The sequence below is a fragment of the Streptosporangium sp. NPDC049248 genome, assembly GCF_040678965.1.
Classification (GTDB): domain Bacteria; phylum Actinomycetota; class Actinomycetes; order Streptosporangiales; family Streptosporangiaceae; genus Streptosporangium; species Streptosporangium fukuiense.
Genome location: NZ_JBFAQY010000014.1, coordinates 173,015 through 221,158, shown reverse-complemented (window position 1 = coordinate 221,158; position 48,144 = coordinate 173,015). Strand labels below are relative to the sequence as shown.

Sequence of the window (48,144 nt, the reverse complement as noted above, 5' to 3'; positions counted from 1 at the left end):
GCCGGACGAGTGGCTGGGGGTGGATCTTGGCATCGTGAACCTGGCCACCGACTCCACCGGCGAGGCACATACCGGCAAGGGTGTACGCGCCGTCCGGCGGCGCAACGTCCGTCTGCGGGCACGCCTGCAGGCCAAGGGCACCAAGTCCGCCAAGCGGCTTCTCAAGGCGCGTCGCCGCAAGGAGTCCCGGTTCGCCCGTAACACCAATCACGTCATCTCCAAGCATCTGGTCGGTAAAGCCAAAGACACCCGGACCGGGATCGCCCTCGAAGACCTCGAAGGCATCCGCGAGCGGGTAACGGTTCACAAGGCTCGGCGTGCCGACCTGCACTCGTGGGCGTTTCACCAGCTGCGTACGTTCGTGACCTACAAGGCGGCCATCGCCGGGGTGCCCGTGCGTCTGGTCGATCCCCGTAACACCTCCCGCACCTGTCATCGGTGCGGGCACTGCGACAAGCGCAACCGTCCCAACCGGGACGACTTCACGTGCCTCGGCTGCGGGTTCGCCGGCCCCGCCGACCACAACGCTGCGATCAACATCGGTCGCAGGGCAGTGAGTCACGCTGCCGACGACGCGGCCTGAACCGTGCACCCCATGCACGGCGAGGAGCTGCAAGCTCGGTCCCTTCAGGACCGAGAAGCTGACACAGAACGCGTACCGCAGCGGATCGCCACGGTCACCGACGCCTGTCACCTGGATGTCTCCTCAACGGCCGGGCGGGCCTGGCCCCGTTGTCCGCCTGGACGCGGACGAGATTCGAGCGCAGGTCGTCACCGGCCTCGCCGCGGCTGCTGGAGCGCTCGCCGTCGGTGAAGGCCGGGCGGCCCCATGCGGACGCCACCCGGCCGGGCCTGTCTCAGCCCACCGACACCCGAAGAACGATCTTGCCTCGCACGTGCCCGCTCTGGCTCAACCGGAAGGCCTCGGCGGCCTCCGACAGATCCAGCACCGTCGCGATCTCCGGGACGACCAGACCGTTCTCGATCATCTGTCGCAGCTCGTCGAGGTCCGCCGTGCTCGGCCTGGCGAACACGAAGACGCCGCCGTGCTCCAGCACGCCGTCGTTGGTCAGCGAGACGACCCGCCCCCGCGCGTCCTCGCGCAGCAGGCCGAGGGAGGAGACCAGCGTCTCGCCGCCGTACATGTCCACGATCGCGCTGACACCGGCCGGCGCGAGCATCCGGACCCGCTCGCCGAGCCCGGGGCCGTAGGTGACCGGCTCGGCGCCGAGGCCCCGCAGGTAGTCGTGGTTACGGGCCGAGGCGGTGCCGATGACACGTGCTCCCAGGGCGGCGGCGATCTGTACGGCGAACGACCCGACACCGCCCGCCGCGGCCTGCACCAGCACGGTGTCACCGGCCCCCACCCGCAGCGCGTGGACGAGCGACTGGTAGGCGGTGAGGCCGGCGATGGGGACGGCCGCCGCCTGCTCCCAGCTCAGATTGGCCGGCTTGCGGGCGATGGTGCGCACCGGCGCGGCCACCCGCTCGGCGTAGGTCCCCCTTCCGATGGAATCCTCGCGCACGTACCCGACCACCTCGTCCCCCACCGCGAAGCCGGTGACCGTCGGGCCGACCTTCGCGATCACTCCTGCGACGTCCCAGCCGGGGACGACGGGAAAATGCACGTCGAAACGGCTGTCCAGACGCCCGGCGGCTATCTGCCAGTCGACCGGGTTGACCGACACCGTCCTGACGTCGATGAGAACGGACTCCGGGCCGAGTTTCGGCTCGGGGACCTCCCCCATCTCCAGGACCTCCGGCCCTCCGTAGCGCCGGTAAACGACCGCCTTCATCAAATCCTCCAACGTGGAAACCCCCGCCTTCGGGCGGGGGATGGAGACGGGGAGTCTCCTCCCCCGCAGAGGGGAGCCTTCCGGTGATGAGCCGATACCGCCCTCGGGACTGGGACGGCCGTGGAAACCATCGGACCGGATCAGCGGTAGTAGCCCTCGACCGGGACGCGCGCCTCGTCGAACAGGGCGGGGCCCTCCTGGCGGGCGCCGGTGCCGGACGCCTCCGGCTTGAGACTCGCGAGCTGTTCGGTGGAGAGCGCGAACACCACTCGGCCGAGGCCGGATCGTTCGATCGCGCCCGTGCACATGGGGCAGGGCTGGCAGCTCGTGTACATGGTCGTGGTGGCCGCGGCGGCGGGGTCGAGCTCGCGGGCCGCCCACCTGGCCAGCTTGAGCTCGGGGTGGGCGGTGATGTCGGCGTCGCTGAGAACCGTGTTGCGGTCCTCGGCGAGCACGGTGCCGTCCGGGCCCGCCAGCAGTGACCCGAACGGCGGGTCACCGGCCGCCCGCGCCGCGGCGGCAAGCTCGATGGCCCTGCGCAGCAGGTGTTCGTCGTCGCGCGTCATGGTTGCCTTCTCTCTGAGTGACGCGTACCCGGATACCAGTGGGCGGCCACGGTGGCGAGCGCCTGCCACGCCGCCCGCGGACGGAGCGTCTCGTCCGGGTCGCCGTTGAACGGATCGAGCACGACGGTGTCGGAGCCCAGGAGGCGCAGCTGTTCGAGGTCGTCGAGCACCTGGTCGATCGTGCCCTCCCCGGCGAGCCGCCCGGGGTCGGTGATCGGTGCCTCGGTGAGCCGCAGGGCGATCCGGGGGGCCAGGGCGGGCACCGGCCGCCGGGACTCCTCGGCGATGGTCCTCAACCGCCCCAGCGCCTCGCGCAGCCAGGGCAGGGTGACCCGCAGTGGATGCCACGCCTCGCCGAGGTGTACCGCCCGGCGCAGGCCGGCGTCGCTGTTGCCGCCGACCCAGATCGGTATCCGCCCGGCGCGGTAGTCCTTGTCATCGTTCCAGGCGGCGCGGATCACCCGGAGGTGCTCGTCGGTCAGCGCCCCACGCCGCTGGAACGGGACTCCGAGCGCGTCGAACTCCTGCCGCGCCCAGCCGACGCCCACGCCGAGGACGAGCCGTCCCCCGCTGAGCCGGTTGAGGTTGGCGGCCATCCGGGCGACGAGCAGCGGGTGCCGGTAGGGCACGATGAGCACCGTGGTCCCGAGCCTGACCCTGCCGGTGATGCCGGCCAGCCAGGCGAGGGTGGTGAAGGGTTCGTAGAACGGCGCCGGGTACTGTTCGGCGACGTCGGGTGTTATCGCGATGTGGTCGGAGACCATGAGCAGGTCGAAACCCAGGCCCTCCACCGTCTGCGCCCAGTCGCGCAGCACGCCGGGGTCGGTGCCCGGCCCAAAATTCGGGACATTAACGCCTATTTGCACTGGTTCAGGCTATCCAGCTGCTGTTTTCCAATGGAAGAGAGTTTTCCCGGCGTAATATTAGATATGCCGTGAATATGCCGGTACCTTTGCCGGATGACCGAGAGCCTCGACGCCACCGACTGGTCGATCCTGGTCGAGGTCCAGCGAGACGGCCGCATCCCGCTGACCGAGCTGGGACGGCGGGTGAACCTCAGCGCCTCCGCCACCACCGAGCGGATCAGGCGCCTGGAGGCGGCGGGCGTCATCACCGGCTACCACGCCCATGTCGACCTGGCGAAGGTCGGCTTCGCCGTGCTCGCCGTGGTACGCCTGAAGTATCCGGGCAGCCGGCACCAGCACCGGCCCCTGCACCGGCTGCTCGACGAGCGCCCCGAGATCCTGGAGTGCCTGCGGACCACCGGCGACGACTGCTACGTGCTGAAGATGGCCGCGACCTCCATGGCCCACCTCGAACAGCTCGTTGACGAACTGGCCCGGTTCGGCAGCACCACCACCAACCTCGTCTACAGCCAGACCCTGCCCTACCGCGGCCCCCAGGGCCCCCGGGACCCCTGCCCCACACGGGGTCCCGCCGGTCCCGACCCGGGAACGTCTCAGCAGGCCGGCTAGTCGGTGTCGTAGGAGACCAGCAGGCTCAGCACCTTCCCGCGCGGGCTGAGCGCGCCGACCGCGAGCTCCTGGTCCGTCCAGTACGGCGTGCGCCTGGTGATCCTGAACACCAGCCACCGCCACCGGGCTGCGAGCTCGTTGACCCGGTGGACGGACGCGTCGGCGGGGGCGCGCACCAGACCGGCGACCGACCGCCACGCCGCCAGCCTGCCGTACCCGCCGCGGAGCCCGGAGGAGTAAGAGGCGTCGCAGTAGGCGGAGGTGAACAGCTCGCCCACCACCGCGCCCAGGCTGCCCCGCCCCCCGTGCAACGCGGTCTCCGCTCCGAAGGCCCCCGGCAGGAAGGCGTTCACCCCCAGCGGCACCAGCTCCTCAGGGCCGACGGCCCCGGGAAGTTCGAAGATCTTCGCCCATCCTGATGAATTCCAGTGCTCCACCGCCGTGGTGATGAGCCGCTCCTCCTGCCGGGTGCTCACCGTCGCGGGCTCCCCACCGGGAACCCCTGCGGGCGCGCGACCGTCCAGGAAGATCCGCGCGACCTCCGGGTGCTCGGGAATGTAGTGCTCGCGCCGGGGAACCCAGCCCGACTCGAACCAGGGCGCGCGCATCCGGCGCTCCCCCCTGCCGAGCCTCAGGGGCAGTCCCGCGAGAGGATGCCCCAGCTCGCGCAGGGCGGCGGCGCACCGCACCGCCGCCGGCACCCGGGTCAGGTTGACCCCGCGCACCACCAGCTCCTGCGCCAGGCAGGCGATCAGTTCCGCCCAGGTGTCCGGCTCGGCGGGCACACACCCGAACAGCGGCAACAGGTGGTGGACCCGCCGGGACTCGGCCAGCAGCGCGGCCAGGTCGCGGACCTCCCGAAGCCGCCGCTCACCGACGTAGTGACCGCGTACCAGCTCGGCCAGCGACCCGGCATCTCCGGGAACGCGCGCCAGGATCGGCCCATGTGGCCCGTCAACGAGCCCGTGCGAGATCACGAAGGCTCCTCCGGCGACCCCGCCCGCATGCTCGTTCCTCCTCGTGCCGAAAACCCGTCCTTTGCCAATCGGATGCCATTACACTACGTAATCAAGCGGTGACCGAAACGGCGGCGTCCCGTATGCCTGCCGTCGCGGAAACAGGAGACGGCCGACAAGGAAATCCGGACGATCGACGATCATGCCGGTGACGGCGGAGTTGAGCAAGGCGACCTCGGCGGAATCCTCCGGAAGAGCGGCGATCCGAGCTCGCCCCGGAGCGCGGGCCCCACGTCACGGGCCCCACGTCACGGTCTCCGCGTCACGGTCTTCGCGGACAGCAGGCGTGAGGTGATCGGCATCTCACACCGAACACGAGGAGTGAAGATGAACACAGGTCGTCGCGGCGTCTCCGGCCCCCTGGGCGAGCAGAGCCGCTCCACAAGGGCATTCCGCGTCCGCGCGCTGCCGGCGGTCGGCGCGATCATCGGCATGGCCCTGCTGGCGACGGGCACCCCCGCCTTCGCGGCTTCGGCCACCGCCCACGGGGCCGGGGCGCGCACGGGCGCCGCGCAGGCCGGCACGGCCGGCCGGCTACCCGCCGGCGACGACGTGTACCGCGACTGGTTCTCAAGCCACTCCAACTGCGTGGCAGCCGGCCAGGGGGGAATCGACCGAGGCCACTGGGAGCACTACACCTGCTCCGAGGGCGACTGGTTCTGGCACCTGTGGACCAACCGCTGAGCGACGGACAGCGGCGCGTCCGAATCCGTCTTCGCTCTTCGGGGAGGGTCTTCAGTCCGGAAGCCCGGTCGGCGGCGGATTTTCACCGAGCCGACCCCTTTACGATGTAGATCAAGAAACGTCGAATCCCCGTTCCTCACCGCGCCCGCGGTGAGGAACGGGGATTCTACTCGCCGGAACCTCAACGGCGAGTGGACGCCGTGCGGAAGCGGGCTCGGTTGTGTGCAATGGCCCCATGGCTGCTGTACCGATATGGACCGACCTGCTGCAGACCCGATCCGCCCTCTGCCTGGGACTCGCCCCCTCCCCCAAGTGGCTGGAGGCATGGCGAATGCCCGACGACGTGGGGGGCGCCCGGCGAATGTGCGCGACGGTGCTGGAGGCCGCGGGCGAGCAGGTGGCCGTCTACCGGATCCAGGCGCCGTTCTTCACCCGGTTCGGCACCGCGGGCACCGCCCTGCTGCGTGACGTCGTCGACGGCGTGCACGAGCGGGGCTCGCTGGCGGTGCTGGACGCGAAGGTGTGCGACGCCGACGACACGATGGACTCCTACGCCGACCTCTACCTGGGGCCCGGCAGCGTGCTGCGCGGGGACGCGGTGACGGCGACCCCGTTCATGGGCTTCGGCTCCCTCGGCCCGCTGCTGCGCCGGGCCTGGGACAGCGGAACGCTGGTCATGGTGCTCGTACGCACCTCCAACCACGCGGCCGGCGGGGTGCAGTGCGCCATGACCGGCTCGCGCACCGTCGCCCAGCGCACCGCCGACGAGGTGCGGGAGTGGAACGACGAGCACGGCGTGGCGGCGGCGGCCGTGGTCGGAGCCGCCCCCGGGGAGGCCCGCGACCTGGTGGCCCGGATGCCGTCCGCGGTCGTGGAACTGCCCGGCCTGGGCCGGGCCGGACGCGACACCCGCGACCTCGTCGCCGTCGCCGCCGACGCGCCGGGGCGGGCCGTGCTGCCGGTCACCACCGGGGTGCTGAGGCACGGTCCTGACGTCGCCGCGCTGGAGGCGAGCATCGCGACCTGGCGGAAGGAGATCGGCGCGGGGGTCCCGGCATGCTGATCGAACTGCGGCCCGGCACCTCCGCCGAGGCCGCCGAGGAGGTGGCGGCGCGGGCCGGGGCGCACGAGGACGTCACCGCCTGGCCGGTGCGCCTGGCCGGAAGGGTGTTCGTCGTGGTGAGCGGCGACGAATCCCTCGCCCACGTACCCGCCTCACCCGCCGTGCTGGCCCGCCGCCCCACCCCCGACGGCCACTGGCTGGTACGGCGCGACAGCGGCGTGGCCCCGCGCGAGGTGACGATCGGCCCACCGCTGTCCGGCCCGCCGGAGGCGCCTCGGCAAGTCGGGGTGGTCGGAGGGCCGAGGCTGTGGTGGGCGGCGGGACCGTGCGCGCTGGAATCGACCGAGGACGCGGTCGAGACGGCCCTGACGGTCAGAGCACAGGGGGCGCACGCGCTGCGGGCCGGGCTGTCCAAGACGCGCAGCAGTCCCTATCACTTTCCCGGCAGGGGCCTGCGGGGCCTGGAGGCGCTGGCGGAGATCCGGCGTGCGGCGGCCATCCCGGTGATCACCGAGGTCTGTGACCCGCGCGAGGTGGCGGCCGTCGCCGAGGTGGCCGACTGCCTGCAGGTGGACGGCCGGCAACTGGACAACCGGCCGCTCCTGGCCGAGCTGGGTGCTCAGCGACGCCCTGTGCTGCTGATGCGGGGGCCACGGGCGAGCCTGGACGACTGGCTGCGGGCCGCGGAGTTCGTCTTCACCCGGGGTAACAGTGCCGTGGTGCTCTGCGCGGGTGCCACCGGAACGCCGCAGCAGCCCGGCTTCGGGGCGATCACCGCGCTGCGCGCCCGTACCGAGCTGCCCGTGATCTTCGACCCCAGCCACAGCACCCGCTCCGCCTCGCTGGTGGCCCCGGCCGCGCTGGCGGCCTCGGCGTACGGTGTGGACGGGCTGCTCATCGAGTCGTGTACGAAGCCCGAGCGGCTGTATCGCCCCGGCGACGCGGCTCACATGTTCCCCCCCGAATCCCTGGCGGACCTGGTCGCCACCTGCGAGCGGGTCCGGGACTCCGCACGATCCCTGGAGGTCTCGTGTTGACCGCTCGCCTGAGCACCGCGAGCTGGCTGGTACCGCTGCGGCGGCCGGAACGGCCTCGCGCGCGGCTGGTCTGCGTGCCCAACGCGGGAGGCGGCGCCACGACGTTCCGCGGCTGGGCCGACCTGCCGGCCGACGACGTGGAACTGTGGGCGGTGCGTTCCCCCGGCCGGGAGACCCGCATCGGGGAGAAGCCGCCGCACCGGCTGTCGATGATCGTCGATCCGGTGATCGACGAACTGTCGCGCCTGGCCCCGCTGCCGTTCGCGCTGTTCGGGCACAGCATGGGCGCGCTGGTGTCGTTCACCACGGCGCGGCGGCTGCGCTCGCGCGGGCTGCCGGGCCCGGGGCGGCTGTTCGTCTCCGGCTGGAACGCCCCCCAGATCCGCGACGGCATGCCGCGGCTCGGGCGACTCTGCGACGAGGACCTGATGCGAGTGCTGCACCGGCTGGACGGCATCCCGCCGGAGGTGATCGGCAACGCGGAGCTGATGAGCCTCGTCATGCCGGTGCTCCGCGCCGACCTGAACGTGGCCGAGTCCTACGTCCACCAGGACGAGCCGCCGCTGGCCTGCCCGATCTCGGTGTTCGGCGGGATCGGGGACCCGACGACGACGGCCGCCGGTCTGGGCGCGTGGAGCGCGCAGACGGAGTCGGCGTTCCGGCTCCGGCTGCTGCCTGGCGGGCACTTCTTCGTCCACACTCAGCGCCGGGCGGTGCTGCGTGCGATCCGGGAGGACCTCGGCACCTGCCGATGAGCGAAGGCCACGACCGAGCCGCCGCCCGGGGCCTGGGCGGCGGAACTCGCGGAGGACTCAGCGTTTCCTGGCGGTGAGCCTGCCCATGGACAGGGTGGCCTCGGCACCGTAGAAGCGGCCGACGCGCTCGGCCTCCCGCTCCAGTTCCTCGCTCCGGCCGGAATCGAGTTCGACGAACGACTCGACCTTGATCTCGACCTTGCCGCCCTTCTCCCTGCGCTCCCACATGCCGGACACGACCCCGTCGACGAGCATGACCTGGTGGGCGACCGCGCCCTCGTACCTGCCCCGGCCGTGCTCGAAGACCCGTCCGGCGGTGTCCTTGGGTACGACGACCTCCTTGGGGCCGCTGCCCAGGATGTACGCCTCGTACTGCGGCAGCAGCCGCAGGCAGCTCGCCTGTGACGGCCAGCGGCTCTCGTCGGTGGCGAGGACGTACGCCCTGCGGCCCTCGACCTCGACTCCGACGATCTCGTCGCCGAGCGACTCCAGCGCCTCGCGTGCCTCGGGCGGCCTGAGCGCGAACCAGCGGGCCAGGTCCTGGTGGGTGGCGGGACCGTACGCACGCAGGTAGCGGCGGATGATCTCCATCGCCGACTCCTCGGGGTCGGGCTGTTCGCCGAGCTCGACCTTCAGCCCCGCCCACCGGTCGGGCCTGACGTAGGTGACCTTGGCGCCCCGTACCGGCCCGAAGCAGAGCACGCCGAGGTAGGCCACCGGACGCAGCAGCTCGCCCCAGTTGGAGGCGAGCTTGTCCTTGGCCCAGGCGCCGACCCGGCCCGACACCTCCCCGGCCAGCTCCTCGCGGGTCAGGCACTCGCCGTCCAGTGCCTCGCGGACCGCGTCGACGAACGACTCGCCCTGTTTCGCGGTCAGCCCGTGGTGGGCGTGCCAGCTGCCCTTGGCGCGCCAGTAGGGCTTCCAGCGCATCGCCGCCAGCCACAAGGCCAGCTCGTCGGCGGCGTGCACGTGCAGGGTGCCGCGCAGGCTGTACGTCTTGACGAGGCGTTTGTCGTCGTAGAGCTCCGCGCGGACCTGCTCGCGGGTGGCGTCCCTCACCCGTGACCCGATGGCCAGCTCGGCCGCGGCGGCGACCTGTGCCTGCACCCCGCACACGTCACGCACGGGTTTCCGCAGGTCGCCGGAGACGGGTTTCACGAGATGGTGGCGGGCCAGCCGCCGCGCGTGGACCTGATCCCAGGTGAGCGAATTCATGGTGGATGCCTCTACCCCATCGGATGGAGCCGAACCTGGACGTGCTTGACGCCGTTGATGACCGGGGAGCGCAGGTAGTCGGGCGGTCCGAGCAGTTCGGCCGCCGACACCGAGGTCGCGAGCTCGTCCAGGAAGACGGTGAGCTCCAGCTCCGCGAGGGCGGCGCCCAGGCAGAAGTGCGGCCCGGAGCCGAACGCGACGTGCCCGTTGCGTGAGCTGCGGGGTCGTCCGACGTCGAACACCTCCGGCGCGTCGAACACCCGCTCGTCACGGTTGGCGGAGGTGTGCCAGATGACGACGTCCTGGCCCGGATGGATGGTCTTGCCGTACAGCTCGGTCTCGCGGGCGGCGCGGCGCAGCACGTGGCGGCTGGGCGAGGTCCAGCGCAGCAGCTCGCCGACCGCGCCCGGCACCAGCTCGGGTTCCTTGCGCAGCCGCTCCCACTGGTCGGGGTGCTCCATGAGGGCCAGCAGCCCTCCGACGGCGGCGTGCCGGGTGGTCTCGTTGCCGCCGAGCATCAGCACGTCGAAGAAGAGCAGGCACTCCTCCTCGCTGAGCACCCCCGCGTCCTGGGAGTGGGCCAGCAGGCTGACGATGTCGTCGCCGGGCGAGGCGCGCCGCCGCTCCACCAGGCCCTGGCAGTAGAGCAGGAGCCGGCCGTGCGCCTGGGCGGCGTTGGCGCGCACGTCGGAGGTCAGCTGGTACTCGCTGTCGTGCGAGCCGAACGCGGTGGAGGTGAGGTTGAGCATCAGGTCCCAGTCCTGGCGCGGCACGTCCAGCAGTGCGGAGATGCCCGCGACCGGCAGGGCCGCCACGACCTCGGCGAAGTCGCACTCGCCCCGCTCCAGCGCGTCGGCGAACACGTCCCTGACGACCGAGCGCAGGTACGGCTCCAGGGCGGCGATGGCCCGGGGTGTGAAGCACTTGTTGACCAGTTTGCGCAGCTCGGTGTGGCGGGGCGGATCGGTCGTGTTGATCATCTTTCCGGATCCCTGGTCACCGGTGTTGCGGTGCGGGCCAAGGGTGTTGGTCTGGTTGGAACTGAAGGTCCGGGGGTCCTTCTGCACCTTCACGCAGTCCTCGTAGCGGGTGACCGACCAGAAGCCAGGCTCCCTGCCCTCGGGGTTCCAGTACAGCGGGTCATGGTCACGCAGGTGGCGGAAGACCTCGTGGGGTCTGTCTCCGACGTGCAGATCGGCGTCGGCCAGATCGACATCGGTCATTTACGAACCTCCCATTCCTCGGAGAAACTCCCGGCAGCCGTCATCTCGCCGGCGGGATGGCACTGATTTAAGCTTCGGGTTGTTCCGATTAAGGCGAAGGCGGGATTATAAACCGCCCGCCGGAGGGCCACCCGGGCGTTTTTCCGCGTTTCCGATGACGTGGTTATCGTCCTCCCATGGTGCTACGTGTCAAGCTCGTCCTGTCATTGCTCACGGCCACCGCCCTGGTCGGAGGCGCTTCCCCACCGGTGGAGCGGCCTGTCGCGGTGCGGGCCCCCGGGCCGTTCACGATGCGGGACTTCCTGACCACGAAGAAACTCGGTCAGGTCGTCCCGTCCCCCGACGGTAAATCAGTGGCGGCGGTCGTGAAACGCGGCCCGAGCGAGTCGAGCAGATATGGCGCATCATTTGTCGATGGAAACGAGCGCGCCGACATCTGGATAGCGGACGGCGCGGGACCGGCCCGTGACGTGACGCACGGGGCGAAGGACGGCACCGGTCACTACAATCCGGTCTGGTCGCCCGACGGGCGCATGCTGGCCTTCGCCTCCACCCGGGGCGGCGACGACGTCTTCCTGCACGTGTGGGACCGGGAGAGCGGCGAGATCCGCAAGCTGACCCCGCGCGGGGTGCAGACGATGACGAACGCCTCCGGCTACCTGATCCAGTGGCTGGACTCCCGGCGGGTGATCGCGCCGATGGTGAACCCCGGCCGCTGGTCGCTGGAGTACGGGCAGTGGCTGGAGGCTCAGCGTGCCGCCCCGAAGGAGTGGGCCAAGGTCGAGCGCGGCAAGGAGAACACCGCCTCCGTGCTCGACAGCTCCACCGCCGACGGTGCGGACGCGCTGGACGAGGAGATCGCCGTCATCGACGCCGTCACCGGCAAGATCACCTCAGCCGGACCGGCCCGCACCTACACGGCGGGCAACCTGGTCGCCGACCCGACCGGGCGGCACATCGCCCGGGTGGACGACCTCGGCCCCACCCCCGCACGCGCCGGGCAGCTCAAGCGCGTCCTGGAACGGCGTACCCGGCTGGCGATCGCCTTCGCCTCCGGCGGGCAGCCACGCGTGGTGACCGAGGTGCCGAGTCCCTCGATCACCGTGCAGCCCCGCTGGGCCGCCGACGGCGCCAACCTGCTGGTCGTCGGCAAGGCCACGCCGAAGACGCCCGACCCGTTCACCGCCTACCTGGTGCCCGCCGCCGGCGGGAAGGCCGCACCGCTGGCCGCCGACCGGCTGGTGGCCACCGGCCTGCTCTGGGGCGCGGGTACCCCGCTGGTGCGCGGCACGCAGGTCGCCGAGGCCGCCGATCCGGCGGCCCGCCAGGACTGGTGGGCGTTCGACCCGGCCGATCCCGCCGCCAAGCCGCGCGACCTGACCTCGCGGTTCAAGGTCCCCCCGCTGGAGCTGGTGCCGGTGAGCGGTGGCGTGCTGGGCGTGGCCGACGGGCGCGCCTGGCTGATCGACCCGCGTACCGGGCAGGCCCGCGACCTTAAGGCCACCGGCGCCGCCCCGCTGGCGGAGCTGGCCTGGCCGCTGGACGACGGGGTCAGGCGCAACGGCGTACGCCCCACCGACCGGGGCGGTGCCGAACCGGCCAACCCCCGGCTCGACCGCGACTTCCCCCTGGTGCTGGTGCGTGACACCAAGGGCGGCCTGTACGAGCTGGCGCCCGGCGCCACGCCGGTGCTGACCCCGCTCCCGGCGCCGCACCCCGAAGCGGGCGTCGCCGGGTACTCCCCCGCCGACCGCACTGCGGTCTTCGGCGCGGGTGGCGACCAGGGCACCGCGCTGTGGACCACGCACGCCGGCCGCCACACCCAGCGCATCTCGCTGAACGGCCACCTCGCCCAGGTGCTCCCCCCGCAGCGCAGGCTCGTCACCTACAAGGGCGCGAACGGGGAGAAGCTGACCGGCGCGCTGCTGCTGCCACCGGGCCACCGCGACGGGCAACGTCACCCGCTCGTGGTCAACGTGTACGGCACCCGGATCGTCTCGACCCTGGAGGACGTGCCGGAGTTCCAGGTCAACAACCCGAGCTACCTGACCCTGCAGTTCCTGGCCGCCAATGGTTACGCCGTGCTCGTCCCGTCGATCCCCCGCCCCGAGGGCAAGGCGGCGGCCGAGCCGATGACCTGGCCGACCAAACCGATCATGAACGCGGTGGACGCCGCGATCGACGCGGGGGTGGCCGACGCCAAGCGGCTGGCGGTGATGGGGCACTCCTTCGGCTCCTACAACGTGCACAGCCTCGTCACCCAGACCGACCGGTTCGAGGCGGCGATCGCGATCTCCGGCTTCTCCGACGTGATCAGCAGCTACGGCGTGTTCGACGCCCGCTTCCGCTACACGCCGCGCGCGCAGGAATGGTTCGCGCCGGCCTACATCGAGGACCCGGCCTTCGAGTTCGGGCTGGGCAAGCCCCCGTGGGAGGACCCACGGCGGTACGTGCGCAACAGCCCGCTGCTGCACGCGGGCAAGATCAAGACTCCGGTGCTCATGCTGCACGGCGAACGTGACTATCTGACCCACACCGGCTCCGAGGAGATGTACACGGCGCTGGCCAGGCAGGCCAAGAAGGTGCGGCTGGTCAGCTACTGGGGCGAGGCGCACATGCCGTACTCGATGGTCTCGCCCGCGAACTTCCAGAGCATGATCGAACAGGAGCTGGACTGGCTCCGGCTGAACCTGCCCGGGAGCGAGCGGTGAGGCTCTTCTCGCCCGTCCAGGAGCGGGCCTGGCTGGAACACCTGCTCGGCGATGCCGCGCCCGGCGGGATCTCCCTGCGGCTAAGGCTGACCGGCCCCCTCGACGAGGCGGCACTGGGCGCGGCGCTCGGCGACCTGGCCGCGCGGCACGAGGTGCTGCGCTGGTCCCTGCCCGCCCGGGGCGACGGGCCGCGCCCGGTGGTCTCGGCCGGGGTCCTGCCCGTCCCGCGGGCGGTGCCGGTCGAGCCCGAGAAGCTCGGCGCGACGCTGGCCGAGCTGGAGTCCCGGCCGTTCGACCTGGTGACCGGGCCACTGGCCCGCGTCTCACTGCTGGCGCTCGGCCCGGCGGAGCACGTGCTGGTGCTGCGCGCGCACCCGTGCGTCACCGACGAGGGCTCGGCCGCCGTACTGGCCGCCGACCTGGCCGAGCTGTACCGGGCGCGAGCCGAAGGGGACTCCCCGCACTTGCCCGATCCGCCCCGCGCACCGGTCGCGGGCGACTTCCCCCGCCCGCCCGCGACATCCTCTGACCTCTCTTCGCGCGCCGCGCCCACGCGGCCCCTGGCTTCCGGGGCCGATCAACCGGCAGGGTCAGCCGGCGGTGTTCCCGCGGCGCCGCACGCCAGGCCCGAGTTCTGGCGTGCGGCACTGCGGGAGGTGCCACCGCTGGAGGTGGCCACCGACCGCCCCCGCCCCGGGCACCGTTCCGGCGCGGGCGGGGCACACCACTTCGAGGTGGCCGTACCGGCCGGGCTGGGCGACCCTCCGCTCGCTGTGCTCACCGCGTTCACCGCGCTGCTGTCGCGCTGCTCGGGCCAGGAGCGCTTCACGATCGGCGTGCACTCCCCCGGCCGCGTCTCGGGGCCGCTCGGCGGGGAGCCGAACGAATTCTCCGGGACAGTGGGGCCGCTGGATGACCTCCTCCCAGTGCGCGTGGACCTGTCCGGCGACCCCGGCCCCGCCGCCCTCTCCGCCCGCCTGGAGCGAGCCGTCGGCGACGCCTGGCGGCATCGGCTGCCGCTGCAGGACGTGGCCGCCGCCGTCGCCCCGCCCCGCACCCCCAGCAGGGGGGCGCTGTTCGACGTGACGTACGGCGTCGTGCCCCCTCCCGTCACGCGCCAGGCGGCGGGCCTGCGCCTGGAACCGCTCGGCGCCCCGGACGCCGTCACCCCGTGGACGGCCCGCGACCTGGACCTGCGCCTCACCACGGAGGCGCCGGCCAGGGGCCGCGAGGGCGGGGAGAGCGGCGACCGGCCGCGCGCTCCCCTCGCCGGGAACGGCGGGGTGGCCCTTCCCGAAGGCGGCGACGAGCGGCTGCGGGCGACCCTCACCTACGCCGTCGACGTCTTCGACCACGCCACGATCCAGTTGATGGCCGCCCGCCTGGTCCGGTTGCTCGGTGAGATGTCCCGCTTCCCCGCTCGGCCGGTGCTCGACCTGCCGCTGGACGAGTGCTCCGGCCCTCTTACCGGCCCACCGGTGGCCGTGGCCCCGGACTCCACCCTGGCCGTACTGATCGCCGCGCAGGCCGGGCGCACCCCCGGCGCGACGGCGGTGGACGGCGACGACGGGCGGCTCACCTACCGCGAGCTGGACGAGCGCGCCCGGGAACTGGCCGGCCGGCTGGCCGCCGAGGGGGTGGGCCCGGGCACGGTGACCGCGATCTGCCTGCCCCGCTCGGCCCGCCTGGTCACGGTCGTGGCCGGGGTGCTGTACGCGGGCGGCGCGTTCCTGGCACTCGACCCGGCCCAGCCTGCCGCCAGGCTGGAGTACCTGCTGTCCGACGCGGCCGCGGCCGTCCTGGTGAGCACCGGGGAGATCCTCCGCGAACTGCCGCCGAGCGGGGGGCGCCGCCTCGACCTCGACCGGAGCGACCCGGCCGGCCGAGCGGGGCCGACCGCCCCGGTCGGTCCCGCCGGGCCGCGCGACCTCGCCTACATGATCTACACCTCGGGCTCGACCGGCCTGCCCAAGGGGGTGCTGCTTGAGCACGCCGGCGCGTGCAACCTGGTCACGGCCCTCGCCTCCGAGCTGGGCATCGGTCCCGGCACGCGGCTGCTGCAGTTCGCGCCGCCGACCTTCGACGCCTGGGTCTGGGAGGTGTTCACCACGCTGACCTCCGGCGGCACCCTGTGCGTACCGGAGGCCGGGAACATCCTCGTGGGCCGGGCACTGAGCAGGTGCCTGTCCGGGCGCGAGGTGAACGCCGTGCTGCTGCCCCCCTCGGTGATCGCGACGCTGCCCGGCGACGACCCGCTGCCGGACCTTCGGGTGCTGGTGACCGGTGGCGAGGCGTGCCCCCCCGAACTGGTCGAGCGCTGGGGCACCGGCCGGCGCATGGTCAACGCCTACGGGCCGACCGAGGCGACCGTCATCGCGACCCTGGCCGACTGCTCGCCCGGCGAGGGCGTACCCCCGATCGGGCTGCCCATGGCGGGGGCGTACGCGCTGGTGCTGGACGCCGCGGGCCGGACGGCGCCACGGGGCGTGCCCGGCGAGCTGCACGTCGGCGGCGTGGGCGTGGCCCGCGGCTACCACCGGCGACCCGCGCTGACCGCCGAACGCTTCGTGCCTCTCGCCGGGCCGTTTCCCCCCGCACCGGGCCGGCCTCCGGCGCCTGGAGGACGGCTCTACCGGACCGGCGACCTGGTGCGGCAGCGCCCCGACGGCCGCCTCGACTTCATCGGCCGGGTGGACCACCAGGTCAAGCACCGCGGCTACCGGATCGAGCTCGGCGAGATCGAGCAGACGCTGCGCGCCTGCCCCGGTGTGGACGACGCGGCGGTGACACTGGAGGACGACCAGCTGGTGGCCTACCTGTCCGTCCCCGTGTCCGTCCCCGTGCCCGCGTCCGCCCGCACCGCCGCCTCCGGGCCGGTGACGGCGAAGGACGCCAGGGCATGGGCGGCCGGGCGGCTGCCCGGCTACATGGTGCCGGGGACCGTGCACGTGCTGGACGAACTGCCGCTGACGAGCGCTGGCAAGATCGACCGTCGCCGGCTGGCCTCCTCGGCCGCCCGCGCCGGGAAACACCCGGACGAGCCGCGTGACCGGCTGGAACTGGAGGTGCTGGAAGCCTTCCGGCGGGTGCTGGACGACCGCCGGGTCGGCCCGCACGACACCTTCTTCGAGACGGGCGGCGACTCACGGCTCGCGGTGACGCTGCTGGACCGCCTCCGTGGCGGCCTGCGCAGGCCGGTGGCGGCCCGCCTGCTGTGGGAGCACCCCACGGCCGCGGGCTTGGCCTCGGCGCTGCGCGAACCCGGTTAGCTCCCCTCCCGGAAGCCCGCGCGGCCGAGGCGGCTCGTGAAGCTCCCGCGGCCTGTCCGGAGCCGAGCCGCACGGGGGCGGGTACGGGTGCCGCCATCGGAAGCCGTCCGGGGGTATGAGCGCCTCAAGATGCTCGCGTACCTGCGGTACCACGGCCTTGAGGTATCGGGCCGGGGTGACCGCCGGGTTTTCCGCGGCGAGCGTTACCAGGGCCTCGGCGCTCGACAGGAGGGTGTAGCGGCGGGAGCGGCGGTTGTGGAACACGAAGTTGGGCTTGCTCCATGACGACTTACCGGCGTTTCTGCTCCGTGCGGCGGTGACGACGATGCGGCCGCCCCTGCGCCAGTCGTCACCGTGCCAGGCGTCCAACCACACCCGGTGCCCGTCGTAGATCCATTTCACATCCCACGTGTGCTCGTGCAACACCTCCGCGTACCCGGAGAACGCGGCGGGATGAGGCGGACGAGGTTCGCCCGTCTGCGGCGCGGCGGCATGTGGGGGCTCTTCTTGCCGGTAGCGGGCGTACTCATCGGGGTAGACCGTCCTGAGCCTCTGCTCCAGGGGGCCGTGCACCTGCCGGAACAGCCGTAGGTCGTGTGCGCGGCGAAGCCTGCCGCGTTCCATCAGGCGAGTGCGCAGGTGGGTGAGGAAGGTGAGCTTGGGGGCCCAGTCCTCGACGGACGCGTCGTGCCGGGTATCGATCAGGTACCGGTCGGGAACGGCGAACCAGGCCCGGACGTGGCGCTCCCCGGTTTCGAGGCCGATCTGCTCGAAGGTCTGAGAGCCCAGCTCGACCAGGGCGTCATACCAGCGGGCCAGCACAGCGGGATGCCTCAGCTCGTCGACGTCCGCGCGTCCTCGGACATCCTGGGCGACCAGGTTGCGAAACGGCTCATCGCTCAGACGCAGAAGCCGTTCGGCCTCGGGGGTGGGGCATTCGTCACCGGCGACGCCACTCAGGCGACGCAGCTCGCCGAGTATCGAATCGGTCTCCTGGGGATGGGCGTCCCTGAGCCGCCGCAGCGCGGTGTCCCGCACCCGGCCGTCCACCGACCGGTCCATCGATGCGGTCACGACGAACTGTGCCTCTCGGCGACGCTGGCGGATCCTGGCCAGCCGCCGGTCCGCACGCAGGGTGTCGGGGTGCTCGATACCCAAAGTGATCATCTTGCTCCACCACGAAAGCTGGTGGTTGCCCTCCTGGACGGTGAGGACCTCCTCCCACATCGTCCGCGCGCCGGGGGCCGACAGCCACCGGGTGACGCCGGCGGGAACCCGGTTGAGGATCGCCTCCGCGACGGCCAGCAGACTGAAGACGTGGTCGTTCTGGCCATAGCGGGCGGTCAACTGCTCGGGGGTGATCCGCGGATCGAGTGCCGCGGCATCGACCAGCCGCATTACGTTGTCCATGCCAGCCTCGCAGAAGTCGGCCACCACCTGGCGTCATGTCATTCTGATACGGGACGTCGACGCTCGGTGAGCATTTGGTACAACCGGCCCGCCGCGTGACCGGCTGGAGTTCGACCACGCCACCCGGCGACCACCACCTCCAGGTTCCGGGAGATGACCGGAATCGCCGGTTCGAGACAGCTGCGCGGGACCGATGACCTGCTGCTCTTCACCGCGGAACCGGCGGGCCATGATGCTCCGGGCGACCGGCGAGGTCATGCCGGTCGCCCGGAGCCGCCCTTGGCCGCCGGCGCGAAAGCTAGTCGGACACGATCAGGTTCGGATCCGCCAGGGACTGCATCACGTCGTCGGGCATGTAGACCAGCGCCTGGAGCACGAGCGGATCGATGTAGCGGGCCTGGCCTGACGTGATGTCTTTCAGGACTGCTCTGGGTACCCGTCCTGAGGTGTCGACCGATATCTCGATGGAGGCGAACTCGTTGCCGACCACTACTCCGTCGACGAAACCGGCGAGCGGCTCGGCCCGGCCGCCGCCCCGCTTCGAGCCATTGAGGTCGGTCACGGCATACCTCCGTCCGGTGTCTCGTTCACCGTCGATCAGATCAGGAACGTCATGTTGCCCAGCCGTTCGTCGGCGTCCAGCAACATCACTTTCTTCCGGCGCAGCTTGAAACCCGACGACGAGCGCCACAGCGTGTAGTGGCAGCGAGCGGCGTAGAGCGACTTGCGGCCCAGCCGCAGCTCGACCATGATCGTCTGGGCCGTGACCTCGACGGTCCCGTCCTCGCCGTTCGGGTTCACGACGCGGATGTTCCCGACCACCCGGGACACCTTCGAGCGGGGCTCCTGCGAGTGAGCCCCTCCGGTCGTCAGCCGAAAGCAGCGTTCCTCCAGACGGGCACGATCGTCGTAGATGATCGAGACGTGCTTCGCCGGGTCGTAGTCGTCAAGGTTGCACGGCACCCAGTAGGTGCACTGGTCGTCCCAGAGCGCGAGCCACTCGTCATACGCGTTCGCGTCCGCCAGCTCGGCCTCGAGGAACAGGAACTCGGTCACCTCACCGAGCAGGGTCATGTCGGTCACCGTGCCTCTCCTTCGGTGTGCGCGACCACGTCGGCCGCTTCCGCGGGACCGTCGCTCATGGCGCGCAGCCACGCCCCCATCTGGGCGCGCTGCGGCACCTCGTCGGTGACGTTGCCGACCAGCGAGCCGTCCTCCTGAGGTTCGACCGTCAGCCCGCGCGCGAGGACCAGCCACGGGATGTGGTCGGCCTGAAGCCCGATCTGGTTGCGCTCGAAGATCTCGGTGTCATCGGGCGTGCCGAAGCTGGCAACGCCGCTGAACCACTCGAAGGAGCGGATCCTCTCCGTGTTGACGGAATCCGGAACACCGTCCAACATCGCCGGATAGCTCATCACCTCGGTGCGTCCCGCGGCGAGCGGGCGGACGACGCGCACCTGGGAGCCGATCAGCTGCAGGTTCGGCCAGACGTGGATGTGCACGTCGCGGGAGCGGCGGATCACCTCGGGCGCGTCGTCTCCGTACGCCTCGGTCATCAGGCTCATGTACTCACGGCCGTCGGCGGTGTCGGGGATACCGGCGGCGATCGACGTGTTCGACGCGGCCCCGACGACGACCTTGTCCTTCCCGGTCAGGTCCAGCCGACAGTGACCGTTGCCCAGGTCCCAGCTCTCGTTCGACGACTTGTCGGAGTTGCCGGCGCCCCGTTTGTAGGAGGCGCCCTGCTTGCGCTGACGCAGATCGAGGACCGTCTTGTGGGTGAAGTTGGTGTGGTAGCCGTCCATGCCCACGAACTTCCAGTTGCCCCAGAACATCGACTTGGACGTTCCCGCCGACAGGCTCACGGTGCCCTGAGGCGACGCCCTGACGAAGTCCTCCAGGTAACCGGCGGCTTTGCCCAGGTGCTCGGCCAGCGTGGGGCCTTCCTCCGCCATCGAGGCGAAGATGAACCCCGAGGCGGACCCGACGCGGGGGACCCGGCCGAGACCGAGCGTGCTCTTGTCGAAGTCGTCGCCGTACCGGGACGGGTACGGAACGCCGACCAGGTCTCCTGAGGAGTTGTACGTCCAGCCGTGATAGGGGCAGCGGAAGAAGGAGGCGTTGCCGTACTCCTCCATGCACACGGCGGCACCGCGGTGCCGGCAGCGGTTGAAGAAGACGCCGATCTCACCGTCGGCGCCACGTGAGACGATGAGCTGCTTCTCGCCGATCCACTTCGTGCAGTAGTCGCCCGGCTGCGGAATCTCCGACTCGTGCGCCACGAACACCCAGTAGCGATAGAAGATGTTCTCGAGTTCGGCCTTGTATATGTCTTCGCTCGTGAAGACCGCGGAGTGCACGCGGTCCGGCTGGATCAGTTCAGCGAAATGAGCCACAGCCCCACAACCTTTCTCTCCCACATCCAGACCCTGTCCTCGGGAATGCCGCGTACCTCACGTCGGGACACCTTCCGGTTCCGGACCTCGTTGGTTGCGGCGGCGCCTCGGCCGCTACCGCGCCCCGCTCTTCCGTCGCCAGGGGCCCGGACCGCCGACCGGCGAGGGGACCTGCGGCGACGCGGGAGTGGACGGGGCAGTAGCGTGTCCGGTCATGGACGCGACGGACTCATCAGCGTTCTCGTACGAAACGAGCGGGCTTGCGGTCCCGCATGGCGGCCCGCACGCTCATCCTGTACGAGAAGTAAGTGTATCCACTCTTCAGTGTACATACAATGCTCAATCCTCGAAGGTCGCCATGATCTCGTCCAGCGGAGTCCGCGCGGCCAGTGCGCGACGCAGCGCGAGCAGCTGCGACGGCGCGTTCAGCGCGAAGGCGCCGGCGAGTCCCCCGTCGCGGACGTACAACGCGACCAGGCTGTCACCGGCCGGGCCGTCGAGGACGATCCGAACCTCGTCTTCAGCCCTCGGCCGGCCGACGATCTGCAGCCGGCTGCCGTACTGATCCGACCACACGTACGGGACCGGCGAATAAGCGCGTGGACTGTCCGGACGCGCGATGTTCCACGCCACGACCCCCGCCTGCTCGACGGCGTTCGTCCAGTGCTCGATGCGCATCGGCTCGTCGTACAGCGGGTTCGGCCAGCGTGCGACGTCGCCGGCCGCGAAGACGTGCGGTGCGCTCGCGCGGCAGAACTCGTCGCAGACGACGCCGTCGGCCACGTCGAGTCCCGATTCGGCCAGCCAGTCCGTGTCGGGAGTCGCACCGATGCCGACGACCACCACGTCACAGTCCAACGTCGTGCCGTCGTCGAGGACGACGCGCCGGCCACCCGCGCCGTCGTCACCGACGTCGCTCACCGAGCGGCCCAGGACGAGCTGGACTCCCCTGCTCTCGTGCAGCCGCGCGAGCCGCTTGCCGACGAGGTCGCCGAGAACCCGGCTGAGCGGGAACGCGTACGGTTCGACGACGGTGACGCTCGCCGACCTCACGGCCGCCGCCGCGGCCACCTCCGAACCGATGAACCCGGCTCCCACCACCACGACCCGGGCCGGCGCGTCGACGACGTCGCGAAGGTCCAGGGCATCTTGCAGCGTACGCAGGTAGTGGACACCGGGACGCGCCGGCGCCGCGGGCAGTCTCCGGGGCACGGAGCCCGTGGCGATGACCAGATCGGAGTACTCGATCGCCGTGCCGTCGGCCAGCCGCACCGTACGTGCCCCGACGTCGAGACCGACACCGCGGCAGCCCCGCCGCAGTTCGATCCGGGCCTTGTCCAGGTCCGCCTGCGAGCGCAACATGACCGACTCGGCGCTCCCACCGCCCGTGAGGATCTGCTTCGACAGCGCGGGACGGTCGTACGGGAGATCCGGGCCCGCTTCGAGGATGGTGATGCCGCCCTCGAACGAGAGCCGGCGCAGCCCTTCCGCGGTTCTCACACCGGCGATCGAGCCGCCGATGATCAGAACGTCACTGCGGTCGGTCATCCGTCGACCCCGATGGCCTCCGCCGGGCAGGCGAAGGCCGCGGTGCGCGCACGCTCCTCGTCGGCCTGGTTCACCGTCCCGTCACCGATCAGATGGGCACGGTTGTCATCACCCATGCGGAACAGATCGGGTGCGAGAGCGACGCACTCGCCGAACCCGCAGCACTTCTCGAACTCGATGTACAGCTTCACGAGAACTCCCTGATATTAGGTGGTCGTGACCGTGACGGCCCTGACCAGGGCCACCCGGAGCACTTGCCCCTCCATGACGTCCACGTCCCTCCGGAACGACACCGCCAGCGGCACGGCGAGGCAGCCGGTCGCCACTCGCCGTGCCGCCGGGACACCATCAAGCCCGCCCGTAGCCGTACGGATTGACCCGGACGTCCACGACGACCGTGCCGCCCGCGCCGACCTCGTCGAACGCCTTGGCGAGCACCTGTTGCAGCTCACTCGGGTCCAGGACCGGACCGTACGCCGACAGCCCGTGACCACGGGCGATCGTCGCCGGGTCCGGGTCGGGATCGCGCAGGTGCTGGCCCACGGTCCGGTTCTCGGCCGGACGCGAGCGTCGCTCCGCGACCTGCTGCTGGTGTCCCTCGTCGTTGAAGTACGACCGGTTGTTCGCGACGATCACCAGCAGCGGCAGTCGGTAGTGGGCGGCGGTCCAGAGTGCCGAGCCGCCCATCAGGTAGTCGCCGTCTCCCAGCACGGCGACCGGCACGCGGCCCGTCCCGTCCAGGGCCAGCGCGGCCCCGACGGCGATACCGGGCCCGGAGCCGACACCGCCACCGCCGTCACGGCCGAGATAGTCCAGCGGTTCGGAGAACAGCGCGTCCTCCCCGGACCATCCCAGCGGGAGCGTGGTGTAGCTGATCCTCCTGTCACCGGCGGCCTCGCGGATCGCCGCGGCGAGGTCGGACATCAGAATGGGGTCGCCCTCGACCTCCGGGCGGCCGACCGGCCGCGTCGCCGGAAGCGCCGGGGGCCAGCCGGGCCGCTCGACCGGCGGGTTCCCGTCCACCCGGGCGAGCAGGGCCGAGACCATCTGGTCCGCGCCGGCCGTGACCTCCAGGTCCGAGGAGACCAGCGCGAAGTGGTCCTTGGTCCACCCGTTGAGCAGGGCTCCCAGGTTCTTGCAGTGGACCACCGTAGGCCGCGGGCCGTCCCCGAACGCCGCGGTGAGAGTGCCCGAGAGCTCCGTCCAGTTCAGGCTGATGATCAGGTCGCTCTGGCGCACCAGCTCGGCACCGGACCTGCTCAGCCGGCCCGCGCCGGGTTTGGCGGGGTGGCGTGGATGCTCGGTGGGGAAGGCGGCCGGCATGCGCATGTCGGTCAGGCAGCAGGCGCCCAGCGCCTCGACCAGAGCCACCCGCCGGTCCCATTCCTCCTCGGTGCGGCCGGCTCGTCCCAGGAGGATCAGCGGCCGCTCGGCCGAGGCGAGCATCGCGAGGATCTCACCGACCGTGCCCGCGTCCGGCGCGGGGTCCGTGGGTGCCGGATACCGCTCGGGCTCCGGGATCCCGACAGAGTCGTCGACCTCGCACTCCTGGATCTCGGAGTCGAGGCAGATGTAGACCGGGGCGGACGGCTCGGCCCGGGTGAGGCGGTACCCGCGCATCACCGACTCCAGCGCCGCCTGCACAGAGCCTGGCTGATCGTCCCACTTCACGTAGTGGCGGACGATCGCCGCCTGGTCGGCGGACGTGTGAACCCAGTCGATCCACGGCCGGCGCTTCGCGGCGTCCAGCGGGCCGGTCGCGCCGATCAGGACCATGGGGGCGCGGTCGCAGTAGGCGTTGTAGATCGCCATCGCGGCGTGCATCAGGCCCACGTTGCTGTGGAGCCCGACGAGCATCGGCCGGCCGGTCACCTTGGCGTACCCCTGCGCGATGGCGACGGAGTGCTCCTCGTGCAGGCACACGATCATCTGCGGCCCGGTGTTGCCGAGGTAGTTCACCAGGCTGTCGTGCAGTCCCCGGTAGCTGGATCCGGGGACCATGGCGATGTAGGGCAGATCGAGACGGCTGAGCAGTTCCGCGATGGCGTCGCTGCCCCATTCCATGGGGGGCCGTTCGGTGATCGGCACGTTCAACTGTTCTGGCTTCACGGAGACTCCACTCGCATCTGCTCGGCAGCCGTCGTCCGCTCACACATGGACGTGCACCGTCTTCGTCTCGGTGTAGCTGAGCATCTCGTCGAAGCACTCCTCACGTCCGGTGCCGGAGTTCTTGAAACCGCCGAACCCGGTGCCGAGGAAGTGCCGCGACACACCGTTCACCCAGACGTAACCGGCTCGGACGTCGCGCGCGGCCCGCATGGCCTGCTTCAAATCGTTGGTCCAGATGGACGCGGTCAGGCCGTACTCGACGTCGTTGGCCAGCTCCATCGCCTCGTCGACGTCCCGGTAGCGGATCAGGGACATCACCGGACCGAAGATCTCTTCCCGGAAGATGCGCATATCCCGGGTGACGTCGGCGAAGACCGTCGGGCGGATCCAGTAGCCGCGCTCGAACTCGGGGCCTTCCGGGCGGGTGCCGCCGGCGACCAGGCGCGCCCCGTCCTCGATCCCCGCCTGGATGTAGCCGAGTGCCTTCTCGTACTGCGCCCGTGAGTTCATCGGCCCCGCACCGGACTCCTCGCTGGCGGGGTCACCCTGGACGATCGCCTCGGCCTTCGCGACCACGCGCTCCAGGACCGCGTCGTAGAGCGAGTCCGGGAGCAGAATCCGGCTCATCGAGCCGCAGGACTGACCCATCCAGGCGAAGTTCATGCCGGCGACCGCGCTCGCGGCGACCTGGTCGGGGTCGGCGTCGGGGAACACGATCATCGGGTTCTTGCCGCCCAGTTCCAGGCTGACGTGCTTGACGGCCACCTCGGCGGCCGCACGCTGGATCGCCAGCCCTGTCGGCACAGAGCCGATGAAGGAGATCCGCTTCACCAGCGGGTGACGCACCAGCGGGACACCGGCGCCGGCCCCGTCGCCGGTCACGATGTTGACCACGCCGGGCGGCAGCGTCTCCCGCACGATCTCGGCGAGGACGCCGGCCGACAGGGGCGACTGCTCCGACGGCTTGATCACCACGCAGTTGCCCGCCATGAGCGGGGCCCCGAACTTCGCGGCGAACAGGATCGGGTGGTTGAACGGCACGATCCGCCCCACCACCCCGTAGGGCTGGCGGACGGAGTAGTGCAGCGCGTCGGCGCTGGCGGGGATCGTCTCACCCTTGAGCTCGGTCCCGAGGCCGGCGAAGTACTCGATGCCGCGCACCGCGCTCGCGACATCGTGGCGGAGCTTGGCGATGGTGTTGCCGGTGTCGCGGACCTCGATGTCGAGGATCCGCTTGCCCTCTTCCTTCAGGCGCTGCGCGTAGCCTCGCAGCGCGTTGGCGCGCTCGGTCATCGACAGTCCGGCCCACGCGTCGAAGGCCCCCGCCGCGGCCTCCACCGCCGCGTTCACATCCTCCGGTCCGGCGGCGGGCACCCGGCCGATGACCTCCTCGTTGGCCGGGTTCACCGACTCCAGCCAGTTCGAGGTCCGGCTCTCCACGAGTTCGCCGCCGATGAGCATCCGCCCATCAATGAATTCCGACACGTGCACTCCTTGCCTTCGCGTCACCCATGTATCGGCCTGGGTCGCGTTCTCAGTTCGACGTCCTTGGAGGAACGTCTCGGACAGTTGGGTCGACCGGCCGGCCCCGGGCCGTGGGTGTGGAGCCGACCCCACACCCACGGCCGTTTCGGGTCACCGTCGACGTCCGACCCCGGTGGACGACTCAGTTGGCGGACAGGTCCACGAAGATCTTGCGCCAGTCGTCCGGCACGGGCTGACCCGTCGCCTTCATGAAGGCGACCAGCCTCTCGGCGGACTCCTCACTGACCTCGGGCTGCTTGGCGATGGCACCGCCGTCCCGCTGGTCCTTGACCCCCGACAGCACGGCGTCCTTGGGGCTGCCCTCGAACTTCTCCTTGTAGATCCACTCGTCGACCACCGCGGAGTTCTCGTAGACCTCCTTCTGCGCCTCCCCCAGAGCCTTCCTGAAGTCAGCCACGAGCTCCTTGTTGTTCTTGTAGAAGTCCGGGGTGACCGCGACGACCGACGTCAGGGTGTTGGTCAGCTCAGGCACCTCACCGCCGCTGACGTTGACGAAGAGCTTCGCGTAGCCCTCCGACTCCGCCACCTGCGGGTAGGGCGAACCCATGCTGCCGGCGACGACCTTCTCGCTCTTGAGTCCGGCCAGGGTCCCCGAGGCGGAGCCCATCGAGTTCATCTTGAAGTCGTCCGCGGACAGGCCGGCCAGCTGGAACATGTACTTGGCCATGTAGCTGCTCGACCCCTGAGGGCTGGAGACGCCCCACGGCTTGCCGGCGAGGAACTTCATCTTGTCCTTCAGCGACGAGTCGTCCTTCAGACCGCTCTCCTTCCAGGCGGAGGCGGTGATGATGACCGACTCGGGAAATCCGTTGCCGACCTGCGCGATGATCGGGAACTCCTGGCCCTGCTGCAGGGCCGCCATCGGGTTCACCGACGAGGTGATCGCCATGTCGGTGCTGCCGCCGAGGGTCGCCTGCAGGCTGCCACCACCGTGGACCTCGATGAACTCCGCCTCGATGTTGTGCTTCTTGAGGATGCCGGTGCCCTGCGCGTACAGGATGGCCGAGTTCATCGTCGAGATGAACGGCGCCGCGATCCGGATCTTCCGATTGCCGGTCTTCGCATCCGCCGCGATCGTCTCGCCGCCACCTCCGCAGGCGGTCAGCGTCCCGGCCGTGAGCAACACGCTCAAGGCGATGGTCGCCAGCCGGCGCGTTCCCCGCGTCCGGGCCTTGTTGTCAGATGTGGTCATCCACGTGCTCCTTCACCTTGCCACAGCGCTACCTTGCGCTGAATTGCCCCCAAGACCGAGTCGATGGTCATCGCCGTGACGGTGATCGTCAGAACCGCGACGAGCACCCCCGCGGAGTCATAGCGCTGACCGGAATCAAGAGCCAGATGGCCGAGGCCCTGCGAGGACGCCACGAACTCGCCGACCACCGCGCCGATCAGCGCGACCGGGAACGCGACGCGCAGGCTGGTGAGCAGCCAGGTCGTCGCCGACGGCAGGTAGAGGCCGGTGATGATCTGGCGCTGGTTCGCACCCATCAGGCGCATCTGGTCGAGCAGGTTGTGGTCGATGCGCCGGGTGGCGTTCCACACGTTGTAGAAGATCACCCACATGCAGGAGAACGCCGCGACGAACACCTTCATGGTGAGGTCGACGCCGACCCAGACCACGATGAGCGGTGACAGCATGATCTTCGGCATCGAGTAGAGCATGGCGGCGAACGGTGCGATGACCCGCGAGGTGGACTCGTAGATGCCGAAGAGCAGGCCCAGCGTGCTGCCGATCAGCGCGCCGATCGCGAAGCCGAGGCCGCAGGCCTGCATGGTGTAGGACAGGTGCGAGAGGAGCTTGCCACCCTCCATGAACTGACCGAAGCGTTCGACGACCGTCGTCGGGCTTGAGATGATGAACACCGGAAGAAGCCTGCCGCTGGCGAACTGCCACGCCGAGCAGAAGACCACCACGATGGCGATCCGGATCCCCCAGAGTTTGGCCAGGTCGAGCAGCCGCTCCCGGCGTTGTTCCCGGTCCTGCGCCGGTTTGGCGGGACCGGACGCCCTCTTGGACGCCGACTCGGGTGCCACTGTCTCCGTCGTCATGAGATTCCCCTCCCGCTGCGAGTCGCGGCGGTCACGGCCTGGTCGTCATCGTGTTCCAGAGCGGGGTTGCTCAGTGCGACACCGTCATCCGACAGGTTGCCGGCGATCGTCTTCCACAACCTGGCTTCGTGCACCGCGTAAGCGGGCGTCTGCCGGAGCTCGACGGGCGAGACCCCGCGCGGAAGATCCTCGAGCGTGTCGATCTGGTCGACGGTTCCCGGCGCTCCCGCCATGGCGACCACCTCGTCACCGAGGGTCAGCGCCTCGTTCAGATCATGGGTCACGAAGATCGTGGTGAGGTCGGTCCCCTCGATCCGGGACTTCAGGAACTCCTGCATCCGCACCCGGAGCACCGCGTCCAGGGCACCGAACGGCTCGTCCATGAGCAACAGCGTCGGCTCGGTGACCAGGGTGCGTCCGAGTTGGACTCGCTGCCGCATGCCCCCGGAGAGTTCCCGCGGGTAGTGGTTGAGCCAGTCCCCCAGACCGACGCTCGCGGCCATCTCGGCCGCTCGCTCACGACGCTCCGCCCGCGACACACCTTTGATCTTGAGCGGTAGCGCGATGTTGCCCAGGACCGTCTTCCAGGGCAGCAACGTCTCCCGCTGCGTGACATAACCGATGCCCGGGTGTAGCTTGCGCCACTCCTTGCCGAGGTACCGGAACTGCCCGTTCGAGACCTTCAGCAGGCCCGAACACACGTGCAACAGCGTGGACTTGCCACACCCACTGGGCCCGACCACGCACACGAAGCGTCCCTTGGGCACGGTGAGGTCGACATCCACCACAGCGGGACGGATCACACCCTTGCCGGGGTAACGTACCGTCACATCCTTGAACTCCACCACGGGCACCTCGGCGTTGCCCACGCCGGTGCCCGGAGGCGAAAAGTCGCCCAACTCTCAGTCCTCCTCAACCTGCCTCGTCTGCTTGAGCAGTCCGGGGACGTCTATCTGCGATACGGGTTCTGGTCATCCACAAACGGCCGCTGTCCTCGTGCTACGCGGTGCCGGCTGCCGGCGCGACCGTGTCATCGCTCGAACCGTAACGACCCGTGAGGCCTAGGTGTATACAGATTACTGACGCCGCAACGTGTGTCAATAGTTACATCGAGATGACCCCCACGTCACAGGCGGAGGATCGGGCGGCCCCCCGGATGCGCACGTAGGCGAACACCGAGGCCGGGGCCGGTGAGCCCGCGCATCCGGCACGGCGGGCAACGAGCCGACCGCGGAGTGGCGTGGACCTGTCCACCTGCGCGAAGAAGTCACCCACGCCGAGCCGACCGGGTGGCCGAGGACCGGCCCTGGCATTCGACTGTGGCGACTGTATACTTTCGCCGCTCAAGAGTTCCGAAATCGGAGGCCGGGAATGGCAATACAGCTGCGCGGCACCTTCTCGCTCAACCCTCGCGTGGCGCCGCTCGTCGACGGCACCGTCCAGCCCAGGGGCATCGAGATCACCTGGGAGCACGGCAACGCGGGCGACCTGCACACGATGCATCTCCGCGACAGCGCGCACGACGTGTTCGAGTTCTCCATCTCGAACTTCATCGTCACTCGCGAACGTCCCAAGGACCTGTGGGACTGGGTGATGATCCCGGTCTATGCCAGCAAGGCCACCCTCGGACTGAACACGTGGGTGAACACCGACGCGGGTATCGAGGGCGGCGCCGACCTGAGGGGCAAGAAGTTCGGGATCCCCGACTACACCATGACGGCGGGCCTCTGGTTCCGGGCGCAGCTTGAGGTGCTCTGGGGTATCGGTCCCCAGGACATCGAGTGGTACATCGGGCGGCAGGGCGAGGAAAGCCACGGCCGGCAGATGGGCTTCGAACTGAATCCGCCCAGTGGCGTCACGCTGCACTGGACCGGCGGCGGCGATGTGAACCGCATGCTCCAGACCGGGGAACTGGACGCCGCGTTCCCGGCGGGCGGGACCGCGATCGACACCTCGACGGGCAGGGTGGCGCGGCTCTTCCCCGACGGGGGCCGTCGGTTCATGGCGGACTTCAAGCGCAGAACCGGCTTCCTGCCCGTCAACCACGTCGTGCTCGTGCAGCGGCGCCTCGTCGAGAAGGAGCCATGGGTGCCCGAGGCGCTTTTCGAGGCTTTCGAAGCCGCCAAGCGGGAGGCGTACCGGCGAGACCGCAAGGCCGCCGGTGTTTTCCTCGACGGGAACGACGACATGGACTGGCAGGCGTCGGTCTTCGGGGCGGACCCGTTTCCGTACGGGTTCGCCGCCAACAAGGCGATGCTCGACATGGCCGCGAGGCAGTCGAACCTGGACGGACTGACGGTCACCCCCTGGGACGTCGAACAGTTCGTCGCGGAGAGCCTCCGCGGTACGTGAGCGTGGTCGCGCCCCACCGCGCCCTGCCGTGCACAGGACGCGGTGGGGCGGCGCCTCCGGCCTGGAGCCGGTACCGGTGAGGCTCAGGCGATGGAGTTCGCCATGTCGGCGACGCCGCTCTCCTCGGACACCCGCGGGAGCGGCGCGTCCGAGGTGGCACCCAGCGGCGCGTTCCTGGCCAGGCCCGGGCTGCCCGCCTGCCACACGTCACGCGTGATCGGCGACCCCTCCAGCAGGCGTGGCCGGTGGTCCGCGTCGACGATGTCATGTTCGGTGCAGAACTCGAAGGAGATGCCGGTCATGGGGTCGGCGATGTAGACGCTGATCGAGCCGGACGCGGCGTGCCGAAGCACGTCCTTCTGGAGCTGCGCGCCCTGGCGCAGTGCGATGTTCCTGGCCCGCATCACATCGTCGATGTTCTCCACGAGGATGCAGAAGTGGTCCATGGACGCGGCGCGCTGAGGGCTCGAACGGAAGATGCCGAGCGAGTGGTGGTAGTTGTTCGCCGACCGCATGAACACCGCGTTGCGCTTGATCCAGTCCGACGCCCGGAACCCGAGGACGTCGGCGTAGAACCGATGCGCCGCGACGGGGTCCGATGAGAACCACACCGCGTGCAGCATCTCCGTCATGCGCACGGCGTCCTGAGCAGGCTTCACCGCCCGGGACAGCATGTCGGTGTAGACATCGACCTCGACCCCGTCGGGATCCACGAACCGAAGACCGCGATCGATCCCATCGCCTTCCAGGTCACCGATCTCCTCGAATCGGATACCGCGCTCGTCCAGTCGGTTCGCGACCTCGGACAACGCCTCGTCACCCGTGAGCTGGAAGCCCACCCGCATCAGCCCGCGCCGGTGCCGGTTCTCCTCCAGCCGCAGCCAGTGGTGATCGTAGCCGCCGCCGAGGAAGCTCGTTCCCGCGGAGCGGTCATGCACGGTGAGATGGCCGACGTTCGAGTAGAACTTCGTCGACTCGGCGAGGTCCGGGACACCCATCACGACGTATCCGAGACGCTCGACTGACTGCTCCATAGTTCCTCCAGTTTCCGGTTACGACCTAATTGTCGGTAATTGCGTGATTCTCGTCGCTCGTCAGTGGCCGGTCCACCAGAGGCCGCCCGCCGCAACGCGAAAGACGGGCGCGTTGCCGCCGCTCGTCCCGATGTAACCGACGACTTGACGCGTGCAAAGTTGTCATTAGAGTGTATACAGTTGTCGGGGTGATGCAAGGTCATGGGCCGAACCGTCGACTCCGTTCCACACGATCACTGGCGCCGCTTCCCAAGGAACCGCTATGACTCTCCTGCTTGATGACCGTTCGGTGAGCAGCGTGCTCGACCCGGCCTCACTCGTCGAGGCGATCGACCAGGCCATCCGGGCCGACGCGGAAGCCCCCGCCGACGTTCCCGGGCGGTTGAACCTCTCGGGGGGCGGCAGATTCTTCCGCATCATGCCCGCGGTGGTGCCCCGGTCGGGCGTCATGGGTCTCAAGGCGTTCTTCGGCGGCAACGGCGTGGGGGTCCGCTACCTGATCATGATCGCCTCCGTCGAGAGCGGCGAGGTTCTGGCGATGATGGACGCCTGCCACCTGACGGCGGCGCGCACCGCCGCGACGAGCGTGGTCGCCGCACGGGCCCTGGGAGTCAAGGCGACACGCCTCGGTGTTCTCGGGTCCGGCCTGGAGGCCGAGACCCACCTGCGCACCTTCGCCGCGGTGGGTGAGATCGACGAGGTCAAGGTGTTCAGCCCGAACCCGGTGAGCCGGGAGCGGCTCGCCGGCCGGCTGCGCGAGGAGCTCGGCCTACCGGTGGTGCCGGCCGCCACGACCGCGGAGGCATGCGCCGATGTCGACCACGTGATCACCGCGACCAACACCGGCTACGGCGGCCCGATCGCGTGCGAGTCCGGCTGGCTCCGGCCCGGTCTGCACATCAGCGCGATCGGCTCCACCCACCGTGACCTGCGCGAGCTCGATACGGCCGTCTTCAGGCGTGCGGGAACCCTCGTCTTCGACGCCGATCCGGAGCAGGTCGCGGACGAGTCCGGCGACATTCGGGAGTTCGTCGACGAGGGCGGCAGCCTCAGCACCGTCCTGGGGCTCAGCGACCTGCTCCAAGGCAAGGTCGCGCTCCCCGAGGCCCCGCGGGGGGACCTCACCATCTTCAAGTCCGTCGGAACCGCGCTCCAGGACATGGTCGCCGCCGAGCTGGCGTACCGGCGCGCGATCGAGGCCGGTCTCGGAACCACCCTGGACAACCTGGCCGTGCCCAAGAGCCGCCGCTGACCGTCCGGGCCTCCCGGCTTTCCGCCACACGCACCTTTGATAAGGAGACGAACCCCATCATGACCACAGCCATCGGTAAGCACGACGCGCGCGGCTGGGCCCGTGAGCACTTCCACGGTGTCAACAACGTGCTCATCCCCAGCTTCTCCACCGATCTGACCCGCCTGAACGAAAGCGGCGTCCGCCACGACGTCCGGCGGGTGATCGAACTCGGGTTCACCGGCACGCTGCTCGTCAGCGAGACCAACATCACCCTCGACGAGTACGTCCGCTTCACCGAGATCGCCCACGACGAGGCGGGTGGCCGGCTCAACCTGATCTTCCACGCGTCGTTCAACACGCTGGAGGAGAACATCACCGCCGCGCGGCGTGCCGAGGCCGCAGGAGCCCGCCTCGCGCTGCTGTCCTACCCGCCGAGCTTCTATCCGAAGTCCCTGCAGGAGATCTACGACTACACCAGGGCGTTCTGTGACGCCACCGACCTGGCCGTCATCCTCTTCCCGATGACACACTGGGGTTTCGAACGCCTCCACTCCGCCTCGTTGCCGGTCGACATGCTGGCCGACCTGGTCGACGCCGCGCCGAACGTCGTCTCGGTGAAGGCCGAAGGCGGATTCCCGTCGATCGCGGGCTTCGCACACGCCTGGCACCGGCTCTCGGAGAAGGTACTGATCACCATGCCGATCATCCAGGAGGCCATCGCGCTGGCCGCGCTCGTCCCGCTACGGGTGATCGCGACCTCGAACACCGAGTACTACGGCGACACCGCCCCGCGGATGCTGGCCTTGGCCCAGGAGGGCAAGATCGACGAGGCCATGGACCTGCTCTGGAAGATCGCCCCCGCGTGGAAGGCCAACGGCAACGTCGCCCCCGTCCCGCACGCCCACTCCGTGAACCGGTCCGCGTGGAAGTACCAGGCGTGGCTCGCGGGCTTCAACGGCGGGCCGATGCGTGTCCCGGCGAACCGCCTGCACAGCGGCGAGATGGCGGCGTTCCGGCGAGCGCTGGTGGACTCGGGGCTTTGGGTGACGGACGACCCTGACGAGGAGTACTTTGTCGGGCGCAACCCAGAATGATCACATGGCGGAGCGTGACACGGCTCGGGTGAGCTCCACCGGACCACCGGAGGTGTCCGACCTCCGGGAACACGCTCCGGCAGCACCGGTGACGCAGGCTTGAGGGGAGGCCCGGATGATCTTTTACAGTTTCTGGCAACTGTATACGCATGAGGAACCTATACTTGAGGGGTGCCGAAAAATACTCGAGGAGCGCCACAGAAGCCGATCCTCTCTCCTGTGAGCAGCGGAGCGCTCGGCAGCCTGGACCGGTCGTCCGGAGTCGCAGGTATGGGTGCCGTCTCACGTTCGACGCTCGGGGATCGTGTCTACGATCGCGTCCGTGAGGCCATCATCCGAGGAGAGCTCCCGGCCGGGACCGAGATCAACCAGGTTGAGCTCGCCAACACGCTCGGAGTGAGCCGGGTGCCGGTACGCGAGGCCCTGCGGCGACTCCAGGCGGAACGCCTACTCGACGCCAACCCCTTCCAGCGCTACGTCGTCACGCAGCTCTCCCAGGAGCAGGTGCTCGAACTCTACGACCTGCGCCAGACTCTGGAGATCTTCGCCACGCTCCGTGCGCGATCTCGTCCCGATTTCCTCGACGTCGACCTGCCGGCGGCCCGGGCGGTCGCCGGTTCCATGGACCTGGACATGTCATCCGAGGAGTGGCTCCAGGCGGACATGGAGTTCCACCACTCGCTGCACGGTCGCGGCTCCGCCGTGTCCAGCATCATCGACGAGGTACGGTTCCGGATCTACCGCTACGTGCACCTGGCCACCCCCGACCTCCCACGTCGCCAGGAGGTGCTCGCCGAGCACCAGGCCATCCTCGAAGCCCTCGAACGAGGTGACGAGGACGAGATCCGCACCCTGATCGAGGCCCACGTCGAGCACACGCGTGACCGGCTCGTCCACATGAACTGGGGCGAGACCTCGGGCGGCTGAGACCGGAACCCGGATCTCCCTCCCCGAAAGCCCCCCGGAACGCACCGGCTCCCCACCCTGAGCGGCCGCCCGTCGCGGCACGCCGCCGGGGTGTTCGGGCCGGTGCGCCCGTCCTCGGCGAGCGCTCTCGCCACGCCGCGAGATCAGCCTCACGCCGAGCGCGGTCGGCGACCGGAAGGCATTGCCACATTACCGATTACTGAATACACTTTTCATCGAATGAATACACTATTCACCTACTGAGAGGGTGCCGTGAGCGGTAGTGAACACCGGCCGGCGCGGCGGGTCGGCACGCTGGGCAGCGAGCTCACCTTCGCGGGGCAGGCGACACGGGCCCTGCTCGACCGCAGGCCCGGACTGGGCGGCCCGGAGTACTTCCCCACCATGGACGACGTCGCCGCCGCCGTACTCGACGGCAGGATCGACCTGGGGGTGCTGACCTCGGAGACCTCCAACACCGCGTGTACCGAGACCGCCGCCCGCATCCTCGCCGGAGAGAAGCTCTTCATCAGCGACGAGATCGTGGTGCCGTACCACTGCGCCCTGCTCGGCAGGCCGGGCAGCCGTCTGGACGACATCACGTATGTGGGCGGGCACGGCTCCATCCGCCAGTGCCGTCGCTTCCTGGCGGAGCGGCTGCCCGCCGCCACGGTCGAGATCCACCCGCTGAACTCCGTGGCCGCGGCGCGGGAGGTGCTCGCCGGTGACGGCTCGATGGCCCTGATCGGCACCGAGGCCGTGGCCCGGGAACTCGGCCTGGACATCATCGAGCGCGACGTCGACAACGGCAGCGTCGGCGGGTGGTGGGCGCTCGGCTCCGCGCTGGAGGTCTCCCCCGGTGCCGACCACCTGGCGGTCCGCGTCGACGGCGCTCAGGAGCTCGACGAGGCTCTCGCGCGCCTGGCCCCGCTCGGGCTGGCCGTACGCACGATCACGAACGCGCCCACCGGCGAGATCTTCCGCTACCGCTACCTACTGGTGCTGCGTACGCGGAGCGGTGAGCCTCTCACCGAGCAGGCGATCGACGCCTTCGGCTCCCGGCTGGTCGGCGTCTTCGCCACGTCGACCGCTTCTTGACCATTCCGCCCGCCGTCGCGGCGAGCATGACCATGGAGGTGAGATGTCCGACTTCGCTGGAGCGGATGTTCTCGATCGCTACATCGAGCAGTGCAGGAACTGGGGGCGCTGGGGCGAGGACGACTCGCTCGGGACGATGAACTACGTCGGGCCCGAGGAGGTACGGCGCGCCGCGGCGCTCGTCGAGCACGGCGTGACCGTCTCCTGCTCACTCCCCTATGACCAGCGAGGCCCCCAGACCGGAAGCCTGCGGGCCAACCCGCGCAACGTGATGACGGCGACGGGCGCGGACCACCTGGCCGGAGCACAGGAAATCCTTCCGGCCGGTTTCGGCCCGGCCAAGGGCTACGGGCGTTCCGACGACATCCTCATCGTGCCCAACCAGGCCGGCACCCAGTGGGACTCGCTCTCGCACATCTTCTGGAAGGGGAAGATGTGGAACGGGTACTCCGCGGGTCTCGTCTCCTCCGGCGGGGCGGCCAAGAACGGCGTGGAGAACTACGCGGGCAAGTTCGTGATGCGAGGCGTGCTGCTCGACGTGGCCCGGCAGCTGGGCGTGGACTCCCTCGAGCCCGGCTACGCGGTTTCCGTCGAGGAACTGGAGGCGACCGCGGAAGCCCAGGGCGTTCAGGTCCGGCGCGGGGACGCGGTGCTCATCCGCACCGGCTTCCTCGAGACTCGCCGGCACGCCTGGGGCGACTACGCGGGTGGTGCCGCCCCGGGAGTGTCGCTGCACACCGTCCCGTGGTTCCACGAGCGGGAGATCGCCGCGGTCGCCTCGGACACCTGGGGCGTCGAGGTCCGCCCCAACGAGATCGACTGCTTCCAGCCGTTCCATGTCGTGGCACTGGTCCACATGGGACTGGCCATCGGCGAGATCTTCGACTTTCAGGAGCTCGCGGCCACCTGCGCCCACTACGGAAAGTACGAGTTCCTCTTCACCGCGCCCGCGTTGCCCATCACCGGTGCGTCCGGGTGCCCCGTCGGTGGTGTCGCGGTGCTGTGAGGCGCCCAGGACCGTCTTGACACCGCAAGAAAGAAGGTACCGATGACCGCGTTCGCCACGTCCACCCTCGCCCCATCGCTCCCGGCCGTCCCATCGACGCTGCTGGCCGGAGGGCGCTGGCGCCCAGCGGCGGGTGGAGCCACGTTCCCGGTGGACAACCCCGCGACCGGCGAGACGCTGATCGAGGTCGCCGACGCCGACGCGCAGGACGCGCTGGACGCGATCCGGACCGCCTCCGACGCGCAGCCCTCCTTGGCCGCCCTGTCCCCCGCCCGGCGCGCCACGTTGCTGCGCCGGGTCGAGGCCGCGCTGCGCGAGCGTGCGGACGAGCTCGCCCTGCTCATCACCCTGGAGATGGGCAAGCCGATCACCGAGTCCCGCGGGGAGGTGGCCTACGCCGCCGACTTCTTCGGCTGGTTCGCCGACGAGGCCCTCCGCATAGGAGGGGACTACCGGCTGTCCCCCACCGGGCTGACCCGCATCCTCGTCCAGCACAGGGCGGTGGGGCCCTGCCTGCTCGTCACACCGTGGAACTTCCCCCTGGCGATGGGGGCGCGCAAGATCGCCCCGGCGCTCGCAGCCGGCTGCCCGTCCGTGCTCAAGCCCGCCGAGCAGACGCCCCTGACCAGCCTGCTCCTGGCGCAGATCATCGAGGAGTGCGGTGCTCCGGCCGGCGCGGTCAATGTCGTCACCACCTCCCGTCCAGCCGTGGTCGTCGGCGCGGTGATCGGGTCCGGGCTCGCCCGCAAGCTCTCCTTCACCGGATCGACCGAGGTGGGCAAGCTGCTCCTGGCCCAGTGCTCGGCCCACGTCATGAGGACCTCGATGGAGCTGGGGGGGAACGCGCCTTTCATCGTCTGCGAGGACGCCGACCTCGACGCCGCGGTCGAGGGCGCGCTGCTGGCCAAGATGCGTAACGGCGGCCAGGCGTGTACGGCGGCCAACCGCTTCATCGTCGCGGAGTCGATCGCCCCCGAGTTCACCGGCAGGCTCGCGGCCCGCATGGGAGCGATGCGGGTCGCCGCCGGCTGGCAGGACGGCGCCGAGGTCGGGCCGCTCATCGACGACGCGGCGGTCGCGAAGTTCGAACGGCTGATGGCCGACGCCCTCAAGCGAGGCGCGACGATCGAGGTGGGGGGCGGATCGGCGAACGGCCGGTTCGTGGAACCCACCGTCCTGAGCGACGTCGCGCCGGGAACGGCACTGCTCGACGAGGAGATCTTCGGACCGCTCGCCCCGATCACCACCTTCCGCGAGGAGGAGGCGGCGGTGAACACGGCCAACGGCACCCCGTACGGGCTGGTGAGCTACGTCTACACGCGCGACCTGGAGCGCGCGCTGCGCATGGTCGGGAACCTCGCCAGCGGCATGGTCGGGGTCAATGTCGGCGTCGTGTCGAACGCGGCCGCGCCCTTCGGCGGCATCAAGCAGTCCGGGCTCGGTCGCGAGGGCGGGTTCGAAGGCATCACGGAGTACCTCGACGCGACCTACGCGGCGATCCCGGTCTGACGACGGGCGGGCGCACGCGGTGCGCCCGCCGAACTCGGACGGGAGCGGGAAGCAAGCATGAACTGGCACGTCAAGGAGATGACAAATGCCGATGCGCATCGTGGGACTGCGCCATACCGACGAATCGGTCCTGGTGGGGATCCTCACGGACGACGGCCTCGGGGTCTGCGTCCTCGCGCCCCTGGAGGAGTTCTGGGCCGAACCCCGACGCTGGTTGGCCGGCAAGCCGGCCACCGAGCAGGTGGTGGCCACGTTGCCGCTGGACGATGTCGAGTTCGTCCCCCCGGTGCTGCCGGGCGCGAAGGTCATCTGTATCGGGCTGAACTATCTCAAGCACGTCGCGGAGGGTTCCTACGCGAGCGAGGGTGTGCCGCATCACCCCACCCTGTTCGCACGGTGGCCGAGCTCGCTCACCGTCGGAGGCATGGGCATCCCGGTACCGCCCGACGAGGACGGTGTGGACTGGGAGGGTGAGGTGGTGGCCTGGGTCGGTGCGACCCTCGTGGACGCCACGCCCGAGGAGGCCCTGGCGGCCGTGGTCGGCTACTCCACGTTCAACGACGTGACCTCGCGCCGGGCACAGAAGCTCACCTCCCAGTGGACGCTGGGCAAGAACGGAGACCGTTCCGGTGTGCTCGGACCGCTGGTACCGGCCGCCGAAGTGGGCGACCTGCGTGACGGGCTCAAGGTGGAGACGCGCGTGAACGGCACCGTGGTGCAGCAGGGCAGCACCGACGAGATGGTCTACACGGTCGGTGACACGCTCTCGCTCATCAGCCGGACCCTCACCCTCCGCCCCGGCGACCTGCTCGCCACCGGAACCCCGTCGGGGGTCGGCTACTCCCGGACACCACCGTGGCTCCTGCGCCCCGGCGACGAGGTGGAGGTCGAGGTGGAGCGGCTCGGCGTGCTGCGGAACCCGGTCGTGGCCAACCAGGAGCGCCACGAGGTGCTGGGATCGGGCGCGTCCGCATGAGCGCCGCCCTTGGCTCCAGCCTGGCCGGCCCCCTTGAGGGCGTGCTCGTGGTCGACCTGTCCCGCGCCTTGGCGGGACCCCACGCGACGATGATGCTGGGCGACCTCGGTGCCCGGGTGGTCAAGATCGAGGCACCGGGGCACGGAGACGACACCCGAGGCTGGGGACCGCCCTTCGTCGGAGACGAGGGGGAACGAGAGTCGACGTACTTCCTGTCGGCCAACCGGAACAAGGAGTCCGTCTGCCTGGACCTCAGGGACGACGACGACCGCGAGGTTCTGCTCGCCCTGGTGCGACGGGCGGACGTGCTGGTGGAGAACTTCCGGACCGGAGTCATGGAACGGCTCGGGCTGGGCGCCGAGGCGCTCGGAAAGCTCAACCCGCGGCTCGTGCAACTGTCGATCACCGGCTTCGGCCACGACGGTCCCGAAGGCGGACGGCCGGGCTACGACCAGATCGCCCAGGGCGAGGGCGGCCTGATGTCCCTGACCGGATCGGCGCCGGGCGACCCGCAACGGTTCGGGACGCCGATCTGTGATCTGCTCGCCGGCATGTACGGCGCCTACGGTGTCCTGGCGGCACTGCGCCAGCGTGAGTCGACCGGACGAGGCCAGGTCGTACGCACCTCACTGCTGGCCGCGGCCGTCGGCGTGCACGCCTTCCAGGGGACCCGCTGGACGGTCGCCGGCGAGGTCGGGCGGGCGGCGGGCAATCACCACGCGTCCATCTCGCCCTACGGACTCTTCCGGTGCGCCGACGGAGCGGTACAGATCGCCGTAGGGAGCGAGGGGCTCTGGCAGAGGTTCTGCGCGGGTTTCGATCTCGACCCCGAGGAACCGGGTATGGCCACGAACGCCCAACGCGTCGCGTCCCGTGACCGGGTCATCGAACTGGTCGAACGGGTCTTCGCGGACCGGAGCGCCGGCAACCTGCTCGAACGGCTACGCGAGCTGGGCATACCTGCCGGCAGGGTACGCACCCTGGACGAGGTCTACACCTGGGAGCAGACCCTGAGCCAGGGCCTGGTCATCGACGTCACGCACGAGACCCTGGGCCCGCTCAGGCTGCCCGGGCCACCGCTGCGCTTCTTCGAACCGTCCGGGCGGGAGCACACCCGGACCGCGCACCGGCCGCCGCCCGTCCTCGACCAGCACGGGGAATCGGTGCGGCGCTGGATCGGCGACGTGGTCCGATGACGCGTCGGCCGGGTGCCCTCGAACTGATCGAGGCGAACGTCGACCCGGGCTCCTGGCATTCGTGGGATGTGCCCATCGCCGCCGGCGACCGGGATCCGGAGTATGAGAAAGCGCTGTCCCAGGCTCGGGAACGTTCCAGCACGGACGAGGCCGTCGTCACCGGCCGGGCCCGGATCGGGGGTCACGACGTGGCACTCGTCGTGAGCGAGTTCCGCTTCCTCGGCGGGTCGATCGGTCGTGACGCGGCCGGGCGCATCGTAACGGCCGTGCGCCGCGCGACGGCCGAGCGGTTGCCCCTCATCGCCGCGCCCGCCTCCGGCGGTACCCGGATGCAGGAAGGCACGCCGGCCTTCGTCATGATGGTGGACATCTCCCGGGCCGTCGTCGAGCACAAGGCGGCCGGTCTGCCGTACCTGGTGTATCTGCGACACCCCACCACTGGCGGGGTGTTCGCGTCGTGGGGGTCGCTCGGGCACGTCACCGTGGCGGAACCGGGCGCCTTGATCGGTTTCCTGGGCCCATCGGTCTACGAGGCACTCAACGGGCATCCGTTCCCCGACGGTGTCCAGGTGGCCGAGAACCTGGTCGCCAAGGGGATCATCGACGCGGTCGTGCCCTGCGACCGGCTCGCCGGCGTCGCCTCGAAGGCACTCGCCTTGCTGGCCGGGCCACCGGCCAGACCTGCGAGCGCGACCCGGGCGTGGGTCCCCGACACCGCCGTGGTGACACTCCCGGGGGATCCGTGGGACTCCATCCGGCTCAGTCGTCACCCGGACCGCCCAGGAGTCCGTGAGCTGTTACGCATCGGGGCCGGCGAGGCCGTCGCCCTGTCGGGGACGGGCGCGGGCGAGCTCGGCCAGGGCATGTTGTGCGCCCTGGCCTCCTTTCAGGGGGTCGCGTGCGTCGTGATCGGTCAGGACCGACGCGCTCAGGCTCGCGGCGGCCCGCTTGACCACGATGATCTGCGCGCCGCGCGCCGTGGCATTCATCTCGCCCGGCAGCTGGGACGCCCGCTGGTCTGCGTCGTCGACACCCCCGGAGCCGAGCTCTCGGCAGAGGCGGAGGAGCGGGCTCTCGCCGGAGAGATAGCACGTTGCCTGGCCGACCTCGTCCAGCTCACCGTGCCGTCCGTGTCGGTACTCCTGGGAGAGGGGTGCGGCGGTGGAGCCCTCGCCCTTCTCCCCTGCCGAGCGCGCATCGCCGCCGAGCACGCGTGGCTCTCGCCCCTGCCGCCGGAGGGTGCGAGCGTGATCCTTCACGGTCACACCCGACTGGCGGCCGACATGGCACGCAGGCAGCGTGTCGGCTCCCACGAGCTGCTGGCTGACGGGGTGGTGCAGGCGGTCGTGCCCGAACCCGTCCCGGCGCACGAGAACCCCGAGGACTTCTGCCGGAGAGTGTCCGCGGCGATCGGGGCGCAGCTGCTCCAGCAGCTCGCCGCGTACCGGAGCGGCCAGGCGACGGCTTTCGGCGTCGGCGCGGCCTGCCCCGGCGGGCCGGATCCCGCACCCGCCAGGGCACGTCCCCGGGAGTTCCCAGATGGGCCGATCTCTTACGGGCCGGTCACCGGGAGCGGCGGGCGGCGTTCTTGCGCGGCGCCTTGACCGGCTGAGCCGCTCGGGGGGCACCCTGTATCGCGTCGATCCTGGCGTGCAGGCGGGCGAGCTCTTTCAGGATGGCGGTGAGCTGGTCCTCGGTCCGCTGTTCCTCGGCGGAGGTGTTCTGGTCGTCCATGGCGTTGACCACGACGGCGATGAACAGGTTGAGCACCACGTAGGAGGACATCAGGATGTAGCCGACGAAGAAGACCCAGGCCCAGGGCTTCTCCGCCATGACCGTCTGGGCGATGTCCGGCCAGGCCTCGCCGGTCATGACCTGGAACAGGGTGAACAGCGACGTCGGCAGTTCGTCGAAGTGCTCGGGGGCGATTCCGCCGAACAGCTGGGTCGCGAGGACCGCCGAGACGTACATGACCAAAAGGAGCAGCCCGACGATCGCCGCCATCCCGGGCATGGCCGCGAACAGCGCACCGACGACCTTGCTCATGCTGGGGACCACCGAGACCAGGCGCAGCGCCCGCATGATCCGCAGGGCCCGCAGCACGGAGGTCGGGCCGGACGCCGGGATCAGCGCGATGGTCACGATGGTCGCGTCGAACCAGTTCCACGGGTCCTTGAAGAACGTGCCCCGGTAGGCGTAGAGGCGGGCGGCGAGCTCGACGGTGAAGATCGCCAGGGCGATCCGGTCGACGGCGTGCAGGAACCCGCCGATCCGGTCCGTCAGATAGGAGGAGGTCTCACAGCCGATCGTGATCGCGTTGATCACGATGACGGCTACGACAACCCGCTGGAAGAGCCGGGTTTCAAGGAAGGAACGAATGCGTTCTCGCCCTGGCAAGAGGTCAGCTCCCGGAGGGGGAAGGGGGCAAATGCCGATCATCGTAAGCCCGCGCAGGCCACCCCTGAAAACCCCTGAATGTATGACATATGCCATAAAAGGAACCCTGCTCGTCCGCGACGCGTTGACCTCGGTGAAGAACCCCGGAACGGGCCGGCCCCAGAAGATCGGCTAGCGTTGCGGACACGGAGATCCTCCCGCGTCGACGAGCCGGGAGGACATGAGCCGGCCACGAGGGCCGGATGGAAGGGCAAGGTGGGGGTGTCCGTGTCGTCGGACTCCGGCCATAGCAGAGGCCACCTGAAAGACCGTCGATCACGGGACAGGCGTCCTAGGTGAGCATCGCCCTCGGCCTGCTGGCCGTTCTGCTGCTGACCCTGGCCACCGGCTACTTCGTCGCCCAGGAGTTCGCCTATGTCACCGCCGATCGTCTGGCTCTGTCCCAGCAGGCCTCCGAAGGCGACAGGAAGGCCGCCCGCGCGATCAAGGTCATGGAGCGGCTGTCGTTCATGTTGTCGGGCGCCCAGCTCGGCATCACCGTCACCGCCCTGGTCGTCGGCTTCATCGCCAAACCCGCGCTGGCCGAGCTGATCGCCCCTGGGCTGGCCGCACTCGGCGTACCAGAGGGCGCGACCGGCGGCATCGCCCTGGTGCTCGGCTTCATCGTCGCCACCGTGATCCAGATGGTGCTGGGCGAGCTCGCCCCCAAAAACCTCGCGCTGGCCAGGCCCGAACCGCTGGCCCGCGCGCTGGCCTCCTCCACCCTGGCCTACCTGACGATCGCCGGGCCGATCATCCGGCTGTTCGACTCCGCGGCCAACAGGCTGCTGCGCGCGGTCGGCATCGAGCCGGTCGAGGAGCTGCACCACGGCGCGACGCTGGAGGAGCTCGGGCACATCATCGGCGAGTCCGAGGCCTACGGGCACCTGCCCGGCGACCAGGCCGACCTGTTGGAGCGGGCACTGGCCTTCTCCGAGCACACCGCCGGGGAGGTCATGGTCCCGCACGCCGACGTCGTCGGCATCGCCGGTTCGGCCTTGATCCCTGAGCTGGACGAGCTGATCTCCCGTCACGGGCACACCCACTATCCGGTGCTCGGCGACCGCCTGGACGACGTGATCGGCGTCGTGGGCCTGCGTGAACTGGTGACGATCCCGGCCGACAAGGCCGCGAACACGCCGGTGGCCGACGTCGCCCGCGAAGTCCTGATGGTGCCCTTCTCCGTCTCGCTGCCCGACCTGGTCGCCCAGATGCACGCACGCGACGAGGAGGTCGCCTGCGTCCTCGACGAGCACGGCGGCCTGGCCGGGCTGGTCACCTGGGAGGACGTCGCCGAGGAACTCGTCGGGGAGATCACCGATGAGAACGACCTCGACATCCCCACCGTGGTCGCCGCCGGCGACGGCTGGGAGATCGACGCGAGTCTGCGCATCGACGAGGTCTCCCTGGCCACCGGCCTGGAACTGCCCGACGAGGACGACTACGACACCGTCAGCGGGCTCATCCTGCAGCGTCTGGCCCGCTTCGCCGCGGCCGGTGACGTGGTCACCGTCGACCTGGTGCCCTCCATGGCCGAGCAGGCGCCCACGCATGCGGAGATCGAGGTGCTGACCCTCGACCGGCACGTACCCGACCGGGTCCGCCTGCGCCCCTTCCGGAACCCCGAGGCGGGCCAGGAAGGCGAGGAGGAGAAGTGAACCTGCCCACCGGCATTCTGCTGACCGTACTGCTGCTGATCGGCAACGGCTTCTTCGTCGCCTCCGAGTTCGCCCTCGTCGCGGCCAAACGGCACCGCCTGGAGAAGGCGGCCGCGCACGGTAGCCGCGCCGCCGCGGCGGCCGTGAAGGGTATCCGGGAGCTGTCGCTGATGCTCGCCGGCGCCCAGCTCGGCATCACCCTGTGCTCCCTCGGCCTGGGCGTGGTGTCCGAACCGCTGATCGCAGGCAGCCTGACACCGCTCTTCGACACCCTTGGCCTGCCCGAGGCCGCCGCGCACGCGGTCGCCTTCGTGATCGCGCTGGCCATCGTGACGTTCCTGCACATGGTGATCGGCGAGATGGCCCCCAAGTCATGGGCCATCGCCCACCCCGAGCGTTCGGCGACGGCCCTGGCGCTGCCCTTTCGCGGCTTCACCGTGGCCGTCCGGCCGATCCTGACCACGCTCAACGGCGTCAGCAACCTGCTGCTGCGCATGTTCCGGGTGCAGCCCCGCGACGAGACGTCCAACCCTCGCACACCCGAGCAGTTGCAGCACCTGGTGGAGGAGTCGCGCCGCCTGGGGCTCATCGAGACCGACGACCACGCGGTGCTCACCCAGGCCCTGCACGCCCCGAACGCGTCGATCGCCTCACTCACCGTCCCGGTGGGCGACATCGCCGGAGTGCCGATCGGCGCCTCGGCTCAAGAGATCGTCAGTGCCTCGGCCCGGACGCGCCGCACCCGCCTGGTGGTGTGGGACGGTGATCGCCCAGCGGGGGTGGTCCACGTCCGGGACGCCTACCTGGCCCGCAGGCGCGGCACACGGATTCGCGCTCGAGACATCGCCTACCGGCTGCCCGAACTCTCGGCGGAGACCTCGATCTCCCAGGCGGTCGCCGAACTACGTGCCGCGCACAGCCAGCTGGCGCTCGTCCGGACCGCGAACGGCTCCCTGGCCGGACTGGTCAGCCTGGACGACCTGCTGACCACCCTGCTCATTCCGGCATAGGACATCTCGCGCCGGCCCGCCGCTGGAAGGCGGCGGGCCGACGCGCGTGTGCTCAGCGGCCGGGGATCAGGTCGCGGTGCAGGTGAGGGTGGGTGTTCCGCTAGTGCCGGAGCCGATGAACCCGAAGGTGGTGGCGGCGCCGGCGCCCAGTGAGCCGTTGTAGGCGGCGTTGCGGGCGCTGACCGCGGACCCGTTGGCGGTCACGGTCGCGCTCCACGCCGAGCTGACCTGCGCACCGCCGGTGAAGGTCCAGTTCACCGTCCAGCCGGTGATCGCGCTGGAGCCGGCGGTCACGCGTACCTCGGCCTGGAAGCCGCCGGACCACTGGGAGACGGTGTGGTAGGTGGCCGAGCAGCCGCCGGCCGGGGGCGAGGTGGGAGTCGGCGTGGGCGTTGGGGTCGGGGTCGGTGTGGGAGTCGGAGTCGGCGTGGGAGTCGGCGTGGGGGTGGGGTTCGTGCCGCCGGTGAAGTTGACGTCGCTGCAGAAGTAGTAGGACTGGTCGGAGTGGCTGGCCTGCCAGATGGTGTAGACGACGTGGTGGCCGGTACGGCCGGGTGCGTACACGTCGATGGGCGTGGTGAGGCCGGTGGGCTGCTTACCCACCTGGTTGACCAGTTCCAGGTCGCTCCACCTCAGCCGCTGGGTCTTGGGATCGTAACCCTGCCTGGTGACGTAGACGCGGATGTAGTCCGCACCGTGCGAGGCCTGGTCCATCAGGTTCATGGTGAACCTGGCGGGGCGGTCCACGGTCTTCCACGCGCCCGGCACGTCCATGGAGGCGTAGCGGCCGCTTTCGGTCAGGCCGCCGCTGCACAGCTGCCCGTCGGGGATCGCGGCCTGGTGGTTACCGGCGACGCCCTCGCGGTACAGCCCGTTCCAGTTCCACATCGCGTTGGTGTTGTTCTGCCAGGCCTGCCAGCACATGGGGTCCTGCTGGGCCATGGCCGGGTTCTGGAAGTCGCTCCCCCAGCGCAGCCAGCAGCCGTAGTTGCGCGAGGGCGGGTCGCTGATCGAGCCGTGCGCCGAGGCGGGGACGACCATCACGGTGGTGAGCATGAGTGCGGCCGCGACCGCGACGAACACCTGCCGGAACCTGGTCCGGCGGAGGGGCGCGTCGTCGGATACGTAGGTCTGGTCGCGTAAGAGTCGGAGCACGCGTGACCTCATCTGCACAGTCTTCCTTTCGAATGCCGGGGGTGACGAGTCCTGGCGCGCCGAGTGAGGGCCGAGTCCTCACGCCAGAGGTGTCCCCACCGTCACCCAGTCCCCTGTCGGCGGCAACAGTGATCTACGGCCCTTGGCGGGCGACGGGCCAGGAGCTGGCCATACACCGCAAAACCGGATGAAAAGTTCATCCACTCCGCCGGCGCTCGTAGGCGCCGACGAGCGCGAAGCCGGGCCACGATCGTCCGTCCGACGAGAGTGGACTCGGCGGGCCGGTTCACCTGTTCGGCGGGGGCGGCCGCGGAGCCTCCGGGAAGCCCTCGGCCCCCGGCGGCCGCTACCGCCGGGGGCCGAGAGCAGGTGGGCTACACGAACCGCCACAGGCGGTCGTCGGCTCCGGTGTCGTCCGCGAGCACGATCTGGGCGCCCTGGGCGGTGGACCCGCCGCTGAGGCCGAGGACCCGGCCGCCGTTGGCGCACTGGATGCGGAAGTGCCCGGCGGCGCCGTACCGCAGTCGCCACCGGTGGTCGGCGGTGCCGTTGTCGGCCCACTGGAGCACCCGGGCGCCGGCGGCGGTGCCGGCGTTCTCGACGCCGAGTACCTTGCCGCTGTTGGAGTTGCGCAGGCGCAGGTAGCCGCCGGAGTCGACCACGGCGGTCCAGAGGTGGTCGGCGGTGCCGTTGTCGCCCCACTGGATCACCAGGCCGCCGTCGGCGGTGGACATGTTCTGCACGCCCAGCACCAACCCGCTGGCCAGGTTCTGGATCCGCCGGGCGCCGCCCGGCACGAACCGCCACTGGTTGTCCGCGGTTCCGTTGTCCGGGTCCTGGACGGCCTGGGCCCCGGCGGCGGTGGAGGCGTTGAGGATGGCGAGCAGCTTGCCGCTGTTGACATTGCGAATCTTGTGGGATCCGTCGCCGACGTCGGCGATCGTCCAGCGGTGGTCGGCGGTGCCGTTGTCGGCCCACTGCAGGACGCGGGCGTTGTCGGCGACGGACATGTTCTCCACGCCCAGCACCTTTCCGCTGTTGACGTTGCGGAACCGTACGGCGGCACCGTCGACGATCAGCTCCCAGTCGTGGTCCGCCGTTCCGGTGTCGCCCCACTGAAGCGCCAGGCCGCCGTCGGCGGTGGACATGTCCTGGATGCCCAGCACCAGGCCGGAGGCCGCGTTGACCAGCCGATGACCGGTGGTCCCGCCGCCCTGGCCGCCCGCGTTCCAGTAGACGGTGTAGTTGTGCCCGTGCGCGTCGTAGAACGGGATCAGGTTGACCGTCGCCGAATTGGCGGTGGCGGTGAAGGCGAGCGCGCTGCCGCTGGTCCGGGTGATCGATGTGGTGTTCAGGGCCGGGAGCGCGGACAGCGAGGTGCCGCCGTAGTTCCCGGACAGCACGACCGGCCCGTACGTGATCGCCGAGACGTTCGGGTTGTCGTTGGCGGCCTTCATGATCACTCGCATGGGCAGGCGTACCGTGACGGTGTCGCCGGAGGTCCAGGAGCGGGTGAGGACGGCGTACGTGCCGGGGGTGGTGTCCAGGTTCTGCTGGACGCCGTTGACGCTGATCGTGGCACCGGCGGTCCAGCCCGGTATGCGGATCCGCAT

40 protein-coding genes (1 of these 40 running past the window's edge) are annotated in these 48,144 nt (G+C 70.2%); 20 read left to right on the top strand and 20 right to left on the bottom strand.

Translation table 11 applies throughout. The features are described 5' to 3' along the window. Positions 1-583, top strand: a 583-nt coding sequence (locus tag AB0K21_RS25200; RefSeq protein ID WP_364153660.1) for a transposase, incomplete at its 5' end; no start/stop codon positions are given. A 274-nt stretch (positions 584-857) separates the two neighbouring features. Here the strand turns inward: AB0K21_RS25200 and AB0K21_RS25195 are convergent. The 3 genes from AB0K21_RS25195 to AB0K21_RS25185 all read right to left on the bottom strand — a co-directional run bounded on the left by AB0K21_RS25195 (position 858) and on the right by AB0K21_RS25185 (position 3,228). Then, the gene (locus tag AB0K21_RS25195; protein WP_343982868.1) at positions 858-1,796 is read right to left on the bottom strand and encodes an NADP-dependent oxidoreductase; all 939 of its coding nucleotides are present in this window, start codon (positions 1,794-1,796) and stop codon (positions 858-860) included. 140 nt (positions 1,797-1,936) lie between these two features. Further along, a complete protein-coding gene (locus AB0K21_RS25190; protein ID WP_343982865.1) occupies positions 1,937-2,362 on the bottom strand; it encodes a nucleoside deaminase in 426 nt (141 codons plus the stop codon). Then, positions 2,359-3,228 carry an LLM class flavin-dependent oxidoreductase gene (locus AB0K21_RS25185; RefSeq protein ID WP_343982862.1) on the bottom strand — a complete coding sequence of 290 codons (870 nt, stop codon included), beginning with the start codon at positions 3,226-3,228 and terminating at the stop codon, positions 2,359-2,361. Before AB0K21_RS25185 ends, AB0K21_RS25190 begins: the two co-directional genes overlap by 4 nt. A gap of 93 nt (positions 3,229-3,321) precedes the next feature. On the opposite strand from AB0K21_RS25185, the gene AB0K21_RS25180 reads away from it, so the two are divergent. After that, on the top strand, positions 3,322-3,837 hold the full coding sequence (locus AB0K21_RS25180; protein WP_364153655.1) for an Lrp/AsnC family transcriptional regulator: 516 nt from the start codon (positions 3,322-3,324) through the stop codon (positions 3,835-3,837). Here AB0K21_RS25180 and AB0K21_RS25175 read toward each other — a convergent pair. After that, entirely contained in the window at positions 3,834-4,814 is a 981-nt protein-coding gene (locus tag AB0K21_RS25175; RefSeq protein ID WP_364153652.1) for a DUF6183 family protein, read from the bottom strand. The two genes, AB0K21_RS25180 and AB0K21_RS25175, sit on opposite strands and share 4 nt — an antisense overlap. A gap of 366 nt (positions 4,815-5,180) precedes the next feature. Here AB0K21_RS25175 and AB0K21_RS25170 point away from each other — a divergent pair, with 366 nt between their 5' ends. The 4 genes from AB0K21_RS25170 (at position 5,181) to AB0K21_RS25155 (ending at position 8,392) form a co-directional block, all read left to right on the top strand. Next, positions 5,181-5,537 carry a hypothetical protein gene (locus tag AB0K21_RS25170; RefSeq protein ID WP_343982854.1) on the top strand — a complete coding sequence of 119 codons (357 nt, stop codon included), beginning with the start codon at positions 5,181-5,183 and terminating at the stop codon, positions 5,535-5,537. Positions 5,538-5,772: 235 nt separating this feature from the next. Beyond that, positions 5,773-6,600, top strand: a complete 828-nt coding sequence (gene pyrF / locus AB0K21_RS25165; RefSeq protein WP_364153649.1) for an orotidine-5'-phosphate decarboxylase — start codon at positions 5,773-5,775, stop codon at positions 6,598-6,600. Beyond that, a complete protein-coding gene (locus tag AB0K21_RS25160; RefSeq protein WP_364153646.1) occupies positions 6,594-7,637 on the top strand; it encodes a hypothetical protein in 1,044 nt (347 codons plus the stop codon). Before pyrF ends, AB0K21_RS25160 begins: the two co-directional genes overlap by 7 nt. Next, positions 7,631-8,392 (top strand): alpha/beta fold hydrolase, encoded by a 762-nt coding sequence (locus tag AB0K21_RS25155; RefSeq protein ID WP_364153643.1) that lies wholly within the window; start codon positions 7,631-7,633, stop codon positions 8,390-8,392. Before AB0K21_RS25160 ends, AB0K21_RS25155 begins: the two co-directional genes overlap by 7 nt. Positions 8,393-8,449: 57 nt before the next feature. Here AB0K21_RS25155 and AB0K21_RS25150 read toward each other — a convergent pair whose 3' ends face one another. Continuing rightward, positions 8,450-9,607 (bottom strand): winged helix DNA-binding domain-containing protein, encoded by a 1,158-nt coding sequence (locus tag AB0K21_RS25150; protein ID WP_364153640.1) that lies wholly within the window; start codon positions 9,605-9,607, stop codon positions 8,450-8,452. An 11-nt stretch (positions 9,608-9,618) separates the two neighbouring features. After that, complete coding sequence (locus AB0K21_RS25145) at positions 9,619-10,830, bottom strand: cytochrome P450 (RefSeq protein WP_364153637.1); 1,212 nt, start codon at positions 10,828-10,830, stop codon at positions 9,619-9,621. Positions 10,831-11,006: 176 nt separating this feature from the next. On the opposite strand from AB0K21_RS25145, the gene AB0K21_RS25140 reads away from it, so the two are divergent. Together AB0K21_RS25140 and AB0K21_RS25135 are read left to right on the top strand one after the other, a co-directional pair. Further along, positions 11,007-13,541: a prolyl oligopeptidase family serine peptidase gene (locus tag AB0K21_RS25140; protein ID WP_343982955.1), complete on the top strand. Its 2,535-nt coding sequence runs from the start codon at positions 11,007-11,009 to the stop codon at positions 13,539-13,541. Next, complete coding sequence (locus tag AB0K21_RS25135; protein WP_364153634.1) at positions 13,538-16,810, top strand: amino acid adenylation domain-containing protein; 3,273 nt, start codon at positions 13,538-13,540, stop codon at positions 16,808-16,810. The genes AB0K21_RS25140 and AB0K21_RS25135 overlap by 4 nt, the downstream gene beginning before the upstream one ends. 1,708 nt (positions 16,811-18,518) lie before the next feature. Here the strand turns inward: AB0K21_RS25135 and AB0K21_RS25130 are convergent. The 10 genes from AB0K21_RS25130 to AB0K21_RS25085 form a co-directional block, all read right to left on the bottom strand. Further along, positions 18,519-18,782, bottom strand: coding sequence for a hypothetical protein (locus AB0K21_RS25130; RefSeq protein ID WP_343969144.1), 264 nt, complete (start codon positions 18,780-18,782; stop codon positions 18,519-18,521). Between the two features lie 35 nt (positions 18,783-18,817). Beyond that, positions 18,818-19,294 carry an aromatic-ring-hydroxylating dioxygenase subunit beta gene (locus tag AB0K21_RS25125; RefSeq protein ID WP_364153676.1) on the bottom strand — a complete coding sequence of 159 codons (477 nt, stop codon included), beginning with the start codon at positions 19,292-19,294 and terminating at the stop codon, positions 18,818-18,820. A gap of 5 nt (positions 19,295-19,299) precedes the next feature. Continuing rightward, entirely contained in the window at positions 19,300-20,616 is a 1,317-nt protein-coding gene (locus tag AB0K21_RS25120; protein WP_343969146.1) for a Rieske 2Fe-2S domain-containing protein, read from the bottom strand. A 339-nt stretch (positions 20,617-20,955) separates the two neighbouring features. Then, entirely contained in the window at positions 20,956-22,164 is a 1,209-nt protein-coding gene (locus AB0K21_RS25115; protein WP_343969148.1) for an FAD-dependent oxidoreductase, read from the bottom strand. Beyond that, positions 22,161-22,355 carry a ferredoxin gene (locus tag AB0K21_RS25110; RefSeq protein WP_343969150.1) on the bottom strand — a complete coding sequence of 65 codons (195 nt, stop codon included), beginning with the start codon at positions 22,353-22,355 and terminating at the stop codon, positions 22,161-22,163. Before AB0K21_RS25110 ends, AB0K21_RS25115 begins: the two co-directional genes overlap by 4 nt. 157 nt (positions 22,356-22,512) lie before the next feature. Then, positions 22,513-24,273 carry a thiamine pyrophosphate-binding protein gene (locus AB0K21_RS25105; RefSeq protein ID WP_343969152.1) on the bottom strand — a complete coding sequence of 587 codons (1,761 nt, stop codon included), beginning with the start codon at positions 24,271-24,273 and terminating at the stop codon, positions 22,513-22,515. A 39-nt stretch (positions 24,274-24,312) separates the two neighbouring features. Continuing rightward, complete coding sequence (locus tag AB0K21_RS25100; RefSeq protein WP_343969154.1) at positions 24,313-25,758, bottom strand: aldehyde dehydrogenase family protein; 1,446 nt, start codon at positions 25,756-25,758, stop codon at positions 24,313-24,315. Positions 25,759-25,939: 181 nt separating this feature from the next. Then, positions 25,940-27,010 (bottom strand): ABC transporter substrate-binding protein, encoded by a 1,071-nt coding sequence (locus tag AB0K21_RS25095; protein WP_343969156.1) that lies wholly within the window; start codon positions 27,008-27,010, stop codon positions 25,940-25,942. Next, a complete protein-coding gene (locus AB0K21_RS25090; RefSeq protein ID WP_343969158.1) occupies positions 27,007-27,867 on the bottom strand; it encodes an ABC transporter permease in 861 nt (286 codons plus the stop codon). Before AB0K21_RS25090 ends, AB0K21_RS25095 begins: the two co-directional genes overlap by 4 nt. Continuing rightward, positions 27,864-28,766 carry an ABC transporter ATP-binding protein gene (locus tag AB0K21_RS25085; protein WP_343969160.1) on the bottom strand — a complete coding sequence of 301 codons (903 nt, stop codon included), beginning with the start codon at positions 28,764-28,766 and terminating at the stop codon, positions 27,864-27,866. Before AB0K21_RS25085 ends, AB0K21_RS25090 begins: the two co-directional genes overlap by 4 nt. Before the next feature lie 472 nt (positions 28,767-29,238). Here AB0K21_RS25085 and AB0K21_RS25080 point away from each other — a divergent pair, with 472 nt between their 5' ends. Then, positions 29,239-30,219, top strand: coding sequence for a hypothetical protein (locus AB0K21_RS25080; RefSeq protein WP_364153625.1), 981 nt, complete (start codon positions 29,239-29,241; stop codon positions 30,217-30,219). Positions 30,220-30,302: 83 nt separating this feature from the next. On the opposite strand, the gene AB0K21_RS25075 is transcribed toward AB0K21_RS25080, so the two are convergent. Next, complete coding sequence (locus AB0K21_RS25075; RefSeq protein ID WP_343969164.1) at positions 30,303-31,253, bottom strand: VOC family protein; 951 nt, start codon at positions 31,251-31,253, stop codon at positions 30,303-30,305. A gap of 262 nt (positions 31,254-31,515) precedes the next feature. Here AB0K21_RS25075 and AB0K21_RS25070 point away from each other — a divergent pair, with 262 nt between their 5' ends. The 9 genes from AB0K21_RS25070 (at position 31,516) to AB0K21_RS25030 (ending at position 41,876) form a co-directional block, all read left to right on the top strand. Next, positions 31,516-32,505, top strand: coding sequence for an ornithine cyclodeaminase family protein (locus AB0K21_RS25070; protein ID WP_343969166.1), 990 nt, complete (start codon positions 31,516-31,518; stop codon positions 32,503-32,505). 59 nt (positions 32,506-32,564) lie between these two features. Next, positions 32,565-33,581, top strand: a complete 1,017-nt coding sequence (locus AB0K21_RS25065; protein WP_364153621.1) for a dihydrodipicolinate synthase family protein — start codon at positions 32,565-32,567, stop codon at positions 33,579-33,581. Positions 33,582-33,800: 219 nt separating this feature from the next. Beyond that, positions 33,801-34,508 carry a GntR family transcriptional regulator gene (locus AB0K21_RS25060; RefSeq protein ID WP_343969170.1) on the top strand — a complete coding sequence of 236 codons (708 nt, stop codon included), beginning with the start codon at positions 33,801-33,803 and terminating at the stop codon, positions 34,506-34,508. Positions 34,509-34,760: 252 nt separating this feature from the next. After that, on the top strand, positions 34,761-35,585 hold the full coding sequence (locus tag AB0K21_RS25055; RefSeq protein ID WP_343969172.1) for a prephenate dehydratase domain-containing protein: 825 nt from the start codon (positions 34,761-34,763) through the stop codon (positions 35,583-35,585). 43 nt (positions 35,586-35,628) lie between these two features. Continuing rightward, positions 35,629-36,591 (top strand): cyclase family protein, encoded by a 963-nt coding sequence (locus tag AB0K21_RS25050; RefSeq protein WP_364153617.1) that lies wholly within the window; start codon positions 35,629-35,631, stop codon positions 36,589-36,591. A 42-nt stretch (positions 36,592-36,633) separates the two neighbouring features. Then, on the top strand, positions 36,634-38,100 hold the full coding sequence (locus AB0K21_RS25045; protein ID WP_364153614.1) for an NAD-dependent succinate-semialdehyde dehydrogenase: 1,467 nt from the start codon (positions 36,634-36,636) through the stop codon (positions 38,098-38,100). Positions 38,101-38,185: 85 nt separating this feature from the next. Further along, positions 38,186-39,076 (top strand): fumarylacetoacetate hydrolase family protein, encoded by an 891-nt coding sequence (locus AB0K21_RS25040; RefSeq protein ID WP_343969178.1) that lies wholly within the window; start codon positions 38,186-38,188, stop codon positions 39,074-39,076. Further along, positions 39,073-40,272, top strand: coding sequence for a CoA transferase (locus AB0K21_RS25035; RefSeq protein ID WP_343969180.1), 1,200 nt, complete (start codon positions 39,073-39,075; stop codon positions 40,270-40,272). The genes AB0K21_RS25040 and AB0K21_RS25035 overlap by 4 nt, the downstream gene beginning before the upstream one ends. Next, positions 40,269-41,876: a carboxyl transferase domain-containing protein gene (locus AB0K21_RS25030; protein ID WP_364153609.1), complete on the top strand. Its 1,608-nt coding sequence runs from the start codon at positions 40,269-40,271 to the stop codon at positions 41,874-41,876. Before AB0K21_RS25035 ends, AB0K21_RS25030 begins: the two co-directional genes overlap by 4 nt. Here AB0K21_RS25030 and AB0K21_RS25025 read toward each other — a convergent pair. Further along, the gene (locus tag AB0K21_RS25025; RefSeq protein ID WP_343969184.1) at positions 41,836-42,711 is read right to left on the bottom strand and encodes an ion transporter; all 876 of its coding nucleotides are present in this window, start codon (positions 42,709-42,711) and stop codon (positions 41,836-41,838) included. The two genes, AB0K21_RS25030 and AB0K21_RS25025, sit on opposite strands and share 41 nt — an antisense overlap. Positions 42,712-43,004: 293 nt before the next feature. Between AB0K21_RS25025 and AB0K21_RS25020 the strand changes: the two genes are divergently transcribed. Together AB0K21_RS25020 and AB0K21_RS25015 are read left to right on the top strand one after the other, a co-directional pair. After that, positions 43,005-44,366, top strand: a complete 1,362-nt coding sequence (locus AB0K21_RS25020; protein WP_364153605.1) for a hemolysin family protein — start codon at positions 43,005-43,007, stop codon at positions 44,364-44,366. Then, on the top strand, positions 44,363-45,376 hold the full coding sequence (locus AB0K21_RS25015; protein WP_343969188.1) for a hemolysin family protein: 1,014 nt from the start codon (positions 44,363-44,365) through the stop codon (positions 45,374-45,376). The genes AB0K21_RS25020 and AB0K21_RS25015 overlap by 4 nt, the downstream gene beginning before the upstream one ends. 66 nt (positions 45,377-45,442) lie before the next feature. On the opposite strand, the gene AB0K21_RS25010 is transcribed toward AB0K21_RS25015, so the two are convergent. Continuing rightward, a complete protein-coding gene (locus AB0K21_RS25010) occupies positions 45,443-46,531 on the bottom strand; it encodes a lytic polysaccharide monooxygenase (protein ID WP_364153602.1) in 1,089 nt (362 codons plus the stop codon). A 374-nt stretch (positions 46,532-46,905) separates the two neighbouring features. After that, positions 46,906-48,144, bottom strand: partial view of a beta-L-arabinofuranosidase domain-containing protein gene (locus tag AB0K21_RS25005; protein ID WP_364153599.1) — the end only. The gene runs 1,467 nt beyond the window's last position; 1,239 of the gene's 2,706 nt are visible here — the last part of the coding sequence; its start codon lies beyond the right edge, outside the window; it ends in the stop codon at positions 46,906-46,908.

Coding starts and splice junctions, on each gene's coding strand:
- AB0K21_RS25195 (WP_343982868.1), bottom strand. CDS start 1,796: ATGAAGGCGGTCGTTTACCGGCGCTACGGAGGGCCGGAGGTCCTGGAG.
- AB0K21_RS25190 (WP_343982865.1), bottom strand. CDS start 2,362: ATGACGCGCGACGACGAACACCTGCTGCGCAGGGCCATCGAGCTTGCC.
- AB0K21_RS25180 (WP_364153655.1), top strand. CDS start 3,322: ATGACCGAGAGCCTCGACGCCACCGACTGGTCGATCCTGGTCGAGGTC.
- AB0K21_RS25170 (WP_343982854.1), top strand. CDS start 5,181: ATGAACACAGGTCGTCGCGGCGTCTCCGGCCCCCTGGGCGAGCAGAGC.
- pyrF (WP_364153649.1), top strand. CDS start 5,773: ATGGCTGCTGTACCGATATGGACCGACCTGCTGCAGACCCGATCCGCC.
- AB0K21_RS25160 (WP_364153646.1), top strand. CDS start 6,594: ATGCTGATCGAACTGCGGCCCGGCACCTCCGCCGAGGCCGCCGAGGAG.
- AB0K21_RS25150 (WP_364153640.1), bottom strand. CDS start 9,607: ATGAATTCGCTCACCTGGGATCAGGTCCACGCGCGGCGGCTGGCCCGC.
- AB0K21_RS25145 (WP_364153637.1), bottom strand. CDS start 10,830: ATGACCGATGTCGATCTGGCCGACGCCGATCTGCACGTCGGAGACAGA.
- AB0K21_RS25140 (WP_343982955.1), top strand. CDS start 11,007: ATGGTGCTACGTGTCAAGCTCGTCCTGTCATTGCTCACGGCCACCGCC.
- AB0K21_RS25125 (WP_364153676.1), bottom strand. CDS start 19,294: ATGACCCTGCTCGGTGAGGTGACCGAGTTCCTGTTCCTCGAGGCCGAG.
- AB0K21_RS25115 (WP_343969148.1), bottom strand. CDS start 22,164: ATGACCGACCGCAGTGACGTTCTGATCATCGGCGGCTCGATCGCCGGT.
- AB0K21_RS25095 (WP_343969156.1), bottom strand. CDS start 27,010: ATGACCACATCTGACAACAAGGCCCGGACGCGGGGAACGCGCCGGCTG.
- AB0K21_RS25090 (WP_343969158.1), bottom strand. CDS start 27,867: ATGACGACGGAGACAGTGGCACCCGAGTCGGCGTCCAAGAGGGCGTCC.
- AB0K21_RS25080 (WP_364153625.1), top strand. CDS start 29,239: ATGGCAATACAGCTGCGCGGCACCTTCTCGCTCAACCCTCGCGTGGCG.
- AB0K21_RS25075 (WP_343969164.1), bottom strand. CDS start 31,253: ATGGAGCAGTCAGTCGAGCGTCTCGGATACGTCGTGATGGGTGTCCCG.
- AB0K21_RS25070 (WP_343969166.1), top strand. CDS start 31,516: ATGACTCTCCTGCTTGATGACCGTTCGGTGAGCAGCGTGCTCGACCCG.
- AB0K21_RS25065 (WP_364153621.1), top strand. CDS start 32,565: ATGACCACAGCCATCGGTAAGCACGACGCGCGCGGCTGGGCCCGTGAG.
- AB0K21_RS25050 (WP_364153617.1), top strand. CDS start 35,629: ATGTCCGACTTCGCTGGAGCGGATGTTCTCGATCGCTACATCGAGCAG.
- AB0K21_RS25045 (WP_364153614.1), top strand. CDS start 36,634: ATGACCGCGTTCGCCACGTCCACCCTCGCCCCATCGCTCCCGGCCGTC.
- AB0K21_RS25040 (WP_343969178.1), top strand. CDS start 38,186: ATGCCGATGCGCATCGTGGGACTGCGCCATACCGACGAATCGGTCCTG.
- AB0K21_RS25035 (WP_343969180.1), top strand. CDS start 39,073: ATGAGCGCCGCCCTTGGCTCCAGCCTGGCCGGCCCCCTTGAGGGCGTG.
- AB0K21_RS25030 (WP_364153609.1), top strand. CDS start 40,269: ATGACGCGTCGGCCGGGTGCCCTCGAACTGATCGAGGCGAACGTCGAC.
- AB0K21_RS25025 (WP_343969184.1), bottom strand. CDS start 42,711: ATGATCGGCATTTGCCCCCTTCCCCCTCCGGGAGCTGACCTCTTGCCA.